The organism is Erythrobacter neustonensis, from assembly GCF_001663175.1.
Classification (GTDB): Bacteria; Pseudomonadota; Alphaproteobacteria; order Sphingomonadales; family Sphingomonadaceae; genus Erythrobacter; species Erythrobacter neustonensis.
In genome coordinates this window covers 2714724-2771014 of the sequence record NZ_CP016033.1, presented here as the reverse complement: position 1 = coordinate 2771014, position 56291 = coordinate 2714724, and the positions used below count along the sequence as shown (strand labels likewise).

Annotated in this window: 55 protein-coding genes (2 of these 55 cut by a window edge); 44 read left to right on the top strand and 11 right to left on the bottom strand. The window is 65.3% G+C overall.

The genetic code is table 11. The features are described from left to right. The 4 genes in view from ilvD to A9D12_RS12855 are tightly spaced (each overlapping or abutting the next) and all read left to right on the top strand, a layout consistent with a single transcriptional unit that may run on beyond the window. On the top strand, positions 1–834 hold the 3' end of the coding sequence (ilvD, locus tag A9D12_RS12870; RefSeq protein ID WP_068352465.1) for a dihydroxy-acid dehydratase. Its footprint begins 888 nt before the window's first position; only the last 834 of its 1722 coding nucleotides appear in the window; the start codon falls outside the window, past its left edge; the stop codon is at positions 832–834. Beyond that, positions 815–1162 (top strand): hypothetical protein, encoded by a 348-nt coding sequence (locus A9D12_RS12865; RefSeq protein WP_068352462.1) that lies wholly within the window; start codon positions 815–817, stop codon positions 1160–1162. The genes ilvD and A9D12_RS12865 overlap by 20 nt, the downstream gene beginning before the upstream one ends. Next, a complete protein-coding gene (locus A9D12_RS12860) occupies positions 1159–2547 on the top strand; it encodes an NAD(P)H-hydrate epimerase (RefSeq protein ID WP_082925560.1) in 1389 nt (462 codons plus the stop codon). Before A9D12_RS12865 ends, A9D12_RS12860 begins: the two co-directional genes overlap by 4 nt. Further along, positions 2544–3752: a class I SAM-dependent RNA methyltransferase gene (locus tag A9D12_RS12855; protein ID WP_068352460.1), complete on the top strand. Its 1209-nt coding sequence runs from the start codon at positions 2544–2546 to the stop codon at positions 3750–3752. The genes A9D12_RS12860 and A9D12_RS12855 overlap by 4 nt, the downstream gene beginning before the upstream one ends. On the opposite strand, the gene A9D12_RS12850 is transcribed toward A9D12_RS12855, so the two are convergent. From A9D12_RS12850 to A9D12_RS12835, 4 genes are read right to left on the bottom strand one after another with little or no spacing between them, the layout of a single operon-like run. Then, the gene (locus tag A9D12_RS12850) at positions 3749–4537 is read right to left on the bottom strand and encodes a hydrolase 1, exosortase A system-associated (RefSeq protein ID WP_068352458.1); all 789 of its coding nucleotides are present in this window, start codon (positions 4535–4537) and stop codon (positions 3749–3751) included. The genes A9D12_RS12855 and A9D12_RS12850 overlap by 4 nt on opposite strands. Then, a complete protein-coding gene (locus A9D12_RS12845) occupies positions 4534–5223 on the bottom strand; it encodes an alpha/beta hydrolase family protein (RefSeq protein ID WP_068352456.1) in 690 nt (229 codons plus the stop codon). Before A9D12_RS12845 ends, A9D12_RS12850 begins: the two co-directional genes overlap by 4 nt. Before the next feature lie 34 nt (positions 5224–5257). Then, entirely contained in the window at positions 5258–5536 is a 279-nt protein-coding gene (locus A9D12_RS12840; protein ID WP_068354511.1) for an acyl carrier protein, read from the bottom strand. A gap of 59 nt (positions 5537–5595) precedes the next feature. Next, positions 5596–6570, bottom strand: a complete 975-nt coding sequence (locus A9D12_RS12835) for a GNAT family N-acetyltransferase (RefSeq protein WP_231889629.1) — start codon at positions 6568–6570, stop codon at positions 5596–5598. A 66-nt stretch (positions 6571–6636) separates the two neighbouring features. Here A9D12_RS12835 and A9D12_RS12830 point away from each other — a divergent pair, with 66 nt between their 5' ends. From A9D12_RS12830 to A9D12_RS12775, 12 genes are all read left to right on the top strand, one after another. Then, on the top strand, positions 6637–8178 hold the full coding sequence (locus A9D12_RS12830; protein WP_068352452.1) for an acyl-CoA ligase (AMP-forming), exosortase A system-associated: 1542 nt from the start codon (positions 6637–6639) through the stop codon (positions 8176–8178). Then, complete coding sequence (locus tag A9D12_RS12825; protein WP_068352450.1) at positions 8175–9401, top strand: pyridoxal-dependent decarboxylase, exosortase A system-associated; 1227 nt, start codon at positions 8175–8177, stop codon at positions 9399–9401. Before A9D12_RS12830 ends, A9D12_RS12825 begins: the two co-directional genes overlap by 4 nt. A gap of 199 nt (positions 9402–9600) precedes the next feature. Continuing rightward, positions 9601–10242: an XrtA/PEP-CTERM system exopolysaccharide export protein gene (locus A9D12_RS12820; protein ID WP_197489823.1), complete on the top strand. Its 642-nt coding sequence runs from the start codon at positions 9601–9603 to the stop codon at positions 10240–10242. A 16-nt stretch (positions 10243–10258) separates the two neighbouring features. Then, positions 10259–11779 carry an XrtA system polysaccharide chain length determinant gene (locus A9D12_RS12815; protein ID WP_068352449.1) on the top strand — a complete coding sequence of 507 codons (1521 nt, stop codon included), beginning with the start codon at positions 10259–10261 and terminating at the stop codon, positions 11777–11779. Between the two features lie 15 nt (positions 11780–11794). Next, positions 11795–12784, top strand: coding sequence for a nucleotide-binding protein (locus A9D12_RS12810; protein WP_068352448.1), 990 nt, complete (start codon positions 11795–11797; stop codon positions 12782–12784). 2 nt (positions 12785–12786) lie between these two features. Beyond that, positions 12787–14451 (top strand): porin family protein, encoded by a 1665-nt coding sequence (locus A9D12_RS12805; RefSeq protein ID WP_156522883.1) that lies wholly within the window; start codon positions 12787–12789, stop codon positions 14449–14451. Positions 14452–14468: 17 nt separating this feature from the next. Then, positions 14469–15668, top strand: a complete 1200-nt coding sequence (locus A9D12_RS12800) for an XrtA/PEP-CTERM system-associated ATPase (RefSeq protein ID WP_068352446.1) — start codon at positions 14469–14471, stop codon at positions 15666–15668. A 4-nt stretch (positions 15669–15672) separates the two neighbouring features. Beyond that, positions 15673–16587: an XrtA system polysaccharide deacetylase gene (locus A9D12_RS12795; protein ID WP_068352444.1), complete on the top strand. Its 915-nt coding sequence runs from the start codon at positions 15673–15675 to the stop codon at positions 16585–16587. Beyond that, a complete protein-coding gene (locus tag A9D12_RS12790; protein WP_068352442.1) occupies positions 16584–17645 on the top strand; it encodes a FemAB family XrtA/PEP-CTERM system-associated protein in 1062 nt (353 codons plus the stop codon). The genes A9D12_RS12795 and A9D12_RS12790 overlap by 4 nt, the downstream gene beginning before the upstream one ends. Continuing rightward, a complete protein-coding gene (locus A9D12_RS12785) occupies positions 17645–18865 on the top strand; it encodes a TIGR03087 family PEP-CTERM/XrtA system glycosyltransferase (protein WP_068354501.1) in 1221 nt (406 codons plus the stop codon). The genes A9D12_RS12790 and A9D12_RS12785 overlap by 1 nt, the downstream gene beginning before the upstream one ends. After that, positions 18855–19859, top strand: coding sequence for an exosortase A (xrtA, locus tag A9D12_RS12780; RefSeq protein WP_068352440.1), 1005 nt, complete (start codon positions 18855–18857; stop codon positions 19857–19859). The genes A9D12_RS12785 and xrtA overlap by 11 nt, the downstream gene beginning before the upstream one ends. 12 nt (positions 19860–19871) lie before the next feature. Continuing rightward, the gene (locus A9D12_RS12775) at positions 19872–21767 is read left to right on the top strand and encodes an XrtA/PEP-CTERM system amidotransferase (RefSeq protein ID WP_068352439.1); all 1896 of its coding nucleotides are present in this window, start codon (positions 19872–19874) and stop codon (positions 21765–21767) included. Here the strand turns inward: A9D12_RS12775 and zapE are convergent. The 3 genes from zapE to A9D12_RS12760 are packed head-to-tail and all read right to left on the bottom strand — an operon-like array spanning position 21764 to position 24135. Beyond that, complete coding sequence (gene zapE, locus A9D12_RS12770) at positions 21764–22885, bottom strand: cell division protein ZapE (protein WP_068352437.1); 1122 nt, start codon at positions 22883–22885, stop codon at positions 21764–21766. The genes A9D12_RS12775 and zapE overlap by 4 nt on opposite strands. A 4-nt stretch (positions 22886–22889) precedes the next feature. After that, positions 22890–23351, bottom strand: coding sequence for a PaaI family thioesterase (locus A9D12_RS12765; RefSeq protein WP_068352435.1), 462 nt, complete (start codon positions 23349–23351; stop codon positions 22890–22892). 4 nt (positions 23352–23355) lie between these two features. Further along, a complete protein-coding gene (locus A9D12_RS12760) occupies positions 23356–24135 on the bottom strand; it encodes a succinate dehydrogenase iron-sulfur subunit (RefSeq protein WP_068352434.1) in 780 nt (259 codons plus the stop codon). Positions 24136–24373: 238 nt separating this feature from the next. Here A9D12_RS12760 and A9D12_RS12755 point away from each other — a divergent pair, with 238 nt between their 5' ends. After that, complete coding sequence (locus tag A9D12_RS12755; protein WP_068352425.1) at positions 24374–25120, top strand: SDR family NAD(P)-dependent oxidoreductase; 747 nt, start codon at positions 24374–24376, stop codon at positions 25118–25120. Here the strand turns inward: A9D12_RS12755 and A9D12_RS12750 are convergent. After that, a complete protein-coding gene (locus A9D12_RS12750; RefSeq protein ID WP_082925558.1) occupies positions 25117–25419 on the bottom strand; it encodes a hypothetical protein in 303 nt (100 codons plus the stop codon). The two genes, A9D12_RS12755 and A9D12_RS12750, sit on opposite strands and share 4 nt — an antisense overlap. 87 nt (positions 25420–25506) lie before the next feature. On the opposite strand from A9D12_RS12750, the gene A9D12_RS12745 reads away from it, so the two are divergent. Continuing rightward, complete coding sequence (locus A9D12_RS12745; RefSeq protein WP_068352424.1) at positions 25507–26139, top strand: class I SAM-dependent methyltransferase; 633 nt, start codon at positions 25507–25509, stop codon at positions 26137–26139. Between the two features lie 83 nt (positions 26140–26222). Here the strand turns inward: A9D12_RS12745 and A9D12_RS12740 are convergent, their stop codons facing one another. After that, the gene (locus A9D12_RS12740) at positions 26223–29063 is read right to left on the bottom strand and encodes an Rne/Rng family ribonuclease (protein WP_068352421.1); all 2841 of its coding nucleotides are present in this window, start codon (positions 29061–29063) and stop codon (positions 26223–26225) included. Between the two features lie 437 nt (positions 29064–29500). Here A9D12_RS12740 and A9D12_RS12735 point away from each other — a divergent pair, with 437 nt between their 5' ends. From A9D12_RS12735 to A9D12_RS12705, 7 genes are all read left to right on the top strand, one after another. Beyond that, the gene (locus A9D12_RS12735; protein WP_068352419.1) at positions 29501–30406 is read left to right on the top strand and encodes an N-acetylmuramoyl-L-alanine amidase family protein; all 906 of its coding nucleotides are present in this window, start codon (positions 29501–29503) and stop codon (positions 30404–30406) included. A 54-nt stretch (positions 30407–30460) separates the two neighbouring features. After that, on the top strand, positions 30461–33001 hold the full coding sequence (locus A9D12_RS12730; protein ID WP_068352417.1) for a penicillin-binding protein 1A: 2541 nt from the start codon (positions 30461–30463) through the stop codon (positions 32999–33001). A 67-nt stretch (positions 33002–33068) separates the two neighbouring features. Further along, complete coding sequence (locus A9D12_RS12725) at positions 33069–33575, top strand: peroxiredoxin (RefSeq protein WP_231889628.1); 507 nt, start codon at positions 33069–33071, stop codon at positions 33573–33575. Between the two features lie 74 nt (positions 33576–33649). Further along, the gene (prfB, locus tag A9D12_RS12720; protein WP_068352415.1) at positions 33650–34777 is read left to right on the top strand and encodes a peptide chain release factor 2; all 1128 of its coding nucleotides are present in this window, start codon (positions 33650–33652) and stop codon (positions 34775–34777) included. A gap of 10 nt (positions 34778–34787) precedes the next feature. Further along, a complete protein-coding gene (locus tag A9D12_RS12715; RefSeq protein ID WP_068352409.1) occupies positions 34788–35516 on the top strand; it encodes a class I SAM-dependent methyltransferase in 729 nt (242 codons plus the stop codon). Positions 35517–35613: 97 nt separating this feature from the next. Then, a complete protein-coding gene (locus tag A9D12_RS12710; RefSeq protein ID WP_068352407.1) occupies positions 35614–37017 on the top strand; it encodes an NAD(P)H-dependent flavin oxidoreductase in 1404 nt (467 codons plus the stop codon). After that, positions 37017–37388 (top strand): DUF7079 family protein, encoded by a 372-nt coding sequence (locus A9D12_RS12705; protein ID WP_068352405.1) that lies wholly within the window; start codon positions 37017–37019, stop codon positions 37386–37388. The genes A9D12_RS12710 and A9D12_RS12705 overlap by 1 nt, the downstream gene beginning before the upstream one ends. 4 nt (positions 37389–37392) lie before the next feature. On the opposite strand, the gene A9D12_RS12700 is transcribed toward A9D12_RS12705, so the two are convergent. Next, entirely contained in the window at positions 37393–38403 is a 1011-nt protein-coding gene (locus A9D12_RS12700) for a 2-hydroxyacid dehydrogenase (RefSeq protein ID WP_068352403.1), read from the bottom strand. A gap of 98 nt (positions 38404–38501) precedes the next feature. Between A9D12_RS12700 and A9D12_RS12695 the strand changes: the two genes are divergently transcribed. Then, the gene (locus A9D12_RS12695) at positions 38502–38999 is read left to right on the top strand and encodes an SH3 domain-containing protein (protein ID WP_068352401.1); all 498 of its coding nucleotides are present in this window, start codon (positions 38502–38504) and stop codon (positions 38997–38999) included. A 21-nt stretch (positions 39000–39020) separates the two neighbouring features. Here A9D12_RS12695 and A9D12_RS12690 read toward each other — a convergent pair whose 3' ends face one another. Beyond that, complete coding sequence (locus tag A9D12_RS12690) at positions 39021–40217, bottom strand: thiolase family protein (RefSeq protein WP_068352396.1); 1197 nt, start codon at positions 40215–40217, stop codon at positions 39021–39023. A 156-nt stretch (positions 40218–40373) separates the two neighbouring features. Here A9D12_RS12690 and A9D12_RS12685 point away from each other — a divergent pair, with 156 nt between their 5' ends. From A9D12_RS12685 to nuoN, 18 genes are all read left to right on the top strand, one after another. Continuing rightward, positions 40374–41804, top strand: a complete 1431-nt coding sequence (locus A9D12_RS12685; RefSeq protein ID WP_068352394.1) for a coniferyl aldehyde dehydrogenase — start codon at positions 40374–40376, stop codon at positions 41802–41804. Between the two features lie 144 nt (positions 41805–41948). Beyond that, positions 41949–42323 carry an NADH-quinone oxidoreductase subunit A gene (locus tag A9D12_RS12680; protein ID WP_068354495.1) on the top strand — a complete coding sequence of 125 codons (375 nt, stop codon included), beginning with the start codon at positions 41949–41951 and terminating at the stop codon, positions 42321–42323. Positions 42324–42382: 59 nt separating this feature from the next. Continuing rightward, positions 42383–42889: a NuoB/complex I 20 kDa subunit family protein gene (locus A9D12_RS12675; RefSeq protein WP_418251563.1), complete on the top strand. Its 507-nt coding sequence runs from the start codon at positions 42383–42385 to the stop codon at positions 42887–42889. A gap of 11 nt (positions 42890–42900) precedes the next feature. Continuing rightward, on the top strand, positions 42901–43686 hold the full coding sequence (locus tag A9D12_RS12670; RefSeq protein WP_068352386.1) for an NADH-quinone oxidoreductase subunit C: 786 nt from the start codon (positions 42901–42903) through the stop codon (positions 43684–43686). Next, positions 43683–44894: an NADH-quinone oxidoreductase subunit D gene (locus tag A9D12_RS12665; RefSeq protein ID WP_068352384.1), complete on the top strand. Its 1212-nt coding sequence runs from the start codon at positions 43683–43685 to the stop codon at positions 44892–44894. Before A9D12_RS12670 ends, A9D12_RS12665 begins: the two co-directional genes overlap by 4 nt. After that, the gene (locus A9D12_RS12660) at positions 44891–45076 is read left to right on the top strand and encodes a hypothetical protein (RefSeq protein WP_068352382.1); all 186 of its coding nucleotides are present in this window, start codon (positions 44891–44893) and stop codon (positions 45074–45076) included. Before A9D12_RS12665 ends, A9D12_RS12660 begins: the two co-directional genes overlap by 4 nt. Then, positions 45069–45737: an NADH-quinone oxidoreductase subunit NuoE gene (gene nuoE / locus A9D12_RS12655; protein ID WP_068352380.1), complete on the top strand. Its 669-nt coding sequence runs from the start codon at positions 45069–45071 to the stop codon at positions 45735–45737. The genes A9D12_RS12660 and nuoE overlap by 8 nt, the downstream gene beginning before the upstream one ends. Continuing rightward, entirely contained in the window at positions 45715–45882 is a 168-nt protein-coding gene (locus A9D12_RS14770; RefSeq protein ID WP_156522882.1) for a hypothetical protein, read from the top strand. The genes nuoE and A9D12_RS14770 overlap by 23 nt, the downstream gene beginning before the upstream one ends. After that, positions 45879–46055: a hypothetical protein gene (locus A9D12_RS14765; RefSeq protein WP_156522881.1), complete on the top strand. Its 177-nt coding sequence runs from the start codon at positions 45879–45881 to the stop codon at positions 46053–46055. Before A9D12_RS14770 ends, A9D12_RS14765 begins: the two co-directional genes overlap by 4 nt. After that, positions 46055–47347: an NADH-quinone oxidoreductase subunit NuoF gene (nuoF, locus tag A9D12_RS12650; RefSeq protein ID WP_068352377.1), complete on the top strand. Its 1293-nt coding sequence runs from the start codon at positions 46055–46057 to the stop codon at positions 47345–47347. Before A9D12_RS14765 ends, nuoF begins: the two co-directional genes overlap by 1 nt. Next, positions 47347–49377, top strand: coding sequence for an NADH-quinone oxidoreductase subunit NuoG (gene nuoG / locus A9D12_RS12645; RefSeq protein WP_068352375.1), 2031 nt, complete (start codon positions 47347–47349; stop codon positions 49375–49377). The genes nuoF and nuoG overlap by 1 nt, the downstream gene beginning before the upstream one ends. Beyond that, positions 49374–50420, top strand: coding sequence for an NADH-quinone oxidoreductase subunit NuoH (gene nuoH, locus A9D12_RS12640; RefSeq protein WP_068352373.1), 1047 nt, complete (start codon positions 49374–49376; stop codon positions 50418–50420). The genes nuoG and nuoH overlap by 4 nt, the downstream gene beginning before the upstream one ends. Then, entirely contained in the window at positions 50417–50905 is a 489-nt protein-coding gene (gene nuoI, locus A9D12_RS12635) for an NADH-quinone oxidoreductase subunit NuoI (protein ID WP_068352369.1), read from the top strand. Before nuoH ends, nuoI begins: the two co-directional genes overlap by 4 nt. Positions 50906–51036: 131 nt before the next feature. Continuing rightward, positions 51037–51660, top strand: coding sequence for an NADH-quinone oxidoreductase subunit J (locus tag A9D12_RS12630; protein ID WP_068354492.1), 624 nt, complete (start codon positions 51037–51039; stop codon positions 51658–51660). Further along, on the top strand, positions 51657–51962 hold the full coding sequence (nuoK, locus tag A9D12_RS12625; RefSeq protein WP_068352368.1) for an NADH-quinone oxidoreductase subunit NuoK: 306 nt from the start codon (positions 51657–51659) through the stop codon (positions 51960–51962). Before A9D12_RS12630 ends, nuoK begins: the two co-directional genes overlap by 4 nt. Before the next feature lie 5 nt (positions 51963–51967). Further along, on the top strand, positions 51968–54031 hold the full coding sequence (nuoL, locus tag A9D12_RS12620; protein WP_068352364.1) for an NADH-quinone oxidoreductase subunit L: 2064 nt from the start codon (positions 51968–51970) through the stop codon (positions 54029–54031). A gap of 14 nt (positions 54032–54045) precedes the next feature. Beyond that, positions 54046–55611 (top strand): NADH-quinone oxidoreductase subunit M, encoded by a 1566-nt coding sequence (locus tag A9D12_RS12615; protein ID WP_068352363.1) that lies wholly within the window; start codon positions 54046–54048, stop codon positions 55609–55611. After that, positions 55611–56291 carry the start of an NADH-quinone oxidoreductase subunit NuoN gene (gene nuoN, locus A9D12_RS12610; protein WP_068352361.1) on the top strand. Its footprint extends 798 nt past the window's final position, so 681 of the gene's 1479 nt are visible here — the first part of the coding sequence; it begins with the start codon at positions 55611–55613; its stop codon lies beyond the right edge, outside the window. Before A9D12_RS12615 ends, nuoN begins: the two co-directional genes overlap by 1 nt.

The following is a 56291-nucleotide window of genomic DNA, read 5'->3' as shown; positions in this document are numbered from 1 at the left end:
TTCGATGTTGCCGAGATATTCAAATCAACGCCTTACATCGCGGACCTGAAGCCCGGCGGGAAGTATGTCGCCAAGGACATGCACGAGGCGGGCGGGGTCTACATGGCGATGAAGACGCTGCTCGACGGTGGGTTCCTAGATCCCGATCCGATCACCGTCACCGGCAAGACCATCGGCGAGAACCTCGAAGAGATCACCTGGAACCCAGACCAGAAGGTGTTTTACGATGTGAAGACCCCGATCACCCCCACCGGCGGCGTGGTGGGCCTGAAGGGTAGCCTTGCGCCCGATGGCGCAATCGTGAAGGTCGCGGGCATGGCGCGGCTCCAGTTCTCGGGCCCCGCGCGCGTGTTCGATTGCGAGGAGGATGCCTTCGCCGCCGTCGAGAGCCGCGATATCGCCGATGGCTGCGTTATCGTCATCCGTTACGAAGGGCCCAAGGGCGGCCCCGGGATGCGCGAAATGCTCTCGACCACCGCCGCGTTGTACGGGCAGGGGATGGGCGAGAAGGTCGCGCTCATCACCGACGGGCGCTTCTCCGGCGCGACCCGGGGCTTCTGCATCGGCCATGTCGGCCCCGAAGCGGCCGATGGCGGCCCGATCGCGCTGGTCGAGGATGGCGACATCATCAGCATCGATGCGACGCTCGGCACCATCGATCTCGAAGTGGCCGAGGACGTGCTGGCCGAGCGCCGCGCCCGCTGGCGGCCGCGCACCAATGATTACCAGTCGGGCGCGCTGTGGCGTTACAGCCAGATCGTCGGCAAGGCCCGCGACGGCGCGATCACCCACCCCGGAGCCAAGGCGGAAACCCATGTCTTTGCGGATATCTAGCGCCAGCGTTGCGCTCGCGCTGCTCGGCGCGTGCGGCGATACCAGCCCCGCGCCCGAGGGTGAGGCGATTGCCTGCGCGATCGGGCAGGGCGCGGACTTCGCCGAGGATTGCACTTTGGAACGGGTGGCGGGCGGCGACGCGGTGATCCTGCATCATCCCGATGGCGGCTTTCGGCGGATGCGGCTCGATCCGGCAACCGGCGTGCCGGTCGCGGCCGACGGGGCGGAGAGCGTCGTGATCGAGCAGACGGGCGACACGCTGCAATTCGCGGTTGGCGGCGACCGCTATCGCATCGCGCGCGGAACGCTTGCCACGCCCGCGCCGTGAGCCTGACGCAGGTTCTCACGGCGGAACAGATGCGCGCCGCCGAGCAGGCGCTGATCGATGCGGGAGCCTCGGTCAGCGACCTGATGGAGACAGCGGCCGCGGGTGCGGCGGAGTGGATCCGGCGCGTGGCTGCGGGCCGGTCTGTCACCGTGCTGTGCGGGCCCGGCAACAATGGCGGCGATGGCTATGTCATGGCACGGCTTTTGCGCGAGGCGGGCAATGCGGTGAGGGTGATCGCGCCGCTCGAGCCGCGCACCGCCGCCAGTCGGGACGCGCGTGCCCGCTGGGATGGTCCGGTCGCTTCGACAGCGGCGCAGGACGGCGATGTGTTTGTCGACTGCCTGTTCGGCTCGGGGCTCGCGCGCCCGCTGGCGCCGGAACACGCGCGGTTGCTGGGTGATTTGGCGGCGCGGCATCGTTACCGGGTGGCGGTCGATCTGCCTTCTGGCGTTTCGGCAGACAGTGGTGCGGTTTTGAACGACGGGCTTCCCGCCTTCGACCTCACGCTTGCGCTAGGGGCGTGGAAGTTTGCGCATTGGCGGCTGCCAGCGCGCGAGCGGATGGGGCAGCTGCGGCTTGTCCCGATCGGCATCGCGACCGTGGCGGGCGCCGCGCAGCTGATCCGCCGGCCGTCCATCGCCGCGCCCGCCGTGGACAGTCACAAGTATCGGCGCGGTCTGCTCGGCATCGTTGCAGGCGCGATGCCGGGGGCAAGCCTGCTCGCGGCTGCCGCGGCGCAACACGCGGGGGCAGGCTATGTGAAGCTGCTCGCGGATGTCGCCGATCCGCGCACGCCATGCGATATCGTCACCGACACGGGTCCGCTTGGCGAGGCGCTTGGCGATCCGCGGATTGCGGCGGTGCTGATCGGCCCTGGCCTCGGGCGTAGCGACGACGCACGCGATAAGCTCGCCGCCGCCGTGCAACATGCGCGCGCGCTGGTGATCGATGCCGATGCGCTGATGCTCCTCTCGCCGGATCAGCTGCACCCCGGCACGCCCGTGCTTTCCACGCCGCATGATGGCGAGCTGGAGGCGCTGTGCCTCAGTTTCGGGATCACTGCCGAGGTAAGGCATGACCGCGCACTGGCGCTTGCACGGGAAAGCGGGATGGTCGTGCTCGCCAAGGGGCCCGACAGCTGCGTCGCGGCGCCCGATGGCAGGCTTGCGCTTGCCCCGCCCGCGAAAAGCTGGCTTTCGATGGCGGGCAGCGGCGACGTGCTTGCCGGGATTGCGGCGAGCCGGATGGCGACGGGCCGCGATCCCTTTACCGCCGCGTGCGAGGCGCTGTGGCTTCACGGCGAGGCGGCGCGGCGGGCAGGCCCCGCTTTTGCGCCATCGCAGCTTGCCCAACAGGTGGCAGGCGCGCTAGCGGCGGCGCTGTGAGCCAGTCAGAACCCATTATCCGCCTTGCCGCCAAGGGCGACGGCGTGACCGCATCGGGCCGCCATGTCGGCGGCGCCGTGCCCGGCGACATGATCGCGCCAGATGGCGCCATCGCCCCGGGTCCGCATCACCAGACCCCGCCGTGCCGCCATTTCGCGGTGTGCGGTGGGTGCCAGTTGCAACATGCCGACGATAGCGTCCTGCGCGATTTCGTGCGCGATCGGGTGCTGCACGCGGCGCAGGGTCAGGGGCTTTCGGCGGAGGAGGTTCTGCCCGTCCACCTCTCTCCGCCCGAGACGCGCCGCCGGGCGGGCCTGCATGGCCTGCGCACTGCGCGCGGCGCGGTCGTCGGCTACCGCGAGGGCGGCGCACACCGCGTGGTCGATCTGGCCGAATGCCCCGTCATGCACCCCGCGCTGTTCGCGCTGGTCGCCCCCTTGCGCAAATTCGTCGCAAGCCACGGCCCCAAGGCGATGGTCGGGATCGAGTTGACGCTGTGCGATCAGGGCGTGGATGCAAGCCTCGTCCATTTCCCGATCGAAGGGCTCGACGCCACCGAAGCGGCGCTTGATTTCGCGCGCGATCAGGGGCTTGCGCGGCTTTCCTTCGATCAGGGATATGGTCCGGAAACCCTGTGGGAGCCCGAGCCTGTGACCGTGACGCTGGCAGGCGTGCCGGTCGGTCTGCCGCAGGGCGCGTTTCTTCAGGCGACCCAAGATGCCGAACACGCGATGGCGCGCGATGCCGCGGAATGGCTTTCGGGCGCGCGCGTTGTCGCCGACCTGTTTGCAGGGCTTGGCACCTTCGCCTTCGCGCTGCGCGGCGCGGAGGGTAGCGGCCGCAAGGTTCTGGCAGTCGAGGCCGACCGTGCGGCGCATCTGGCCTGCAAAAGCGCCGGGGCGCGCGCCGGCGGATCGGTGCTGGCGCTGCACCGCGATCTGTTCCGCGCGCCGTTGCAACCCGACGAGCTTGGCCGGTTCGACGGCGTGCTGCTCGACCCGCCGCGCGCGGGCGCCCGTGCGCAGGTGGCCGAAATCGCTGCGAGCGCGGTTGGCCGTGTGGTCTATGTCAGCTGCAACCCGTCAAGCTGGGCGCGCGATGCGGCAGTGCTCTGCGCGGCCGGGTTCCGGCTGACCAGACTGCGCCCGGTGGGCCAGTTCCGCTGGTCGACGCATGTCGAACTGGTGAGCCTGTTCGAACGCTAATCGCGCAGGCAGCGCAGCAACTCCGCTTCCAGCCATGCGCGGTGCGGCGGCGCGGAATAGGCGTGGTCTGCCCCTAGGCAACGGCGCAGGCGCGGGTCCGAAGCGGGCCACGCGGCCTCGAACAATTGTGCGGTGCGATCTTCGGACGCGAGCAGGATCGTGACCGGCCCGGCAAAGCCTGCAAGGCCGGATTCCATGTCCTGCGCGAGGTTCGATCGCGTGGGCGCGCCGCGCAGCGCGTGGCGTAGGCCCTTGCGCAGCTTCGAAAGGTCGACACCCCCGCGCAGCAAGCGCATGATCTCGCGCGAATTGGTCAGTTTTTCCAAGTAGCGCGCGCGCAGCGCCGCGGGCGGCGGCGGGGCGACATCGCTGCCGGACGCTGCCAGATCGATCGTCCACGGGTTCGACAGCACCAGGCCATCGGTGCCGGCGCCGCCCGAGAGCATCAGCGCGGAGGCCGCGTCGCAGTTCCCGAAAGCGATCACGCGAGAAAGCTGCGGTGCATGTTCCCGAAATGCCGCAAGAGCGGCTGCTATGTCATTGGCCGAGCCGCGGAAACCCGCGTTTTCGCCTTCGCTGTCGCCGATCCCGCGCCGGTCGAACCGGAACACCGGGTGGCCCGCCGCCGCGATCCTTGCTGCCAGCTGCGCCTGCCCACCGAACGCGCCGCTGCGCACCTCGTTGCCGCCAGTGACAATCAGCAGCCCGGTGGTGCCTTCCGCCATGTCGAGCGTTCCGGCGAGCCTGTCGGTTCCGCAGGCAAAGGTGAGCGACCGGCGGCTCATGCGCGCGGATCGCCGAAATTCGCGGCGATCAGTGCGCTGAGCCTTTCGGCCTGATCGGGATCGTCGTCCGGCTCTGCCCGCAGCCATAGCCCCGCGCCGCCGATCGCGCTCTGGGGAATGGCGGACTGCCCCGGCGCGGGGGCGGGCTCGGCAGTTTCAAGCGCGCGGATCATTTCGCTCCCGAGCATCCATCCGCCCAGTGTCAATCCTGCGGTGCGCCCGTGATCGAGCAGGCTTTGCGCGGTGTCGACCTTGCCCGCCTCGCGCGCCGCGATGGCCGCGCCGCGCAGCATCCCGCGGAGAAGTTTCGGGCCGGTTTGCGGGGCATAATGGAACCCGGGCAAGGCGGATGGCGCGATCAGCGCGCCCGCGCGGATGGCGAGCACATGCGTCGCGCGCAAGGATGCCGCAGCGGCTTGCGCAGCCGCACGCCAGCTTTCGAGTGTCTGGCTTTCGAGCGGAACAAGGCTTTCATTGCAGCCCGGAAGATCGGGCAGCAGGCTGTCGATCCCTGCGGCGTCGAGGTTGCGCATCACGCCCAGCGTGAGGCGGCGCAGCTTGTTCGCCTCATCGAACCACGCGGGCAGAACCAGAACGCGCGCGCGCCTGCCGCGATCGAAGGCGACCAGCAGTTCGGGCGGGCTGTCATCCCTGTCGTCCTGCGCGGGGTTCCAGGTGAAAATCACTGGCGGCGCGTCTTTGCGGCAGGGAAAACGGGGATCAGCGCTGGTCGAGCTTGGCGCGGGCGAAGGCCAGCAGCCCGCCGAAGGTTTCGAGCATCTCGCCGTCGACATCGTCGTCTTCGATCACGATCCCGAGCCGGTCTTCCATCTCGGTCAGCAACCCTGCGACCGCCATCGAATCGAGTTCGGGCAAGTGACCGAACAGGCCCGTGTCCGGTCCGAAAGCCTGTGCGTGAGCCGCATCGAGACCAAGCACATCGCCGATCAGCGCCTTGAGCTCTGCTTCGAGCGCATCACCGCCTGCTTCGGTGTCCATATTCGAAAACGTGGTCATCGCGCGCAAAAATTCCCTCTCAGTCGCCTCGGCCGCGGGGCTTAGCCATGGCTGCGCGCAGGCGCAAGTTTTGCAAGCCCGCGCAAATTTGCGAGGTTCCGCTTGGCGAGCGGCGCCCAGGCGCGGGGCTGGCGCGGATCGAGGCAGTCGATCCGGTAGCGCGGGCGGACGGCTTCCATCCAGTCGGCCTTGTAGCTTTGATCGCCGGTGCCGAAATCGATCAGCGCGGTCTGGTCGATGTCGATAACATGCCTGAACAATGCGGCGCTGAGCGTGGTGCCTGCCGACAGTTGCTTGTGGCTTTCAAGATGTGCGAGCTTGTGGATGTAAGCGACGGAATTTTCGACAGTCCATACCTGTGCCGCCACGGCCATGCCATCCGCGCGCGCGATTCCCATTCGCAACCGCCCGGCTGCGCCCTCGGCCTCGGCGAAGCTGCGCAGCATCGCGGGATAATCTTCGGCCGGTTTCCAGCTTGCCGCATAGATCGCCTCGTATTCGGCCCAGACGGCGGGATCGAACCGGGTCAGCACCTCGACCGCGACCTTGCCGGCCTTGCGCTTCAAGGTGGTTCGCAGCGCGCCCGGACGCGTCTGCCAATATTCGGCAAAACTGCGGCCGCGCACGGGGAGCACGTGGTTGGTGTCGCAAGGCTCGACCTGCACCGTCCATCCCGCCGCGCAAAAGGCGCGCGCCAGTTGGTCTGCCGCACCATCTTCACCCGGCACGGGTTCGAGCGTGACGCGCCAGCCGCGATGTCTCAAGCTGCGCGCCATGGCTTCGAGCAGGCGGTCGCCGGCCGGCGAGGCAGGCGCCGCCGCACGCCAGATGAAGCTGTACCAGTTTCGCAATCCGGCGATCCGGCCCCCGCTCTCGGTCAATGCCAGCGCCGCTGTTTCGCCGCTATCGCTGGCCGTCACTACCAGCGGGAGCAGGCCCGTCTGCGCCAGCAGCGCAAACCATTCGGTGCGGTCGAAGGGGCCGGGTACGGACGCGCGGCCTTGCGCGCCAGTCAAGGCTTGCAAGACGTTAACGCTATCGTGATACCGCGCTTCGATCACTGAAGAAGATTGCTCCGCTCGATGTCGCACCTGTTTACGCCTGCTGCCTTCCCGCTTGACCACCTTGCCGAACGGGCGGGGGCGGCGGGGCGTGGGAGCGCGCCGGCGCTGCATTTGCGCGAGGGCACGCTTAACCACAATCAGTTAAGACAGCGTGTCGCGATGCTTGCCGGATGGTTGGCGCACAAGGTGCCCGGCAAGGGCGCGCGCGTGGCAAGCTGGGCGGCCAAGGGCGAGCTTACATGCCTCCTGCCGCTTGCCGCCGCGCGCGCGGGGCTGGTGCATGTGCCGATCAACCCGCTGCTCAAACGCGCGCAGGCCGCGCATATTCTGGCCGACAGCGGTGCGACCTTGCTGATCGGGACGCCCGCACGGCTTGCCACCCTCGAGCCGGGCGATCTGACCGCGCCTTGTGCGGTGATCGGCGAAGACGAGGCGCTTTTGCAGGCCACGTCCGCAGGGCGGACGCTTGGCCCCTCCGCAGGCGATCCGGCGGATCTTGCCGCGATCCTTTACACCAGCGGCTCGACCGGGCGGCCCAAGGGCGTGATGCTGAGCCATGCGAACCTGTGGCTCGGCGCGATGAGCGTGGCGCACTATCTCGGATCGGCAGAGGACGACGTGACGCTCGCGGTGCTGCCGCTGTCTTTCGACTACGGGCAGAACCAGCTTCTGAGCACGTGGTATGCGGGCGGCAGCGTCGCCCCGCTCGATTTCCTGTTTCCCAAGGACGTGGTCAAGGCCTGCGCCCGGCACCGTGTGACCACGCTCGCCGCTGTGCCGCCCTTGTGGGTGCAACTGACCGAAACCGATTGGCCCGCCGAAGCGCGCGCATCGCTGCGCCGCCTGACCAACAGCGGCGGGGCCTTGACGCTCGAACTGGTGCGGCGCTTGCGCGGAATGTTTCCCGATGCGCGGCTATTTCCGATGTATGGCCTGACCGAGGCGTTCCGCTCGACCTATCTCGATCCTTCGCTGGTCGACGCGCACCCCACGTCGATGGGCACAGCGATCCCCTTTGCCGAAATCCTCGTGGTCGACGAGACCGGAGACATCGTTGCAGACGGCGAGGAAGGCGAACTGGTGCATTGCGGGCCGCTGGTGGCGCAAGGCTATTGGCAGGATGCAGCGCGCACTGCCGAACGCTTCAAACCCGCGCCCGCGGCCTCGCGCTATGGCGGGATGGCGGTGTTTTCAGGCGACCGCGTGCGCCGCGATGCGGACGGGCTGCTATATTTCGCGGGCCGCCGCGATGCGATGATCAAGAGCGCGGGCAACCGCATCTCGCCGCAGGAGATCGAGGAGACCGTGCTCGCAAGCGGCCTTGCCGCCGAGGCGGTTGCGCTGGGCGTGCCCGATGCGCGGCTTGGTCAGGCGGTGCATCTGGTGGTGCGCGGCGATCCGGCGGGTGGCGAGGCGCTGGCGCAACGGCTGCGGCGCGACCTGCCCAATTTCATGCAGCCGCAGATGATCCACTGGCGCGAGGCGATGCCGCTGAACCCCAACGGCAAGATCGATCGCACCGCATTGCAGGCGCAGCTCAACAAGGAACATGGCGCATGAAGCCCGTTGGCCCGATCCCCCCCGGTTTTGACGCGATCGATGGCGAACTTGCCATCTCAGGGCGCCGTGCGAGCGAATGGGTGGCCCAGGCCGGCCGCACCCCGCTGTTCGTCTATTCAAAGGCGATGATCGATGCGCGGGTCGCGCAGCTGCGCGCCCATCTGCCGGCGCGCGTGGGGCTGAATTACGCGGTCAAGGCGAACCCGCACCCGGCGGTGATCGCGCATATGGCGCCGCTGGTGGACGGGTTCGATATCGCCTCGGCAGGCGAGCTTGCGCTGTGCGTGGCTGCCGGGATCGACCCGCGCCGGATCAGCTTTGCAGGGCCCGGCAAGCGCGACGAGGAACTCGAGGCGGCGATCGGCGCGGGCGTCACGCTCAATTGCGAGAGCGAGGGCGAGGGGATGCGCGCGCTCGCGATCGGACAGCGGCTTGGCATCGCGCCGCGCATTGCGGTGCGGGTCAATCCGTCTTTCGTGATGACCGGATCGGGCATGAAGATGGGCGGCGGGGCCAAGCAGTTCGGGGTCGATGCCGAGCGCGTGCCTGCGCTCGCCCGGCAGCTGATCGCGCAAGGGGCCGAATGGCGCGGCCTGCATATCTTCACCGGAAGCCAGACATTGTCCGCCGATGCGATCATCGAGGCACAGGGCAATGTGCTCGATCTTGCCGCTGCGCTGACCGAGGAGATCGGCCATGGCTGTCCCAAGCTCAACATGGGCGGCGGTCTGGGCATCCCCTATTTTCCGGGGGATACACCGGTCGATCTGGCACGCGTGGGCGATGCCTTGACGGCGCGGGTGGCGGCTCTGCCCGGAGCACTGGCGGACACCGCCCTGTGCCTCGAACTGGGACGTTATCTGGTGGGCGAGGCGGGGGTCTATCTTGCCCGCATCATCGACCGCAAGATCAGTCACGGGGCGACATTCCTCGTCACCGACGGCGGGCTGCATCACCAATTGGCCGCATCGGGCAATTTCGGCACGGTGGTGCGGCGCAATTATCCCTCTGCGATTGCAACACAATACGGGGCGGAGCCGACAGAGGAAGTGAACATCGTCGGCTGTCTTTGTACACCATTGGACCGGCTCGCCGACAACGCGATGATGCCTCATGCCGATGTGGGCGATCTGGTCGCGATCTTTTGTGCCGGGGCTTACGGCGCGACCGCCAGTCCCAGTGCATTTCTGGGTCATGGGCCTGCCGCCGAATTGCTGGTCTAGGACGCACAAGGCGCATAGCAGAGGCGCGCGCACCACCGTCCCGATTTGGGATGAGGCGGGATTCTGCCCTGTATAACTAACAATATGTTCACCATTTCCCGCGACAAGAAACCCCATAACCGGGCGTTTTTTCGTCTCGCAGGGTTTGCTGCGGGCGCGGCGATCCGCCCGGTCGAAATGGCCAAGGACATGACCTTCGATGTTGCAATTTCCGTCTATCAGCCGCCTTGCCCTTGTCAGCGGGCTTGCCGCGATGCTCGCCGCGTGCGGTGGGGCTGGCCAGGAACTTCCTGCAGCCAGCTACGCCGCGGGCAGCATTGCCCCGTCCGAGGAATACACCATCGGCCCGCTCGACGAGATCACGATTCACGTCTGGCGTAACCCCGAGCTCAGCGCCGACAAGGTCCGCGTGCGCCCCGATGGCCGGCTGACGATCCCGCTGGTGCAGGACATCCCGGCGGTGGGCAAGACCGCAACCCAGTTGCAGGAATACATCGCGGGCGAACTGGCGAAATATATCGAGCAGCCGATCGTGTCGGTGATCGTCAACACGCCCGAAGGCAATTTCAACCAGCAGGTGCGGATCATCGGCGCCACGCCGCAACCGGCCTCGCTGCCGTTCCGGGCGAACATGACCGTGCTCGACGCGATGATCGCGGTGGGCGGGCTCAATGAATTTGCGGCCGGAAATCGGGCCAAGCTGATCCGTCTCGACAGCGGGAAGGGCGCGCAGGCCGAATACCGGCTGCGCCTGTCCGATCTGATCCGCAAGGGCGATGCGAGCGCAAACGTGATGCTGAAGCCCGGCGACACGATCATCATCCCCGAGAGCCGGTTCTAGGGCGCGGCGCAGGGCGATGAGCGAGATCTTCGACGAATTGCGCGCGGCGCTCTGGTCGGTCTGGAACCGGCGCTGGATCGCGATTCTGGTCGCCTGGGGCGTGTGCCTGGCAGGCTGGCTCGCGGTCTCGATGATTCCCAACAAGTACGAATCCAAGGCGCGCGTCTATGTCGATGTGCAGGATGTGCTTTCCAAGCAGCTCGGCATCGCCGGGGACGGCAAGGAAGAGATCCTGCGCGTGCGCCAGACGTTGTCGAGCGCAAAGAACCTCGAAAAGGTGGTCACCGCGACGCAGCTTGGCGAGGGCTTGAGCGGGCGCGGTGCGATCGATGCGGCGATCGCCGATCTGGAAAAGCGGGTGAAGGTCACGAGCGAGCAGGACAACCTGTTCGAAATCACCGCCGAGATCGGGAAAAGCGATTTCACCGACGCGCAGAATGCCGTGCTGGCGCGCGACGTGGTGCAGAAGCTGCTCGACATCCTGCGCGAGGAACACATCCTCGGCAACCGCGCCGGGATCACCTCGGCAATCGATGACCTCGACCGCCAGCTCGGCGAACGCAAGGCCGAGCTTGAGCAGGCCGAACAGCGCCGTCTGGCGTTCGAGGCGCAGTACCCCGATCTGGTCGGCGGCTCGGACAGCCTGTCGAGCAAGGTTCAGCAGGCCCGCGCCGAACTGCGCGATGTCGAAGCCGATCTGGCCGCCGCGCAAAGCGGGCTGGCGGCGATTTCCGGGCAGATTTCGAGCACGCCGCGCACCGTCGTCGGCGGACGCGATGCCACCGGGCCGCGCGCCGCGCTCCAGCAGGCGCAAACCCAGCTGGCCGAACTGCGTGCACGCGGGCTGACTGACAGCCACCCCGATGTCGTCTCGACCACCCGGCAGGTCGCGATCCTTTCGCGTCAGGCGGCTGCTGCAGGCGATGATGCGGGCGGCGCGCCCAACCCGGCCTATGCCTCGCTGGTCGCGATCCGCAGCGAACGCCAGGCAAGCGTGGAATCGCTTCAGGCGCGGCGCGCGGCGTTGCAGAGCAATGCCGCAGGACTGATCGCCAGTCAGGCAAGCGAGCCTGCGGTCGCTGCCGAAGCCAACCGCATCAGCCGCGATTATGACGTGCTGCGCAAGAATTACGAAAAGCTGCTCGAAGACCGCGAGGCGCTGCGCACGCGCGGGCAGGTCGAGGACAAGGCGAGCCAGTTCCGGTTTGACATCATCCAGCAGCCTGGTGTTCCGCAAAAGCCGGCCGCGCCCAACCGTCCGCTCTTGCTGCTCGGCGTGCTGATTGCAGGGATCGGGGCAGGGGTGGCGGTCGCTTATGGGCTGAGCCAGCTCAAATCGAGCTTCGCCACGCCGCAAAAGCTCGAACGCGCGCTCGATCTGCCGGTGATCGGGGCGATTTCGCTGACCGTGTCGGATGCCGCCCGCGCGGTCGAAGCGCGGCGCTTGAAGCAATTTGGCGGGGCCTGCGCCGGGCTTGCCGCAATGTTCGTGATTCTGCTCGCGATCGAGTTCGTCTCGGTCGGGGCGATGGCCTGAGGGCGGGGAAAGACGATGACCGATCAGGGCAAGATCAACCGCGAGGGCGCCCGCCCGGTATCGCTATTCGAGCGCGCGGATGCGGCCTACGGCCTTGGTCCGCGCCGCGGCGTCGTGCACAGCGATGACACTCTGAAGGTGCCACCCGTGCCGCAAAATCTGCGGCGCACGCAGGCCCCCCCGCAACCACAACCGCAACCCGGTGCAGCGCCTGCGACTGCGGCCCACGCCGTTCCCCCCCGTGCAACCGGGGAAGCGCCGCGCGCTGCGGTGGCGTTCACAGGGCCGATGGCCGCGATCGACCGCGATCACCTGCGTGATGCGGGGCTGATCGTTCCCGAAGAGCCGGTGACCGCGCTGCTCGAAGAATTCCGCATCGTGAAGCGCGAACTGCTCGCCGATGCGCGCAGCAGCGGCAATCCGCTGGCTTGGCGCATTCTGGTGTGTTCGCCGCTGCCGGGCGAGGGCAAGACCTACTGCGCGACCAATCTCGCGATTGCGCTCGCCGCGGAACGCGACCTCGAAGTGCTGCTGGTCGATGCCGATGTGGTCAAACCCGGCATTGCCGACCGGCTCGGGATTGCCGCTGAACGCGGATTGATGGACGCGCTCGCCGATCCCGCGATTGCGCCCGAAAGCCTTGTGGTGCGCACCGATATCGACGGCTTGTTCGTGCTGCCTGCCGGAACCGCCAGTTCGCGCGACGCCGAATACCTTGCCAGCGCGCATACCGCCGCCGTGCTCGACCGGCTGACGCAAGGCGCGGGCGAGCGGATCGTGATCTTCGATACGCCGCCGGCGCTCGCCGCGTCGCCCGCAGCCGAGCTTGCCCAGCATGTCGGGCAGGCGCTGCTAGTGGCGCGGGCGGACGAGACCAGCCGGGCAAGCCTCGAGGATGCGCAGCAATTGCTGTCGGCCTGCAGCGACATCAAGCTGCTGCTCAATGCGGCACGCTACAACACGTCCGGGCGTCGGTTCGGCTCATACGGCACGAAGGGGAATTGATCATGCGTGCCGGAAAATTCGCCGCCGCATTGCTGGGCGCCGGAATGCTCGCTGCGACCGGCGCGCCCGCTTTCGCGCAGGCGCAGGATATGGGGCAGGGTCAGGCCCAGGGCCAAGGTGCGGGTGCCGGTCAGCGCACGCAGCGGATCGTCCAGCCCTATATCGAGGTTGCACAGGTCGTTTCGGCGGAAATCACACCGGGCAATGACGTGGTGACATTCACGCAGGTTGCGGTGGGGGCGGACATCAATCTGCAAGGCCGAAACAGCGGGGCTGCGGTTTCGGTGCGGTATGAACGCAATATCGGCTACGGCGACGAGGCGATTGATACCACCACGATCAGCGGGATTGCGCGCGGCGCGCTGGCTGTGGTGCCCGGCACGCTGAACCTTGAAGCGGGCGCGCTGGCGTCGCGCAGCCGGGTGGATGCGAGCGGCGGCGTGACTGCCAATCCGCTGGTGCGCGAGGATGCCGAAAGCCGGATCTATTCCGCCTATGCCGGGCCCAGCCTGACGACCCGCGTGGGCGATGTTGCGGTCGAAGGCGTGGCGCGGGTGGGCTATAACCGTTTCGAAGCCGACAACGCGCTGGTGACGCAGGCGGGCAATGTGGTCGATGTGTTCGACGATTCGATGACCTATATGGGACAGGTGCGCGCAGGCACGCGGGCGGGTGAACCGCTGCCGGTGGGCGTTGCCGTGACAGCGGGCGGATTTCAGGAAGACATCAGCAATCTCGATCAGCGCGTGCGCGATCTTTACGTGCGCGGCGACGTGACCGTGCCGGTGTCGCAAAGCCTCGCACTGGTCGCGGGCGCAGGCTACGAGGATGTCGAGATTTCGAGCCGCGATGCACTGCGCGATGCCAATGGCAATGCGGTGCGCGGGCCCGATGGAAGGTTGGTCACCGACAGCAGCGCGCCGCGCCGGATCGCCTTTGCGGTCGACGGCCTGTTGTGGGATGTCGGCGTGTTGTGGCGCCCGTCCTCGCGCACCAATCTGTCGGCTGCCGTGGGACGGCGTTACGATTCGACGACGTATTACGGCACTTTCACTTATGTCCCCAGCCAGCGCAGCAGCTTTGCGCTTGCCGCCTATGACGGGGTGAGCGGATTTGGCGGTGTCATCAACAACGGCCTCGCCGCGCTCGACACCGATTTCGAGGCGATCCGCAATCCGGTGACGGGTGATTTCGGCGGGCTGGTCAGCGGCACGCAAGGTCAGGCGATCGTCGGTGCGCTGGGTTCGGTGCGCTCGGCGGCGTTCCGCGGGCGCGGCGTGCGCGCGTCGTACCAACGGCAGGTCGGGCGGACCACGGCGGCGCTGGGCGCAGGCTATGACCGGCGCACCTTCATCGCGGCAGCCGGCACGGTGCTGGCCCCGGTCAACGGTCTGACCGACGAAAGCTACTACGTCACCGGCGGTCTTTCCCGCCAGCTTGGCCCTAACGCGAATTTTACCACCAACGCCTATATCAACTGGTTCGACGGTGCAGGCGGCGGGAACAATGATGTGACTGCCATCGGCGGGTCGGCGGCATACAATCAGGCGCTCACCCAGCGTCTGACCGGGCGCGCCGCAATTGCGGTCGATTATGTCGACAGCGAATTCACCGCGCAGGACTTTGCCGTTGCCACGGCACTGGTCGGCCTGCGGTACGATTTCTGATCGGAGTGCAAAGGCACATGTACGAGAACTTCTACGGCTTCGCCGGGCGCCCTTTCCAGCTGACCCCCGACCCGCAATTCTATTTCGAAAGCGTCAGCCACAAGAAGGCGATGAGCTATCTCGGTTATGGCCTGGGCCAGGGTGAAGGCTTCATCGTCATCACCGGCGAGGTCGGCGCGGGCAAGTCGACGCTGGTGGCGCACCTGATGGAGCGGATCGATCCTGCCGCATTGACCGCAGCGCAGGTCGTGACCAGCGCGCTCGACGGGGCGGAAATCGTTCACGTGGTCGCACAGGCCTTCGGGCTTCAGGTTGAGGGCCATGACAAGGCGGGCGCGCTGGGCGCGATCGAACGCTTCCTGCAGGACGAGGCGCGGGCCGGACGGCGCTGTCTGCTTGTGGTGGACGAATGCCAGAACCTCGATCTGACAGCGCTCGAAGAGTTGCGCATGCTGTCGAATTTCCAGCTGGGCGCGCATCCGCTGTTGCAAAGCCTGCTGCTCGGCCAGCCCGAATTTCGCGCGACGCTGGCCCAGCATCCGGGGCTTGAGCAACTGCGTCAGCGGATCATCGCATCGCACCATCTCGAAGCGCTCGATGCGGGCGAGGTCGAGAATTACGTCACACACCGGCTGAGCCATGTCGGCTGGAACGGGCATCCGGGGTTCGAGCCAGGTCTGCTCGATGCGCTTTACGAACAGACGGGGGGCATCCCGCGCCGGGTCAATCAGGTGATGAACCGGCTGCTGCTGCTGGGTGCGATCGAAGCGCGCGAAGTCTTGAGCGTAGCGATGTTGGGCGATGTGATTGCCGAGATGGCAGCCGATCAAAACCGCGGTGCGCGCGGTGGCAGCCCCTCGCACAGATCGGCAACGCCTGCACCGGGCGGTATGGCAGCGCCGGGCGGCGTCGAACGGTCTGCGGGCCATCAGGCCGGCGTGGCCGCGACCGAGGTTGCCGCGCTGCTGGCCGAACGCGATTCGCGCACGGCCGAGCTTGAAGCTGCGATCAGTGAGCTTCAGGCTGCGGGAAATGCGGGCCAGGGCGGCAACGACGACACGTATTCGGCCGAGCAGGTGCGGATTGCCGAGGCCCGGCTTGCCGCGGCGCTCGAACGGATCGAAGCGCGGCTTGAGGAGCAGGAGCAATCCTTCCGTCACGTGCTGACGATGCTGATCGAATGGCTTGAGGAAGACCCGTCGCGCAGGGCCGCGTGACGCGATGAATGCTCCCTTTCCTCCTGTCAGCTCCCCGGTCATCGTCAACGGCCTCTCGGTTGATGTCGAAGACTGGTTTCAGGTTGGCGCATTCGAGAACGTGATTGCGCGCAGCGAATGGGATTCGCTTCGCACCCGCGTCGAAGACAATGTCTACCGCGTGATCGATCTGTTTGCCGAAGCCGATGTCAAGGCGACCTTCTTCACGCTGGGCTGGGTCGCACAGCGCCATCCGCAGATCGTGCGCCGGATCGTCGAGGCCGGGCACGAGATCGCCAGTCACGGCTTTGACCATGCGCGCGTGTTCAATTTCACCCGCGCGCAATTCGCCGAGGATATCCGCAAGGCCCGCCGCGCGATCGAGGATGCCGGGGGCGTTCCGGTCACCGGCTATCGCGCGCCAAGCTTTTCGATCGATCACCGCACGCCCTGGGCTTTTGCCGAACTCGCCGAACAGGGCTACGCCTATTCCTCCAGCGTCGCGCCGGTGGTGCACGATCATTATGGCTGGCCCGAAGCGCCGCGCTTTGCCTTTCGCCCGCTGCCGTGGTCGTCGATGATCGAAATTCCGGTGACCACCGCAATCCTTGGAGGGCGGCGTGTGGCGGCGGGCGGGGGCGGGTTCTTCCGCGTTCTGCCTTACGCCTTTTCGCGCTGGGCGATTCGCCAGGTCAACCGCGAGGAAGGCCGCCCGGCGGTATTCTATTTCCATCCGTGGGAGGTCGATCCAGATCAGCCACGGGTCGGCCATGCGCCGCTGCGCTCGCGCTTCCGGCACTATACCGGGCTTGCCAAGATGGCGGGGAAGCTGCGCGGACTGGTGCAGGATTTCCGCTGGGGGCGGATGGACATGATTGCGCACCGCGAGGCCGCACGCGCCGGAGAATTGGCCGCCAGCCTCGCCGAGACGGTGCAATGAACGCGCCGCTCAGGGCCGCGACCACGATCCGCGCGCTCGATTTCAACGATGCGCAGGACGTGCGCCGGATCGAAGGCTTTGTCGCGGACGCAGGCGCAAGCCTGTTTCACCGCCCCGCCTGGCTGACCGGCGTGGCATCGGGGTCTCGCCAGCGCCAATTCGGCCTGCTGGCCGAGCGGCTTGGCGCGGTGACCGGCTGGCTGCCGCTGACCGAAGTGCGGTCGCGCTTGTTCGGCAAGGCGCTGGTGTCGAGCGGGTTCGGCGTGGGCGGCGGCATTCTGGCGACGAGCGAAGCGGCCGAACGTCAGCTTGCCGAAGCGGCGCAGGCCCATGCCCGCAATGCGGGGTTTGCCAGCATCGAATTGCGCGGCGGCACCGTGCCGGCGGGCTGGGTAAGCTGGTCGGATAAGCATTGCGGCTTTGCCCGGATGCTCGCTTCCGACGACGAGGCGGAATTGCTCGCCATCCCCCGCAAGGCCCGCGCCGAGGTGCGCAAGGGTCTGGGTTTCGGCCACCGCGTCACCGTGGGCCGCAGCGCGCAGGATCTCGCCGCGCATTACGCCTGTTACAGCGCCAGCGTGCGCAACCTTGGCACCCCGGTCTTTCCCAAGGCGCTGTTCCGCGCGATGATCGATGCCTTTCCCGATCACAGCGACATTCTGACTGTGTGGCAGGACGACAGGCCGCTTGCCAGCGTGCTGAGCTTCTACCACGGCGGCGCGGTCATGCCGTTCTGGGGCGGGGGCGTGTTCGCCGCACGCGGCGCGCGCGCCAACGAAGTGATGTATTTCGAACTGATGCGTCATGCGCGCGCGCGCGGCATGATCCGGTTCGATTTCGGCCGCTCGAAAACAGGCAGCGGGCCCTTCGCCTTCAAGAAGAACTGGGGTTTCGCGCCCGAACCGCTGACCTATTGCGCGTGGAGCGCGCCGGGCAGTAGGCCGCGCAACATCGATCCGACCGACGAGGGCTACAGCCGCAAGATCGCCTTGTGGAAGAAACTGCCATTGCCGGTCGCGAACACGCTGGGGCCGTGGATCGCGCGCGGGCTCGCCTGATGGCCGGCGTCTTGTTCCTTGCGCACCGCGTGCCATTTCCGCCCGACCGCGGCGACCGGATCCGTTCGCACAATCTGCTCAAGGCGCTCGCACGGCTTGGGCCGGTGCACGTGGGGTGCTTCGGAGAGGGCGATGCCGCAGCCGACCGGGCGCTGTGCCATCTTGCCGCATCGACCTGTATCGCCCCGCGCACCAAACCGCTCGCGCTCGCCGGGGTCGAAGCGGTGCTGTCGGGCAAGCCTGTCAGTCTCACCGCGTTTCACTCGCGAACGCTTGCCGCATGGGTGCGCGAGACGATTGCCACCCAGGCGATCGATGCCATCGTCGTATTTTCGGGACAGATGGGGCAATATGTCCCGGCCGATTTCAAAGGCCGCGTGATCATCGACCTGTGCGATGTCGATAGCGCGAAATTCGAAAGCTATGCCAAGGCCGGCGAACGTATCTGGCTCAACGCGCGCGAGGCGCGGCTGCTGGCGGCAGAGGAAGAACGGCTTGGCCGCCGTGCGGATGCGACGATCCTGATTTCGAAGGCCGAAGCCGCGCTGTATCGCAGCCGTCTGCAAACCCCCGATGCGGTCGCGGTGCAGGTCATCGGCAACGGCATCGATGCGGCCTTCTTCGATCCTGCCGTCACCGCGCCGCACCCTGATCTGGCCGCAGCGAGGGGGCCGCATTTCGTTTTTACCGGGCAAATGGATTACCGGCCCAACGAACAGGCGGCCTTATGGGTGATCGAGGCGCTGCTGCCCGTGCTGCGTGCGCGGATTCCGCAAGCGATGTTCCATGTCGTCGGCCGTAATCCCACCGCGAAACTGGCAGCATATGACGGCGCGCCGGGCGTGCGGGTGTGGGGAAGCGTGCCCGACGTGCGGCCCTTCATCGCCGGCGCCGATTCGGTGTTTGCCCCGCTGTTGATCGCGCGCGGAGTGCAGAACAAGGTGCTGGAAGCGATGGCGATGGCGCGGCCTGTCGTCCTTACCCCCGAGGCCGCGACCGGGATCGCCGCGACGGACGGCACGCATTGGCTGGTGTCTCCGCCTGATCCTGCGATGATGGCCGCGCGAATTGCCGAACTGGTTTCCACCCCCGACGTTGCTGGCGCGATCGGCACGAACGCGCGGCGCTTTGTGCGAGACCATCACGCGTGGGAGGCGATGATGGCGCCGCTTGCCGGATTGATTGCCGCGCCGAGACAAGGCCGCCGCCATGCCGCATGATGCCGCGCTTATCCATCCGGATCGGCCCGCGATGCGGCTGCCACAGGCCTGGCACATGCCCTTGGCCGTGCTGGCCGCAAGCATCATCGCGCTTGGGCTTACGACCGGGGAAAGCTGGCGCGCGATGGCGCACCAGTGGTGGAACATCGATACCTATAACCACCTGCTGCTAATTCCCGCGATCATCGTTTGGCTGGTGGCGTTGAAAAAAGACACGCTTGCCGGACTTTCGCCGCGACCTTTCTGGCCGGGGCTGCTTGCCGTCGTCGCGGCGCTTGGCGTCTGGCGGATCGGTGAGGTGCTGGGGATCAATCTGGTCGCGCAAGCCGGAGCGGTCGGCGCGGTGCAGGCCGCGGTCGTCTGCGTGCTGGGCGTGCGCGTCAGTCTGGTGCTTGCGCTGCCGATCGCCTTTGCCGCCTTCATGGTTCCGTTCGGCGACGAGATCATCCCCGCGCTGCAGGCCGTCACCGCCGAGATCGCGATTGCGCTGACCCATGCAAGCGGCATCCCCGCACAGATCGACGGGATATACATTGACACCCCCGCTGGACTGTTCGTCGTTGCCGAGGCCTGTTCGGGGGTCAAATTCCTGATCGCGATGGTCACCTTGGGCGTGCTGGTGTGCGCCACGCGGTTCGAGCGACCCGGCACGCGCGCTGCATTCATGGCGGCCTGCGTGGTCGTGCCGATCCTCGCCAACGGGGTGCGCGCCTGGGCGACGATCTATGTCGCGCAATATGTGGGGGCAGAGCGCGCGACCGGGTTCGACCACATCGTCTATGGCTGGGTGTTCTTCGCCATCGTTCTGGGGGTGCTGCTGGGGGCCGCATGGCGCTATGTCGAGCGCGAGCCTGACACCTATGGCTGGCGTGTCGATGCAATCGCGCGGTGGCCTTGGGTGGCAAAGGCGGAAATGCTGGAGCTGACGCCACGCGTCGCGGGCGTCGCCATCATCGCGGCAAGCGGCGTTGCTGCCGCCACGCTGCTGCTCTAGGCCCGCCCGAACATGTGCGGAATCGCCGGAATCTTCCACGCCGAAACCCCCAAGCCGGTCGACCCGGCGCGGGTGGCGCGAATGTGCGATGCGCTCGCGCACCGCGGGCCTGACGGGGCGGGGGTCTGGACCGATCACGGGGTGGGCCTTGGCCACCGCCGGCTGTCGATCATCGATGTCGCCGGTTCGCCGCAGCCGATGCATGCAAGCGACGGGCGCGCGGTGATCATCTTCAATGGCGAGATCTACAATTTCCGCGAACTGCGCCGCGAGCTGGAAGGCGCGGGGTTCGTGTTCCGCACCAATGGCGATACCGAAGTGATCCTCGCCGCCTGGGCCAGATGGGGGCCTGACTGCCTGTCGCGTCTCGACGGGATGTTCGCCTTTGCGATCTATGATCTTGCCGCGCGCCACCTGTTTCTCGCGCGTGACCGGTTCGGGGTGAAGCCGTTGTTCATCGCGCATCTGTCCGATGGCAGCATCGCCTTCGCTTCGGAGTTGAAGGGCGTGCTTGCCCACCCCCTGATGCGCCGCCGGATCAACCCGCAGGCGATCGAGGCATACATGGCCTGGGGCTATGTGCCCGACAGCCATGCAATTCTTGCCGGGGTCGAAAAGCTGCCCGCCGGACACTTCTGGCTGCTGGAGCAGGGCAAGGCGCCGGGCCGCCCGCAGCGGTGGTGGGACATCGATTTCAGCGCGCGCGCGCGCGGCAGCGAAGCCGACCTGTCGCAGGAACTCGCCGAACTGCTGCGCAATGCAGTGCGGTCGCGGATGGTCGCCGATGTGCCCTTGGGGGCGTTCCTGTCGGGCGGGGTCGACAGTTCGGGCGTTGTCGCGCTGATGGCCGAAGCCAGTCCATCGCCGGTGCAGACCTGCTCGATCGGCTTCGATGTCGCCGCCTATGACGAGACGTCCTATGCCCGTCAGGTCGCCGCAAAATTCGGCGCCGATCATCAGGAGCGGATCGTCGCGACCGATGATTTCAGTGCGATCGACGCCCTGGCGGGGATGTTCGACGAGCCCTTTGCCGATGCCTCCGCGCTGCCGACCTGGCGTGTGTGCCAGCTGGCGCGCGAGCGGGTGACGGTGGCGCTTTCAGGCGACGGGGCGGACGAGGCTTTCGGCGGATACCGGCGGCAGGTGTTCCATCATCACGAGGAACGCGCGCGGTCCGTGCTGCCTGCGGGACTTCGCACACCGCTGTTCGGAGCATTGGGCCGCGCATGGCCCAAGGCCGACTGGGCGCCGCGACCCTTGCGCGCCAAGTCGACGCTCCTCGCGCTCGCCGAGAGCGGGGAGGAAGGCTATGCCCGCGGCCTCTCGGTAACGCTGCCGGGGGCGCGCCGTGCGCTCTATTCCGACAGCTTTGCCGCCAGCCTTGCAGGCTTTCGTGCCGAGGACGAGCTGATCGCGCTGATGCGTTCAGCCCCGGGGCGCTCGGGGCTCGACCGGGCGCAATATGCGGATCTCACGTTCTGGATGCCCGGCGACATCCTGACCAAGGTCGACCGCACCAGCATGGCAGTGAGCCTCGAAGCGCGCGAGCCGCTGCTCGACCATCGCCTGGTCGAGTTTGCCGCGCGGCTGCCCGAGGCGATGCGGGTGCGTGGGGGCACGGGCAAATATCTCCTCAAGAAATCGCTCGAACGCTATCTGCCGAGCGATATCCTCTATCGGCCCAAGCAGGGTTTCGTCACCCCGATCGCCGAATGGCTTCGTGGCCCGCTTTCAGGCGCGGCGCGGGGGATTGCCGCGGGCACTCTGGCCGAGACCGGGTTCTTTAAGCCCGCAGCGATTGCCACGCTGGCCGAGGCGCATATCGCAGGGCGCGCCGATCATTCGCGCAGCCTGTGGCAGCTGCTGATGCTGGAGAAGTCGCTGAAAGCGCTGGGTGCCAGAGACTAATCCTCGGTTCCGTGGCCGAGCGCGAGGTATTCCTCGCTCTGCATTTCGTTAAGGCGGCTGACCGTGCGCTCGAACTCGAACGCGCCGTCGCCTGCCTGATACAATGCCTCGGGCGCGGCGGCGGCGGTGACGAACAGCTTGACGCGGTGCTCGTATAACGCGTCGATCAGCTTGATGAACCGCAGCGCTTCATTGCGGTTTTCCGGACCCATTTTCGGAATGCCGACAAGGATGACCGTGTGAAACGCGCGCGCGATCGCGAGGTAGTCCGCAGCGCCGCGATTTTCGCCGCACAGCTTCCTGAAGCTGAACACGCCCACGCCCTTAAGGCACTTGGGCACGTGCAGCGTCCGTCCGCCGCCCAGATCGAGCTCGCCCGAAGGCACATTTGCCGCGTCCTCGGGGGCGAAATCGGTAAGCCGGAAGAAAGCCTCGCGCACCTGCGCGGTTGCGGCATCGCCAAGCGGCGCGTGCCACATTGCCAGCCCGCCGATCCGGTCGCGGCGATAGTCCACCGGCCCGTTGAGGCTGAGCACGTCCATCTGCGCCTCGACGAGGTCGATGAAGGGCAGGAACAGCCCGCGGTTCAATCCATCCTTGTAAAGATCGCGCGGAGGACGGTTGGAGGTGGTGACGATCACCGTGCCGGCGTCCATCAGCGCGGTAAAGAATCGCCCCATGATCGCTGCATCGGCGGTGTTGGTGACGACCATCTCGTCAAAGGCGAGACAGCGTACGTCGCGCGCCATCGCTTCGGCAACGCTGATCAGCGGGTCGCTTTGCTCCGACTTGCGCGCTGCGGTGATCAGCCGGTCGAGTTCGAGCATGAACGCGTGAAAATGGACGCGGCGCTTGCCGGGGATGGCCAGCGTTTCGACGAACAGGTCCATCAGCATCGACTTGCCGCGCCCGACGCCGCCCCACAGATAGACCCCGCGCGGGGGCTGAGCGGGATCGCGGCTGCCCGTCAGCCGGGCAAACAGCCCGCGCTTGGGCGGCGGTACTTCCAGTTCATCCTGCAACCGCGCCAACCGCTCGGCAGCGGCGCGCTGGTCGGGGTCGGCGCGCAATTGGCCGCTCGCGATCAGCGCATCGTAGCGGGCGATCAGTCCGGGCATTGATTCAGCCGCGGGCCTGCATCTTGCGCACGATGCCCGAGAAGCTGGCGACCACGTCGTCGTCCTGCACCACGAGGCCGCGCACGAACACCAGTTTGCCGGTTTCGCGCACAATCTCGGTGACGGCATCGAGCGGCCGCGCAGGATCGCCGCCGCCGACGAACTGGCTCGACAGCTCCAGCGTCACCGAAGGCCCGGCGTTGCCCGTGCCGATCCGGTGCATCGTCACGAACAGCGCGATATCGATCAGCGACAGCGTGATCGCGCCGTGGATGATGCCTTGCAGGTTGCAGTGCCGCCGCTCGGGAAACATCCGCAGGCGGGCCTTGCCGTCCTCATCGACGCGGGTGATGAGCTTGCCCATCACCGCGCCATTGAACAGCGTTTGGTCCTTGAGATCCCAGCGGTTCCAGCCGGGGTTGTCGGGGCATGGCCCGTGTTCGAAAACCTCGTCCTTGAAGCTCACCGGATCAGATGGCCCGTTCGGCCATCATCTTCTTGGTCTCGGCAATCGCCTTGGCAGGGCTCAACCCCTTGGGGCACACATTCGCGCAGTTCATGATGGTATGGCAGCGGTAGAGGCGGAAGGGGTCTTCCAGATCGTCCAGACGCTCACCGGTCATCTCGTCGCGGCTGTCGGCGAGCCAGCGGTAGGCCTGAAGCAGGATCGCCGGGCCAAGGAACTTGTCCGAGTTCCACCAGTAGGACGGGCACGAAGTCGAGCAGCAGGCGCACAGGATGCACTCGTAAAGCCCGTCAAGCTTCTCGCGCTGTTCGGGCGATTGCAGCCGCTCCTTGCCAGAGGGCGTGGGCGACACGGTTTGCAGCCACGGGCGGATGCTGGCGTATTGCGCGTAGAAATGCGTGAAATCGGGAACGAGGTCCTTGATCACGTCCATGTGCGGCAGCGGGGTGATGCGGATCTCGCCCTTCAGATCCTCGATCGCGGTGGTGCAGGCAAGGCCGTTCTTGCCGTTGATGTTCATCGAGCACGAACCGCAAATGCCTTCGCGGCACGAACGGCGGAAGGTCAGCGTGGGATCGACCTCGTTCTTGATCTTGAACAGCGCGTCGAGCACCATCGGACCGCACTGGTCGAGATCGATTTCGAACTTGTCGTAACGCGGGTTCTGGCCGCTGTCGGGATCGTAGCGGTAGATCTTGAACGCCTTCACCCGGCCGCTGTCCGCCTTGTGGACCTTGCCTGCGGCATTGATCTTGGAATTCTTGGGGAGAGTGAAGGTCGCCATTACGTGATCCCGGTTGCGTGTTGCGCTCTATCTAGCGGCATCGCGCGCGCGCGCAAGCGGGCGGTGACTGTCGAATGTTGCAGGGTTTCGCACAAGGGTTGAGCGCCATTCAGCAGCCTGCGTGTTGGAGACACATGAGACACTGTCCAGAAGCAGAAAAACCCCCCACGGCAAAAGGCGCCGGACAAGGAGCAGAAAAGATCGGGAACCGCTGCATCATCGGGACCATTTAGATGCGATGGATGATGTAGGACAGGGCGCAATCGGCATTCCCCGCAAGGTCTGCGTATTTGGCGCGAGCGGCGGGATCGGGCAGGCGCTGTGCGATGCCTTTGCGCGCAGCGGATGCGAGACGATCTACGCCGGATCGCGCAGCGGCATAGCCTTCGAAGGCGAGCAGATACGCGGCTTTGCCTTCGATCTTTGCGACGAATCGAGCATCGCTGCTGCCGCCGAGATGATGCGCGCCGATCCGCCCGAATGGGTGATCGCGGCGACCGGGGTGCTGACGCTGGCGGACGGCACGGGGCCTGAACGCACTTACCGGCGGCTCGATCCGGCCAGCATGGCCGAGGTTTTCGCGCTCAACACGATCGGCCCCGCACTGATCGCCAAGCACATGCTGGGGATTATGCCGCGCGGGCGGGCCTTCACCTTAGCTGCTTTATCTGCGCGGGTGGGATCGATCAGCGACAATCGGCTTGGCGGGTGGCATTCCTACCGCGCGAGCAAGGCCGCGCTCAACATGCTGCTGCGCAATTTCGCGCTCGAAATGGCGCGCACGCATCCGGGCAGCGTGATCGTGGGCCTGCATCCGGGCACGGTGGACTCGGCGCTGTCCGTGCCGTTCCAGTCGGGGCTGGCGGAGGGGCAACTTACCCGCCCGCAGGATGCTGCGCAAAACCTGATCGGTGTGCTGTCGCGGTTGACGCCTGCGCAATCGGGCCGCGTGTTCGATTTTCGCGGGGAAGAGGTTCCCGCCTAGTTGAAGACACCCACTGCAAGGTGCGCCCACAGCGTCAGGAACATCAACACGCCAAGCCCGATGCCCGCGATCCGCCACATGGGCGTGGCAAGAAAATGCAGCGCCGCCTCGATCGCGGCGCACAGCAGGCCGAGCATCAGCGCCATCGCGGCGAAATCCTCTGCACCCCAATTGACCTCGGCGCTCATCGCGGTGCCCAGTGCGGGGAAAGCAAGAAGCATCGCCGCGCCGATCCACAACTTTGGATGAAGCCGGAAGCGGGGCTGCGCGGCGGGCGCATTGGTGTGGGTCGTGGTCATGACTGGCATCCCTCCCAGAAAGCCGATTTGGCAACCGGGCGATAAGGTGGCACGCTTTGTCCTGACGCGAAAGAGGGGACGTGCGCGATGGGTTTGTCAGACTGGTACGAAGCGAAGGTGATGCCGCGCTTGATCACTTGCGCGTGCAGTCAGGGCCAGGTGATGAAGCGCCGCGCGGCGGTGGTGCCGCTTGCGCGCGGCGACGTGTTCGAGCTTGGCTGCGGGGGCGGGATCAACCACGCGCTCTACGATCCGCTTGCGATCACCTCCTACGCCGGGATCGACCCGCACAAAGGACTGCTTGACAGCGCGCGGATCGCCGCCCGGGAAAAGGGCTGGGCAGCGGATCTGAGGCAAGGGCGGGGCGAGGCGATCCCCTTTGCCGATGCCAGTTTCGACTTTGCGGTGTGCACCTTCACGCTGTGTTCGGTGGAGGACCCGCCGCAGGTGATGCGCGAGTTGCGGCGCATTTTGCGCCCCGGGGGTGCGGTGCTGTTTCTCGAACATGGCCGCGCGCCTGATACCGGGGTGCGGCGATGGCAGCGGCGGATCGAGCCCTTGTGGAAACGGCTTGCAGGCGGGTGCCACCTGACGCGGCCGATCGGCGCCGCGTTTGCGGATGCCGGCTTTGCGGTTGCGCCGTTGGGGGAGGGCTATACCCCCAAGGCCCCGCAGTTTGCCGGGTGGATGGAATGGGGCGTGGCGCGCAAGGCCGGATGAGGGGGTTCCGCGCCGATCACCTGAAAAAGGGGCGGAAAGGATCGCTCCTTCCCGCCCCTCGATTTCCTGGCTGTGCGCCCGGCCTATTCGCCGAACGTGCGCTGCCACCAACCGCGGCGCGGCTTGGCTTCGGCATCGCCGCCCGCTTCGGATGCGGCGGCGGCCTCATCCGGTGCGCTCTCGGCGGCCATCGCTTCGGCGGTCTGCGGAGCGTCATCGGGACCCGCGATCACCGCCATGTCCTCGGCCACCTGCTGCGAAAGGCTCTCGACCGGGTCGGCCGCAGCCGCCTTGGCCTTGCGCGGGGCGCGCTTGCGCTTGGGCTTTTCGGCCGGAGCGGCCTCGGCTTCAGCGGGTGCGGCCTCGGGCGCGGCTGTGTCGGCGGCAGGCTCGGCCGGATCGGCTTCGACGACCTTCTTCTTGCGCGGCGCACGCACCCGCTTGGGCTTTTCGGCCGGCGCTTCGGCAGTGGGTGCCGGATCGGCTGCGGCGACGGTTTCGCTCGCCGCATCGGCTGCGGCTTCCGCCTCGCCAGCATCGCTGTCTGCCGGGGCTTCGGCCTGAGGCTCGCTTACGTCGTCCGACTGCTCGCCGGTTACGGCCTCGCCATCAACGCCCTGCTCGTCGCCATCGCGGCGCTTGCGGCCGCGGCCACCGCGGCGGCGACGCTTCTTGGGACGGCTTTCGCCATCTTCGGATGCTTCGGTTTCGCCTGCCTCGCCGGCGCCTTCAGCGCCCGCTTCGCTGGCCGCTTCATCCTCGCGCTCGTCGGAGTCGCTGCGCGCCTCGCCCTCGTCGCCTTCTTCACGATCGCGGGTGCGCCCACGGCCACCACGCCGGCGGCGGCGCTTCTTCTTGCGCCCGTTGTCGTCGCCGTTGTCACCCTGTTCGCCGCGTTCGCGGCGCGGCTGACGGGCTTCGGGCTCCTCGCCCTCGTCCTCGGCGAAATCGTCCTCCTCCTCGGGAAGATCATCGTCTTCATCGTCGACGATCGGCTCGAACTTGGGGGCGTGGACCGGGCGCGGGCCCGAGCTCGACACCATCATCTTGGCGCCTTCGTCCTCGCCCTCGGGGATGACTTCGACAGTGACGCCGTAGCGATGCTCGATTTCGACCAGATCGGCGCGCTTTTCGTTGAGGAGGTAGATCGCCGCTTCGGTGCTGGCGGCCAGACGGATCTGCGTGCCCTTGCCGCGTGCAGCCTCGTCCTCGATCAGACGGAGCGCCGAAAGCCCTGCCGACGAAGCCGTGCGCACGAGACCCGTGCCATCGCAATGCGGGCAGGGCCGGGTGGTCGCTTCGAGCACGCCGGTGCGCAGGCGCTGACGGCTCATTTCCATCAGCCCGAAGCTGGAAATGCGGCCGACCTGGATGCGCGCGCGATCGTTCTTGAGCGCATCCTTCATGGCCTTTTCGACCTTACGGATGTTGCCCGAATATTCCATGTCGATGAAGTCGATCACGACAAGGCCGGCCATGTCGCGCAGGCGCAACTGGCGGGCGATTTCGCGCGCGGCTTCGAGATTGGTGTGAAGCGCGGTCGCCTCGATCCCGTGTTCCTTGGTCGACCTCCCTGAGTTGATGTCGATCGACACCAATGCCTCGGTCGGGTTGATGATCAGATAGCCGCCGCTTTTCAGCTGCACCATCGGATCATACATCGCGCGCAGCTGGTCTTCCGCGCCATAGCGCTGGAACAGGGGCACGGGGTCCGAATAGGCCTTCACCCGGCGTGCATGGCTGGGCATGAGGAGCTTCATGAAGGCCTTGGCCGACTTGTAGCCGTCCTCGCCCTCGACGACGACTTCCTCGATTTCCTTGTTGTAGATGTCGCGGATCGCGCGCTTGATCAGGTCGCTGTCCGAATGGATCAGCGCCGGCGCAACCGAGGCGAGCGTCTTTTCGCGGATTTCATCCCAGACGCGCGCGAGGTAATCGAAGTCGCGCTTGATCTCGGGCTTGGTGCGGCTCATGCCCGCGGTGCGGACGATCAGACCCATGCTCTTGGGCAGCTTCAGGTCCGAAACCATGTCCTTCAACCGCTTGCGATCGCTGGTCGAGCTGATCTTGCGGCTGATCCCGCCGCCGTGCGACGAGTTGGGCATCAGCACGGTGTAGCGCCCAGCAAGGCTGAGATAGGTGGTCAGCGCCGCGCCCTTGTTGCCGCGTTCTTCCTTGACGACCTGGACGAGCAGCACCTGGCGGCGCTGGATAACGTCCTGGATCTTGTAGCGGCGACGCAGCGCCATGCGCTTGGCGCGCACTTCGTCGACCTGCTTGGCGCGGCTGCGGCCACCCTTGTCATTGCCGCCCTTGTCGCCGCCGCGATCGCCCTTGCCCTGACGGCGGCGGCCACGGCCACGCCCGCGGCGTTCCTCGCCGTTGTCACCTTCTTCGCCTGCGTGCTCGCTGCTCTCTTCGCTGTCGCCGGCATCCTGATCGCTGCCGTCGTCGTCCGAAGCGCCGCCTTCGATCGTGGCGACATCGTCCTTGTCCGAGGTATCGACTTCCTCGACGCCGTTTTCGGCGAAATCTTCTGCAAGCGCGTCGCCGCTTTCGTCCTCGGCGTCGTATTCGGCGCCCGGCGATATGCCATCGGCCTCTTCTTCGGCGCGCAGACGCTCTTCTTCTTCGGCGGCTTCGGCTTCTTCAGCCAACAGCGCGTCGCGGTCAGCCTTGGGGATCTGGTAATAGTCGGGGTGGATTTCGCTGAAAGCGAGGAAGCCGTGACGATTGCCGCCGAAGTCGACGAAAGCCGCCTGCAGCGAAGGTTCGACGCGGGTTACCTTGGCGAGGTAGATATTGCCCTTGATCTGCTTGTGTTCGGCAGATTCAAAGTCGAACTCCTCAATCCGGTTGCCCTGCAGTACCGCCACCCGTGTTTCTTCCGGGTGGCGCGCATCGATAAGCATGCGCGTTGCCATTGATTGGTCTCCATGCGCCCTGCCAGCGCCGCAGAAGCGGACGAAGGGGGCGCGAATATTGTGGGGAACCGGCAAGACAAGCGGTCGTGCCGGAAAGGAAAATCGCGGTGCGAGCGACGGCGGCGGTAAGGCCGGCATCGCTCAGCGCGAAGCGCGTGTCTGCAATGGCGAGCGTGCGGCCAGTTGCCGCGCCTTTTGCCCCAACGCCGCATCGGCGCGCCGGGCGCGTGATGCTGGTTGTCGGGGAAAAGCGATCTGTCACTGCATCAACCTGTGTTTGCCGGGGTCTGGATTGGATATGTCCCCGGACGAGAGGCGGGCAGCCGATGCATCGCGCATCCGGTTCCGGCCCCTCTGCCACCACCGCTAGCACTGTGGGGCAAGACCCGCAACTCTATTGCGTTTCGCTTACGCTAGAACGTAAGCCACGAACGGCAATGAGTTACCGCACGCTTCTTTTGTTGGTTCTGCTGCTACCGGCAGCGCTGCTTGGCGGTGCCAAGGCGGTGGGGGTGACGATCCCGGTCCCCACCTGGGGACGCGATTATGTGCAGCGGTTTTCCCTTGGCGAACCGCCAGTTCCGCCGCTCGATCTGCCGCCGGTTGCCGGGCCTGACGATCCCTCCCGCCCGCTGGTAGTGATCGACGCCGGGCATGGCGGGCGCGATCCCGGTGCGATCGGAACCGATCCCGATGGCAGGCGGTTCGAGGAAAAGGCGATCACGCTCGCGCTGGCGCTGGCGCTGCGCGATGCATTGCTGGCGCAAGGCGGGGTGCGGGTCGCGCTGACCCGCGCCGACGACCGGATTCTGCCTCTGCCCTATCGCCCCGAGATCGCGCGCCGCCTCGATGCCGATCTGTTCGTTTCGATCCATGCCGATTCCGCCGGCGAACAGAACGACGCGATCAGCGGCGCAAGCATTTACACGCTGTCGAACGCGGCATCGAGCGAGGCTGCCGCGCGGTTTGCCGCGCGCGAAAACGATGCCGACCGGCTCAACGGGGTCACGATCGCCGGCACGAGCGAGAATGTCAGCGCGATCCTCGTCGAATTGTCGCAGCAGCGCACGCAGGAAGATGCGCTGGCGTTCGCGGGCCTTGTGCTGCGCGAAGGGCAAGGCACGCTCGACTTCGTGCCGCAGCCCAGCCGTGCCGCCGCGCTCGCGGTGCTGCGCGCGCCCGATGTGCCCTCGGTGCTGTTCGAAAGCGGGTTCGTCACCAATCGTTCCGACCGCGCGCGGCTGACCACGGCGGCAGGGCGCGCAGCCTATGCCGATGTCCTGGCGCGCGCGATCCGGGTTTATTTCGCGCGCCGCAGCGCCCGGGCTGCGGGTGGGGAATAGCGTTGCAATGCCGCTAGCCTTGGGCAAGCCCCGCGTGCTAGTTGCCGCGCCGCGATGAACGACCCAGTCCCATCCTCCGGCCCTCAGATTGCGGGCGATCCCGCCGCCCCCTCGACATGGGCTTACCTGCGTTACCGCCTCAACCGCGACGTGCGCGGGGCGGCCGTGTGGTTCGGCGATCGGTGGCGCACCAGCCGCCTCTTCAAGCTGGCGGCAATCGGCTTCGGGCTTGTCGTGCTCTTGTGGATCGCGGTGTTCGTCTGGCTGGCGAGCGATCTGCCCGAAGCGGAAGCATTGCTCACCTACGAAACGCCGCTCCCCACGGTGGTGCGCGGAGCCGATGGCGAGATCATCCACACCTATGCGCGCGAGCGGCGGGTGCAGCTCCAATATGCCGACTTTCCGCAGAAACTGATCGAATCCTATCTGTCGGCTGAGGACAAGACCTTTTTCAGCCATGGCGGAGTCGATTTCTTCGGCACGGCGAATGCGGTGTTCGATTACGCCCGCAAGGCCGGGACGGGCGAGCGCGCGGTGGGCGGTTCGACCATCACCCAGCAGGTCGCCAAGAACCTCCTTTTGAGCGACGAATATTCGGTCACGCGCAAGCTCAAGGAAATGGTGCTCGCGGGCCGCATCGAGCAGGTGCTGACCAAGCAGGAAATTCTCGAACTCTACCTCAACGAAATCCCCCTTGGCCGTCGTTCGTTCGGCGTGCAGGCGGCCGCGCGCGCCTATTTCGACAAGGACGTCGACAAGCTGGCGCTGCACGAGATGGCGTTCCTTGCGATCCTGCCCAAAGCTCCCGAACGTTACGGACGCAAGGGTCAGGAAGCCGCAGCGATCGAACGGCGCAATTTCGTGCTCGGCCAGATGGAAGCCAACGGGTTCATCACCGCGGCCGAACGCAGCGCCGCCGCGGCGATGCCGCTGGGTCTGGTCACGCAGCGCCGCGAACGCTCGGTCGATGCGGGCTATTTCCTCGAGGAAGTGCGTCGCCAGTTGATCGAGCGGTTCGGCGAGAACGCTGAGGACGGGCCGACGTCGGTTTATGCCGGCGGTTTGTGGGTGCGCACCAGCCTCGACCCCGAAATGCAGATCGCCGCGCGCGATGCCTTGCGCGAAGGATTGCTGCGCTATCACGGCGGGCGCGCGTGGGCGGGGCCGATTGCCACGATCGACGTGAGCGACGGCAATTGGGCCAGCCAGCTGCAATCCTCGCCGCTGGGCATCAGTTACAAGGACTGGCGCGTCGGGGTCGTCACCAGCCGCTCGGGCCAGAATGCGCGGATCGGGTTTTCGGACGGGACCGAGGCGGCGCTGGGCGGGCTTCCCAATGGCCTCAAGGCCGGCGACGTGATCGCGGCCAGCCCGTCGGGCAACCGCTGGAACGTGCGCACGATCCCCGAAGCGCAGGGCGCGCTGGTGGTGGAACAGGCGCAGACCGGGCGGATCATGGCGATGCAGGGCGGGTTCGATCACCGCCTGTCCGATTTCAACCGCGCGACGCAGGCGATGCGGCAGCCCGGATCGACGATCAAGCCCTTCGTCTATGCCGCCGGGCTCGATAGCGGGATGACCCCGTCGACGCAGGTCGATAACAACCGCTTCTGCTACTACCAAGGCGCCAACCTCGGCGAAAAGTGCATTCGCGGCACGGGCAGCGGCGGTCAGCATCCGATGCGCTACGGCCTTGAACAGTCGCAGAACATCATGACCGTGCAGATCGGCATGACGGCGGGCATGCCCAATGTCGTCAAGGGGATCGAGAGGCTGGGGATCGGCAAGTTCCCCGCCTATCCCTCGACCGCGCTGGGGGCGGGCGAGACGACCTTGGTGAAGATGGTCGCGGCCTATTCGGCGCTCGCCAATCACGGACGCCTCAATCCACCGACGGTTATCGATTATGTGCAGGACCGGCGCGGCAAGGTCTTGTGGCGCGCGGACATGCGCGAGTGCCGGGGGTGCAATGCCCCGCGGTGGGACGGCAAGCCGATGCCCCGCCTCGGTGTGAGCGGCACGCAGGCGATGGATGCGCGCACCGCGTTCCAGGTCATGCACATGCTGCGCGGCGCAGTCAGCCGCGGCACCGCGACCGTGCTCAATCCGCTCAATCTCCCGCTGTTCGGCAAGACCGGGACGACCACCGGGCCGAAGGACGTGTGGTTCATCGGCGGCACGCAGAGCATGATCGCAGGCGCCTATGTCGGCTTCGACCAGCCGCGCAACATGGGCGGCTATGCCTATGGCGGCACGATCTCCGCGCCGATCATCAAAAGCCTGATCGAAAAGACCAAGGCCAAATGGTCCGATCTTCCCGCGGTTGCGCCGGCGGGCGTCCGGATGGTGCGGATCGACCGGCGTTCGGGCAAGCGCGTGCTCGATGGCTGGCCGACCGACGATCCCAAATCGGCGATCATCTGGGAAGCCTTCAAGCCCGATACCGAGCCCGAGCGTTATACCCGGCAGGACGAGATCACCGCCAAGCGCAACGAGATCCTCGCGTTGATCAGGGCCGGGCGGCGCAATGCCGAACGCGCGGTGGTCGATACGCCGAAGGAAGAGGTGATCGTGGACGAGGTGCCAGCCGAATGAGGATGCGCGGAACCGGTCGGCCGGGTAGCGGGTTGCAAGGCCTATGACCCATCGCTTCCTAGCCTCGATGACCGCGCTGGTCTCAGCCGGCCTTCTTTCCACCGGCGCGGCCGCCGAATTGCCGAAGGGCGCTGCCGCTCCCGCCTTCACCACGCGTGCCGCGCTCGCGGGCAAGGCGTTCGGCTTCAATCTGAAAGCGGCATTGGCGCGCGGGCCGGTGGTGCTCTATTTCTACCCCAAGGCCTTCACATCGGGCTGCACGCTCGAAGCGAACGCCTTCGCCGCCGCGATCCCCAAGTTCAAAGCGGCTGGCGCGAGCGTTATCGGCATGTCTGCCGACAATATCGAAACGCTAAAGGATTTCAGCCGCAAGGAATGCCGCGATGCATTCCCCGTCGGTGTCGCCTCGCCGCAGATCGGCCGCGCCTATGATGTGGCCGGGCCGTCCGGGCTGACCCGGCGCACGTCCTATGTGATTGCGCAGGACGGGCGGATCGCTGCGGTGCACTCGGACGCCGATTATCGCAGCCATGTCGACAAGACTTTGGCGGCGGTCCGCGCGCTCGCGAAGTAGCGCACGACTTTACAATCGCGCCGCCCGCGTTAAGCGCATCGGCCTTGAACTCATCACCCCGAAAAGGACTACCCATGCGGGCCGAAGGCCAGGCCTATATCAACCGGATCGAAGCGGCGCTCTCGCTGGTGCGGCTATCGCTCGACTGGGACCGCGCGCTGCGCCGGCTCGACGAGCTGAATGCACGCGTGCAGGACCCGAACCTGTGGGACAATCCCAAGCAGGCGCAGGCGATCAGCCGCGAGCAGAAGACGCTTGAAACCGCGGTCAACACCGTGCGCGAGATCGAGGCTGAAATGGCCGATGCGGTCGAATTCGTCGAAATGGGCGAGGCCGAGGGCGAGGACTCGATTATCGACGATGGTCTGGCAACGCTGGCCGCGCTCGCCGACCGGGCGGATGCGGACAAGGTGCAGGCGCTGCTTTCGGGCGAGGCCGACGGCAACGACACCTATCTCGAAATTCACGCTGGCGCAGGCGGCACCGAAAGCCAGGACTGGGCCGAAATGCTGTTCCGCATGTATGGCCGCTGGGCCGAGCGCCGCGGCTTCAAGGTCGAGACGGTCGAGTATCAGGCGGGCGAACAGGCCGGGATCAAGTCGGCGACGCTGCTCATCAAGGGCGATGGCGCCTATGGCTATGCCAAGACCGAAAGCGGCGTTCACCGCCTGGTGCGCATCAGCCCCTATGATTCTTCGGCGCGCCGCCACACCTCGTTCTCGAGCGTTTGGGTCTATCCAGTGATCGACGACAGTTTCGAGATCGACATCAATCCCGCCGATCTCAAGATCGACACCTATCGCGCATCCGGTGCGGGCGGGCAGCACGTCAACACCACCGATTCCGCGGTGCGCATCACCCACCAGCCTTCGGGCATCGTGGTGGCGAGCCAGCAGGATCGCAGCCAGCACAAGAACCGCGAAATCGCGATGAATATGCTCAAGGCACGTCTCTACGAAGCGGAGATGCGGGCACGCGAGGAAGCGGCATCAGCCGAACACTCCGCCAAGAGCGATATTGGCTGGGGGCACCAGATCCGTTCCTACGTCTTGCAGCCCTATCAGATGGTCAAGGACCTGCGCACCGGCGTCGTTTCCACTGCGCCCGACGCGGTGCTCGACGGGGCGATCGATCCTTTCATTTCCGCCGCGCTCGCGCAGCGGGTGACGGGGGAAAAGGTCGAAATCGAGGACGTGGAGTAAGCCTCGCACCATGCTGCGCCGCGTGATCCTGCCGTTTGTCGCTTTGCTGATTTCGGGTGTCGTGACGGGCTGCGATGCGTTGGCACCGGCGGCGACGGATCGCTCTGAAACCGCACTTGCCTTTCCCGCGCCGGACCGGCCGATCGCGAGCGTCGTATCCAACCAGTTCTCGAACGAGGACGACCGCGACGAGCGCGGCGAGGCCAAGGTCGTGATGGATCTGGCCGATATCCGCCCTGGCATGACAGTCGCCGATATCGGTGCGGGCGAGGGCTATTACACCGTCCGCCTTGCCGAACGCGTGGGCGCCGATGGCCGTGTGCTTGCGCAGGACATCAGCCGCGAGGCGCTCGACCGGCTCGGGCGGCGGGTGGAAAAGGACCGGCTCGAGAACATCTCGCTCAAATTCGGCGACACCGACAATCCGCAACTGCCGCCCGACAGTTTCGACCGGATCTTCATGGTTCACATGTATCACGAAGTGACGGAGCCCTACGCTTTCCTGTGGAACATGTGGCCCGCGCTCAATTCGGGCGGTCAGATCGTGGTAGTCGAAAGCGACACCCCGATCGGGCGTCACGGCATGCCGCACACGATGCTGTTCTGCGAGTTCGAGGCGGTCGGCTATGTGCTGGTCGAATATCTCGAACGGCCCGACATCAAGGGCTATTTCGCCAGGTTCGAGCGCGGACCCAAGCGGATCGCGCCTGAAAACATAAAGGCCTGTCAGGCGCCCTGAGGCCGCGGCTTGCCAAGGTTGCGGGACGCGCCCTGTCACACTATGTCACACACACCAAGTCGGACGCCGGGCTGACCGGCGCATAAGGGGATTTTCATTGTTCAAGGGATTGAGCCCGATCGTATACGGCGGGCGTGAGGTCTGGCCGCTGGTCGAAGGCGGCAAGGGCGTTTCAGCGAGCAACCACGCCAGTTCGGGTGCATGGGCCGCGGCAGGCGGTATCGGAACGGTCAGCGCGGTCAACGCCGACAGCTACGACGCTGATGGCAACCCCATTCCGCAGGTCTATCATGGCAAAACGCGCGAGGAGCGGCATCAGGAACTGATCCGCTACGCGATCGATGGCGCCACCACGCAGGTCAAGATGGCGCACGAGATCGCCAATGGCCGCGGCGCGATCAATATCAACGTATTGTGGGAAATGGGCGGCGCGCAGGCGGTGCTCGAAGGCGTGCTCGAAAATACGCGCGGCATGGTGACGGGCGTCACCTGCGGGGCAGGGATGCCATACAAGCTGGCCGAGATCGCGGCGCGTTTCAACGTCCACTATCTCCCCATCGTCAGTTCGGGCCGCGCCTTCCGCGCGCTGTGGAAGCGCAGCTATCACAAGGTCCCCGATCTGATGGCGGCGGTGGTCTATGAAGACCCCTGGCTCGCCGGCGGACACAATGGCCTGTCGAACGCCGAAGACCCGACCAAGCCCGAAGATCCCTATCCGCGGGTCAAGGCGCTGCGCGACGTGATGCGCGCCGAGGGCATTGCCGACACCGTGCCGATCGTGATGGCAGGCGGCGTGTGGTATCTGCGCGACTGGAACGACTGGATCGACAATTCCGAGCTTGGCACCATCGCCTTCCAGTTCGGCACGCGGCCGCTGCTGACCCGCGAAAGCCCGATCCCGCAGATCTGGAAGGACATGCTGCGCACTGTCGAGCCGGGCGATGTGCTGCTGCACAAGTTCTCGCCCACCGGCTTCTATTCGAGCGCGGTCAAGACCCCGTTCCTATACGATCTGATGCACCGTTCGGAACGCCAGATCCCGTTCTTCAAGCGCGGCGAGGATGAGGCTGCGGTGCAGCTGGGCGAAGAGGGCAAGGCGCGCAATTTCTGGGTCAAGCCCGAGGACAAGGCGCGCGCCGACATGTGGATGCGCGCTGGGCATACCGAACCTTTGAAGACGCCCGACAACAGCATTGTCTTCGTTACGCCCAAGGCGCGCGACACGATCCGCAAGGACCAGCAGGACTGCATGGGCTGCCTGTCGCATTGCAGCTTTTCAAGCTGGAAGGATCACGACGATTACACCACCGGGCGGCTCGCCGATCCGCGCAGCTTCTGCATCCAGAAGACCCTGCAGGATATCGCGCATGATGGCGATCCGGACACCAACCTCGCCTTCGCAGGCCACGCGGCCTACAACTTCAAGACCGACCCTTTCTACTCGAACGGCTATACCCCCAGCGTGGGCGAGCTGGTCGAGCGGATTTTGACCGGAGATTGATGCAGGTGCGCGCCGCGCGATTTTCCGAGGCGGAAATTGCGCGGCGTCTGCCTGTCTGGTGTGCGCTTTCGGACGCATTTCTCGATACCGAACTCGATCAGCGCGCATACCGGCACATCGCCAAGGTCATTCGTGCGCAGGGCTTCGATGCGGCCGAGGGCGAAGCCATCTTCCGGGACGAGGTCGCACCTGCCTTCGCCTACAATCTCTGGAGCGTGGCGGGAGAGTGGGCGGGGTGGCCGGAAACGACGGTGCGCGAGCGTGTTCTCGCTGGCAAGAACGGCCCGCTTGCGACGCTCGTCAACGCCGCAATGCTGGCGCGGCATCTCGACGAAGAATGGGCGCGGATCGCGGCCCATCTGACATGTTGAACTGCTACCGCACCAGCGCCGTCAGCACCTGATCGGGCGGGCGATGCCCGTCGGCCCACATGCGGATATTGGCGATCACCTTGTGCCCAGAATCCTCGCGACCTTCTGCGGTGGCGCTGCCGATGTGGGGGAGGGTCATGACGTTGGGATGCGCGATCAGGCGCGGGTCGACGTTGGGCTCGTCCGGATAGACATCGAGCCCCGCGCCCGCGAGGTGCCCCGATTGCAACGCCGCGATCAGCGCTTCCTGGTCGATCAGCTCGCCGCGCGCGGTGTTCACGATGCTGCTGCCCGGCTTCATCAGCGCGATGCGGCGCGCGTTGACCAGATGACGGGTCTCGTCGGTGAGCGGGCAGTGCAGGGTAAGGATATCGGCCTCGGCCATCAGCGCATCGATATTGGCGACATAGCGTGCGCCCAGCATCCGCTCCAATGCCTCGGGCAGGGCCTTGCGGTTGTAATAGGCGATCTCGAGACCGAACGCTCGCGCGCGGTGGGCGACCGCCTGCCCGATCCGGCCCATGCCGATGATGCCGAGCACCTTGCCGGCAAGCTTGCGTCCCAGAAGCCCCGACGGCGCCCAGCCGGTCCATTCGCCCCGCCGCACCAGCGCGGTGCCTTCGCGGATGCGCCGCGGCACGCCGATGATCCCTGCCATCGTCAGGTCGGCGGTATCGTCTGTGAAGACGCCGGGGGTGTTGGTGACGATGATCCGCCGCGCGGCAGCAACGGCCAGATCGATATGTTCGGTGCCTGCACCGAAGCTGGCGATGAGGCCGAGCCGTTCGCCTGCCTCCGCAATCATCGCCGCATCGATCCGGTCGGTAACCGTCGGCACGAGCACGTCGCAGTCCTGCATCGCGCGGATCAGTTGCTCGCGGCTCATCGGCGCATCGTCCTCGTTCAGAACGACATCGAACAGCTCGCGCATCCGCGCCTCGACGCCGGGCATCAGATGACGGGTAACGATCACGCGCGCGGGCGCGGCAAGCGGGCGGGAAGGGCGCTGGGTCATGGGTTGAGGGGCTAAAGCCACAGGGGCGGGGCGGTCAAGGCACGGATCGCAAACGCGCGGCTTGTATCCGCAGGCCACTCGGCGCTATCGCTCGCGATATGCACAAGATCCGCCTTTTCATCGCCTCCGGCTTTGCCCTGATGCTGGCATTGGCCGGATTTGCTTCGCCGCTCAATGCGCAGGACCGCGCGCTGCCCTATTGGGCGGTGCTGCGCTATGAAAAGGTCAACATGCGCGTGGGGCCGAGCGGGGAGTATCCGGTGATCTGGGTGTATCAACGCCAGGGGATGCCGGTGAAGGTCATCCGCATCCGCGAAGGCTGGCGTCTGGTCGAGGATCATGAAGGCACGCAGGGCTGGATTTCGGCAAGCCAGCTCGATCTTGCGCGTGCAGGGATGGTGATCGGCAAGGGACTGGCCGAGGTCCGTGCCGCCGCCAATGATGCAGCGCCGGTCAACTGGCGCGCAGAACCCGGTGTGGTCGGCAAGATGAAACCCTGCCGCGATGGCTGGTGTGAAATGGATATCGCCGGACGCAAAGGCTTTGTCGCCGCCGCCCGGCTGTGGGGATCGCAGCAGTTGGCGGGCGACGAATAAAGCCGCCCGCCCGCCGTTTTTTTACACGAGTTCGACGGCAACCGCCGTCGCTTCGCCGCCGCCGATGCACAGCGCCGCAACGCCGCGGCGCTTGCCCTGCGCCTTCAGTGCCGCAATCAGCGTCACCACAATGCGCGCGCCGCTCGCCCCGATCGGGTGGCCGAGCGCCGTGCCGCCGCCGTTCACGTTGATTTTGTCATGCGCGATCCCGAGGTCGCGCATCGCAAACATCGCGACGCAGGCGAAGGCTTCGTTGACTTCGAACAGATCGACATCCTCGACGCTCCAACCGGCGCGGTCGAGCACCTTCCTGATCGCCGGGATCGGTGCGGTGGTGAACTGTGCCGGGGCCTGTGCGTGCGCCGCGGTTGCAACCACGCGGGCAACCGGCAAGAGGCCCTTGGCGTCCGCCACGCTTGCGCGGGTCAGGACCAGCGCTGCCGCACCGTCCGAGATCGACGACGATGTCGCCGCGGTGATCGTGCCGTCCTTGGCAAAGGCGGGCTTCAACTGCGGGATCTTGTCGGGGCGGCCCTTGCCGGGCGCTTCGTCATGTTCGACCACGACATCGCCGGCGCGGGTCGAGACGGTCACAGGCACGACCTCGTCGGCAAAGGCGCCGCTGGCGATCGCCTTGTTCGCGCGCGACAGGCTTTCGATGGTGTAGGCGTCCATCTCTTCGCGGGTCATCTGGTAATCGTTGGCGGTATCCTGCGCGAAGGTGCCCATGGCGCGGCCCGGCTCGTAAGCATCTTCGAGGCCGTCGAGGAACATGTGGTCATAGGCGGTGTCGTGACCCATGCGCGCGCCCGAGCGGTGCTTCTTCATGAGGTAGGGCGCGTTGGTCATGCTCTCCATGCCGCCGGCAACCACAATGTCGATCGTGCCGCTGGCAAGCGCTTCGGCGCCCATGATCAGCGTCTGCATGCCGCTGCCGCACACCTTGTTGACGGTGGTCGCTTCGACCGAGAGCGGCAGCCCCGCCTTGATCGCGGCCTGACGCGCGGGCGCCTGGCCGAGCCCCGCGGGCAGCACGCAGCCCATATAGGCGCGGTCGATATCCTCGCCGGACACGCCGGCGCGTTCGACCGCGGCCTTGACCGCGATCCCGCCGAGATCGGTTGCGCTGACATCGGACAAAGCGCCCTGCATCGCGCCCATCGGGGTGCGGACGTAGGAGAGAATGACGACCGGATCGTTCGGCGAAAGCTGGGTCATGGCAAAGTCCTTGCGTGACGGGGAAAGAATTGCGGCGCGATGTAGGCTCGCAATCCGCGCATGGCAATCGGGCCAAGCAGGCTGCTTGCGTGTGCGCGCGGATTGCGCGACAACGCGTCGCAAATTAAAACGCATCCGTCCGATGGGGAGATAGACATGGCCGATGATCGCCGCGCTGAACTCGAAGACCTGCTGGCACGCCAACGCGCGGCCTTCACCGCCTCGCGCCCCGAACACCTGAGCCAGCGCAAGGACCGGATCAAGCGCGCGATCGCGCTGATCAAGGACCATGGCGATGCCTTTGCCAAGGCGATGAGCGCAGATTTCGGCAGCCGTTCGGCCCAGCAATCGATGCTCACCGACATCGCCGCGACCGTGGGGGCGGGCAACCACGCGCTCAAACACATCGACCAGTGGTCGAAGCCCGAGAGGCGCAAGGTGCAGTTCCCGCTCGGCCTTTTGGGGGCGAAGGCCGAAGTGCGCTATGAACCCAAGGGCGTGATCGGCATTCTGAGCCCGTGGAATTTTCCGGTGCAGCTCGCTTTCGGGCCGCTGATGCAGGTGCTGGCCGCGGGCAACCGCGCGATGATCAAGCCGTCCGAGTTCACCGAGCGCACCAGCGAGCTGATGGCGGAGCTCACTGCGCAATATTTCCAGCCCGAGGAAGTCGCGGTTGTCACCGGCAGCCCCGAGGTTGCCGCAGCGTTTTCCTCTCTGAAGTTCGACCATCTGGTCTTCACGGGATCGACAGCAACGGGGCGCCGGGTGATGCAGGCGGCCGCAGAGAACCTCGTGCCCGTCACGCTCGAACTGGGCGGCAAATCGCCGGTCATCATGGGGCGCAGCGCCGATTTCGCCAAGGCGGGCGAACGGATCGCGATCGGCAAGATGCTCAATGCCGGGCAGATCTGCCTTGCGCCTGATTATCTGATGGTGCCCGAAGACAAGGCCGACGAAGCGGTCGCGGGGGTCACGCAGGCCGCCGCCACGATGTACCCGAAGCTGCTCGACAACGACGACTATGCCTCGATCGTTTCGGATCGCCACTTCGAGCGCCTCCAAGGTCTCGTTTCCGATGCGCGCGACAAGGGCGCTGAAGTCATCGAAGTCAATCCGGGGCAAGAGGATTTCGCCAACGCCAACCAGCGCAAGATGCCGCTGACCGTGCTGCGCGGCGTCAACGAAGACATGACCGTGATGCAGGAAGAAATCTTCGGACCCGTCCTGCCGGTGATGACCTACAAGGCGGTCGACCAGGCGGTCGATTACGTCAATGAACACGACCGCCCGCTGGGGCTCTATTATTTTGGCGAGGACAAGGCCGAACAGGAGCGCGTGCTGACCCGCACGATCTCGGGCGGGGTCACAACCAATGACGTGGTGTTTCATGTTTCGATGGAAGACCTGCCGTTCGGCGGGGTCGGGCCATCGGGGATGGGCAGCTATCACGCGGTCGAGGGCTTCCGCGAATTCAGCCATGCGCGCGCGGTCTATCACCAGCCCAAGATCGATATTGCCAAGCTCGGCGGATTAAAGCCGCCCTATGGCAAGGCGACCGATGCCGCGACGGCGCGGATGATGAAGTAGAAGATGGGGTGCGGGGCGCGCTTGCCTCGCAACCTCCCTTTCATTTCCTGCAACACCTGTAAGGGGTTTTCCCCGAGTCGGAGGGTTGCGCGTCCCGCGCGACGCGCCTAGGGCGACCTCGGGATTAATAGCTTGGACATCGCTGTGATCGATCTCAGCCAGTATCTGCCGATACTGTTATTCGTACTCATCGCCCTCGGGCTGTCGGTTCTTTTCGTCGTGGCCCCGATGGCGGTGTCGCGGCTGACCGGCGTGCACAATCCGGATGCCGAAAAGCTCTCGGAATACGAGTGCGGCTTTCCGGCTTTCGAGGACGCGCGCAGTCAGTTCGATGTGCGCTTCTACCTCGTCGCGATCAGCTTCATCGTTTTCGACCTTGAAGCCGCGTTCCTGTTCCCCTGGGCGGTCAGCCTGGGCGAAACGGGCTGGGTGGGCTGGTCCGGTATGATGGTGTTCCTGTTCATCCTTGCCGTCGGGCTTGCGTATGAATGGAAGAAAGGCGCGTTGGACTGGGAATGAATAACATCGTTTCTCCTCCCCCGGGGCTTACTGGCCTTGCACCCGCTCAAGGCGGCGACATGCGTGGGCCCGATGCCGACTTCTTCAAGTCGCTGCAGACCGAAGTCACCGACAAGGGTTTTCTCGTCACGTCGACCGAGGAGCTGTTCCAGTGGGCGCGCACCGGCTCGCTGTGGTGGATGACCTTCGGGCTTGCCTGCTGCGCGGTCGAGATGATCCACGCCAACATGCCGCGCTTCGACATGGAGCGTTTCGGCGCCGCGCCGCGCGCCTCTCCGCGCCAGTCGGACGTGATGATCGTCGCGGGCACGCTGTGCAACAAGATGGCTCCGGCACTGCGCAAGGTCTATGACCAGATGTCCGATCCCAAATATGTGATCAGCATGGGATCGTGCGCCAATGGCGGCGGCTATTACCACTATTCCTATTCGGTGGTGCGTGGGTGCGACCGGATCGTGCCGGTCGATATCTATGTCCCCGGCTGCCCGCCGACCGCCGAGGCGCTGCTTTACGGCGTCATGCAATTGCAGCGGAAGATCCGCCGCGTGGGCACCATCGAAAGATAAGGGCGCGTAACATGGCTGTACTCCATTCCGCTCCCCGGTTCGCATCGAACGAGGGCGTGATCGACGCAATCAGCGAGGCCATTTCGGTCTGGCTGATCGAAGCGCACGAAGCGCATGGCGAAGTGATCTTCCGCGTCGAGCGCGATGCCACCGCGCGCGTGCTGCAGATCCTGCGCGACGAGCATGCCTATCAGCAGCTCATGGAAATCGCCGGCGCGGATTATCCCTCGCGGCCCGAGCGGTTCGAAGTCGTGTATATGCTCCAGAGCCTGACCAAGAACCACCGGATCATGGTCAAGTGTTCGGCGAGCGAGGACACGCCCGTGCCGACGGTCACGACATTGTGGCCCAATGCGGGCTGGCTCGAACGCGAAGTGTTCGACATGTACGGCGTGACCTTTGCCGGAAACCCCGACCTGCGCCGGATCCTCACCGATTACGGCTTCGAAGGGCATCCCTTCCGCAAGGACTTCCCGATGACGGGCTATACCGAGCTGCGCTATTCCGAGGAGGAAAAGCGCGTGGTGTACGAACCTGTTGTGCTGGCGCAGGAAATGCGCAGCTTCGATTTCCTGTCGCCTTGGGAAGGCGCTGACTACGTGCTTCCCGGCGACGAGAAATCGCGCGGCGCGCCATCGGTTGCCGAACCCAAGACTACCGAGAAGCCAGCCGATACCGGCGCGGGCAAGGCGGCCAATGAAGCGGCGGCCAAGCCCGTGGCTGATGGCGCGCCGAAGGACAGCGGAAAGCCAGCCCCCGGTGCCCCCGATGCGACCTCGAAGGAGGGCGGACGATGAGCATGCAACGCGAAGAATCGCTCACCACCACGGGTGAGGTGATCACCAACTACACGATCAACTTCGGTCCCCAGCACCCCGCGGCGCACGGCGTGCTGCGCATGGTGATGGAGCTGGACGGCGAGGTGATCGAGCGGATCGACCCGCATGTCGGTCTGCTCCACCGCGGCACCGAAAAGCTGATCGAGCAGAAGACCTATCTGCAGGCGCTGCCCTATTTCGACCGGCTCGATTACTGCTCGCCGCTGGCCCAGGAGCATTCCTATGTGCTCGCGATCGAAAAGCTGCTGAACCTCGAAGTGCCGATCCGCGCGCAATATCTGCGCGTGATGTTCGCCGAGCTGACCCGCATCTGCAACCACATGCTCAACATGGGCGCGCACATCCTCGATGTCGGCGCGTTCACGCCGAACCTGTGGATCATGGACCTGCGCGAAGATTGCCTCAACTTCTTCGAGCGGGCGAGCGGCGCGCGCATGCACAGCGCCTGGTTCCGCCCGGGCGGTGTCCATCAGGACGTGCCGGAAAAGCTGTTGGTCGACATCGGCGACTGGCTCGACAACCGCTTCTTCCAGCTGTTCGAGGACGCGATGAGCCTCGTCATGGACAACCGCATCTTCAAGCAGCGCAATGTCGATATCGCCATCGTGTCGCGCGAAGACGCGATCGCCTGGGGCTTCTCCGGCCCGATGATCCGCGCCGCGGGCATTCCGTGGGATCTGCGCAAGTCGCAGCCCTACGACGTCTATGACCGCATGGAATTCGACATTCCGGTCGGCACCAACTCCGATTGCTACGACCGCTTCATGGTGCGCGTGAAGGAAGTCTACGAGAGCGCGAAGATCATCCGCCAGTGTCTGCGCGATATGCCGACCGGGCCGATTGCGAGCACCGACGGCAAGGTCTCGCCGCCCAAGCGGGCTGAGATGAAGCAGTCGATGGAAAGCCTGATCCACCATTTCAAGCTCTACACCGAAGGCTTCCATGTGCCTGCAGGCGAGGTTTACGTGGCGACCGAAAGCCCCAAGGGCGAATTCGGCGTCTATCTCGTCAGCGACGGCACCAACAAGCCCTACCGCTGCAAGATTCGCCCCACGGCATTCTCGCACCTTCAGGCGATGGACTTCATGTCCAAGGGCCACATGCTCCCCGACGCGACCGCAATTCTGGGTGCGATCGACGTGGTTTTTGGCGAGTGCGACCGGTGATCGAGATGACTCGCTTCGACTTCGCGCTCCTATCGCTTGCGATCCTGCTGCTGGGGATTTCGTTCGGATTGTTGATAGCGGGCCACGATCAATTCATGCCTTCATTGCTTGGTTCACTCGTTTTGTCGGCTTGGTTCGAGCTGCGAGGAAACAAGCACCGCCGTGAGAACTCCAATGGCTGACCGTACCCCCGCTCCCGACACCCCCGAACTGCGCGCCCGTTGGGGCGGCTTCGCGTGGACGCCGGAAAACAAGACAACCGCCGATTGGCACATCGCCAAGTATCCCGAAGGGCGCCAGCGTTCGGCGGTGATGCCGCTGCTCGATCTCGCCCAGCGGCAGGTCGGCGCGGAGACCGATACGCAGGGCTGGCTGCCGCTACCGGTGATCGAATATGTCGCACAGTATCTCGGGATGCCGGTGATCCGCGTGCTCGAGGTCGCCAGCTTCTACTTCATGTATAACCTCAAACCCGTCGGTAAATTCCACGTGCAGGTGTGCGGCACGACGCCCTGCATGCTGCGCGGTTCGGACGACATCATGACCGCCTGCAAGAAGCGCGGGATGGTGAAGGGCGGGGTCTCGGCCGATGGGCTGTGGACCCTCACCGAGGTCGAATGCATGGGCAATTGCGCCACCGCGCCCATGGTTCAGATCAACGACGACAATTACGAGGACCTGACGCCCGAGCGTCTCGATGCGGTGCTCGATGCGCTGGCAGCGGACCAGCAGCCGAAAACCGGCACGCAGGAGCCGGGCCGTCACACCTCCGAGCCTGCGGGTGGGCCGACCACGCTGACCGCGATGGTGGATGCCAACCATGACTATCGGGGCGAATGGTAAGGTGACCGAAGTTGTCTCCATCCTCGTCGCGCTGGTGCTCGCCTTCATCGCCTTCAAGGTGCTGATGGGGCTCGTGCGCGTGGGGGTAATCCTGCTCATCATCGCGGTTGTGGTGTGGATGTGGCAGTCGGGGGCCTTCGCATGAACCCGCTGACACTGCTTTTCGCGATCCTCGGGCTGACCGGCTTTGCGCTGGGTGCCGTGCTGACCGCGACCGGTCCATACGAGATGGGCGTGATTATCATGGGCCTCGGCCTTGTGTTTCAGGTGATTTCGCTGGTGCGCATCAAGCGCGCCAAAGCAAAGGGACAGCAGTGATGCTTGGCGATAAGGATCGCATCTTCACCAACCTGTACGGGTTCCAGGACTGGGGCCTCAAAGCAGCGCAGACGCGCGGCGACTGGGACGATACCAAGGCGCTGCTCGCGCGCGGACAGGACGCGATCATCGAGGAAATCAAGGCATCCGGCCTGCGCGGACGGGGCGGGGCGGGCTTCCCGACGGGCCTCAAGTGGTCTTTCATGCCCAAGGAATCGCGCGACGGCCGGCCGAGCTTCCTCGTCATCAATGCCGACGAATCCGAGCCCGGTTCCTGCAAGGACCGCGAGATCCTGCGCCATGATCCGCATAAGCTGATCGAAGGCGCTCTGGTCGCCGGCTTCGCGATGCGCGCGCGTGCAGCCTATATCTACGTTCGAGGCGAATACATCCGTGAGGCCGAGACGCTGCAGAAGGCGATCCACGAGGCTTACGATGCCGGTTTCATCGGCAAGAACGCCTGCGGCTCGGGTTACGACTTCGACGTCTTTCTGCACCGCGGCGCGGGCGCTTACATCTGCGGCGAAGAAACCGCGATGATCGAAAGCCTCGAAGGCAAGAAGGGTCAGCCGCGTCTGAAGCCGCCGTTCCCGGCAGGCGCGGGCCTTTATGGCTGCCCGACCACGGTCAATAACGTCGAAAGCATCGCGGTCGCGCCGACGATCCTGCGGCGCGGGGCCTCGTGGTTCAGTTCCTTCGGGCGCGAGAATAACAAGGGCACCAAGCTGTTCCAGATCAGCGGCCACGTGGAAAAGCCCTGCGTGGTCGAGGAAGCGATGAGCATCAGCTTTGAAGAGCTCATCGACAAGCATTGCGGCGGCATTCGCGGCGGGTGGGACAATCTGCTTGCCGTTATTCCCGGCGGTTCGTCGGTGCCGCTGGTTCCGGCCGCACAGATCCGCAATGCGCCGATGGACTTCGACGGGCTGAAGGAACTGGGCTCGGGCCTGGGCACGGCGGCGGTCATCGTCATGGACAAGTCCACCGACATCGTCCGCGCGATCAGCCGCCTCTCCTACTTCTACAAGCACGAAAGCTGCGGCCAGTGCACCCCCTGCCGCGAAGGCACGGGCTGGATGTGGCGCATGATGGAGCGCTTGCGCACCGGCGATGCGGCGATCGAGGAAATTGACATGCTGCAGGAAGTTACCAAGCAGGTCGAAGGCCACACCATCTGCGCGCTGGGCGATGCGGCCGCCTGGCCCGTGCAAGGCCTCATCCGCCACTTCCGTCCCGAGCTTGAGCGGCGGATCAACGAGCACAACGCCCAATTCCAAGAGGCAGCCGAGTAATGCCCAAGGTCACCGTAGACGGTCAGGAAATCGAGGTCCCCGCGGGCGCGACTGTGCTTCAGGCGTGCGAGCTTGCGGGCAAGGAAATTCCGCGCTTCTGCTATCACGAGCGCCTCTCCATTGCGGGCAATTGCCGCATGTGCCTCGTTGAAGTGAAGCCCGGGCCGCCCAAGCCGCAGGCCTCGTGCGCGCTGCCGGCAGCTGACGGTCAGGAAATCCGCACCGACTCGCCCATGGTCAAGAAGGCCCGCGAAGGGGTGATGGAGTTCCTGCTCATCAACCACCCGCTCGATTGCCCGATCTGCGATCAGGGCGGCGAGTGCGATCTTCAGGATCAGGCGGTCGCTTACGGCCGCGGCGGTTCGCGCTATCATGAGAACAAGCGCGCGGTGACCGAGAAATACATGGGCCCGCTGATCAAGACGATCATGACCCGCTGCATCCATTGCACCCGCTGCGTGCGCTTCTCCGAAGAGATCGCGGGCGTGGACGAAATCGGCGCGCTCTATCGCGGCGAGGACATGCAGATCACGACCTATCTGGAACAGGCGGCTTCGCACGAACTTTCCGCGAACGTCATCGACCTGTGCCCGGTTGGCGCTCTCACCAGCCGTCCCTATGCCTTCGAAGCGCGGCCGTGGGAATTGAAGCAGACGCTGAGCATCGATGTCTCGGACGCGGTGGGCGCGAATATCACACTGCATTCCAAGGGCCGCGAAGTCATGCGCGCGCTGCCGCGCATCAATGACGACGTCAACGAGGAGTGGCTCTCGGACAAGGGCCGCTATCAGGTCGATGGGCTGACGAAGCGCCGCCTCGACCGCGTGTGGGTGCGCCGTGATGGCAAGCTCCAGCCTGCCGATTGGGCCGAGGCTTTCGGCATGATCGCGGGCGCGCTTGAAGGCGACAAGGCCAGCATCGCGGCGGTCGCGGGCGATCTGCTCGACGCCGAAACGATGTTTGCGGCCAAGGCGCTGGTCAATGCTTGCGGCTCGCAGCTCACCGAAGCGCGCCAGACCGGCATGACCTATGACGTGTCGAACCTTGCGGCGGTCAATTTCAACTCGACCTTTGCCGGGATCGAGACGGCTGACGCGATCCTGATCGTCGGCAGCAATGTCCGCTGGGAAGCCGCCCTGCTCAACGTGCGGCTGCGCAAGGCAGTGAAGGCCGGGGCCAAGGTCTATATCGTTGGCCCCGAATGGGATCCGACGTACCCCGCAACCTTCCTCGGCAACGATCTGGGCCTGCTGGGCCGGATGCCGCAGGACATGGTTGACGTCATGACGGCGGCCAAGCGTCCGGCGGTGATCGTGGGGGCGGCGGCGCTCGCCAAGGGCGCGCTGGGCGCTACGCTTGGTCTGGTGGGCCAGTTCAATCTGGTGCGCACCAACGAGGACGGGAGTGTCTGGAACGGCTTCAACGTGCTGCACATTTCGGCGGCGCGCATGGCGTCGCTGATGCTCGGCTTCACGCTGCCGGGTGGAATGGGCGACATTGCTGCCGCTTCGCCCAAGGTGCTCTTGAGCCTCGGTGCGGACGAAATGGACTATGCGCCCTACGCGGGCAGCCTCAAGGTCTATATCGGCCACCACGGCGACAAGGGCGCGCATCACGCGGACATCATCCTTCCCGGTGCCTCCTTTGCCGAGAAGGACGGAACCTACGTCAACACCGAGGGGCGGGTGCAGTTCGCCGAAAAGGCGGTCTTCGCTCCGGGTGATGCGCGTGAAGACTGGACGATTTTGCGTGCGCTGGCCGATGCGCTTGGTGTCTCCGTCGGATTCGACAGCTATGCCGAATTGCAGGCCAGGATGATCGCGGCGGTTCCCGCCTTGGGCGAGGAAGGGCTGGCCGATTACGGTTCGCTGCCCGATGCGGTATCGGGTGCAACGGCCGAAGGCGAGATCGCGGGCTATCCGATCAAGGATTTCTACCTCACCAACCCCATCGCCCGCGCGAGCGAAGTGATGCAGCGCTGCTCGGACGAACTGCTCCACAGGGCTGACGTCAAGGAGGCCGCGGAATGACCGCCTTCTTCCAATCCTTGGGTCTGTCCTACGAATGGGCCTGGACCGTTGCGACGCTCATCGGGATCATCGTGATCTCGCTGCTCGTCATGTTCTCGGTCGCCATGGTGATCTATGTCGACCGCAAGGTGCTCGGCGCGATCATGATGCGGCGTGGGCCCAATGTGGTCGGCCCGTTCGGCTTGCTTCAGTCCTTTGCGGACGGGCTCAAGGTATTCCTTCAGGAAACTATTATCCCGAGCGCCGCGAACAAGGGCATCTTCCTGATTGCGCCGATCATCACGTTCACCGTCGCACTCGCAGCCTGGGCGGTGATCCCGTTCGATGCTGGCGTGGTGGTGTCGGACATCAATGTCGGCCTGCTCTACATCCTCGCGATCTCCTCGATGGGAGTTTACGGCGTGGTGATGAGCGGGTGGGCGTCGAACTCCAAGTATCCGTTCTTCTCGGCGATGCGTGCGTCCGCACAGATGATCTCTTACGAAGTCTCGATCGGCTTCGTGCTGGTGTGCGTGGTGCTGTTTGCGGGGACCTTCAACCTCAGCGGCATCGTCAACGCGCAGCAGGGCTTCGGGCTGGGGTTGATCAACGCCTATGTCGTGCACCCGCTGCTCTTCCCGATGTGGGTGGTGTTCTTCATCTCCTCGCTTGCAGAAACCGCACGCGCGCCCTTCGATCTCACCGAGGCTGAGAGCGAGCTCGTCGCGGGCTACCAGACTGAATACTCCTCGATGAGCTTCGCGCTGTTCTGGCTGGGTGAATACGCGAACATCCTCTTGATGTGCTCGCTCAACACGCTGCTGTTCTGGGGCGGGTGGCTGCCGCCGATCGACTGGGCGCCGCTTTACATGGTGCCTGGCATCATCTGGTTCCTGCTGAAGACCTTCATGTTCTTCTTCATGTTCAGCTGGATCTGGGCGACCGTGCCGCGTTACCGCTACGACCAGCTGATGCGGCTTGGCTGGAAGGTGTTCCTGCCGATGAGCCTGCTGTTTGTCGCCGCCACTTCCGGTTACCTCATGGCCACTGGGCACTTTGCATGACCTCCGTCTCCCACCTCATCAAGTCGTTCACCCTCTGGGAATTCCTCAAGGCGCACGCCTTGACGCTGAAGTATTTCTTCAGACCGAAAGTGACGATCAACTATCCCTTCGAGAAGGCCCCACTCTCGCCCCGCTTCCGCGGTGAGCATGCGCTGCGGCGCTATCCGAATGGCGAAGAACGCTGCATCGCGTGCAAGCTGTGCGAGGCGGTGTGTCCTGCGCAGGCAATCACGATCGAGAGCGAACCGCGCGAGGATGGCAGCCGCCGCACCACGCGCTACGACATCGACATGACCAAGTGCATCTTCTGCGGCTTCTGCCAGGAAGCCTGCCCGGTCGATGCGATCGTCGAAGGGCCGAACTTCGAATATTCGACCGAGACGCGCGAGGAGCTGCTCTACGACAAGGCCAAGCTGCTCAGCAATGGTGACAAGTGGGAGCGCGCGATTGCGGCGAACCTTGAAGCCGACGCTCCCTATCGCTAGGGCGCGCCGCAGATAATGAATGTCGCGGGGGAGAGGCGCACGCCGATCTTCCGCAAAGTGACTATGGGATCAAACTGGACGACACTCGGGGCGGCGCGCGGTGCGGGCGGCTTCGATGGTTGGGGATCATCATGATACAGGCCATCGCCTTCTATTTCTTCGCGGCCATTGTCGTCGCCAGCGCCGTGATGGTTGTCATGGCGCGCAACCCTGTGCACTCGGTGCTGTGGCTGATCCTCGCGTTCTTCAACGCGGCGGGCCTGATGGTGCTGCTGGGGGCCGAATTCATCGCGATGCTGCTGGTGATCGTCTATGTCGGCGCAGTCGCGGTGTTGTTCCTGTTCGTGGTGATGATGCTCGACATCGATTTTGCCGCGATGCGCGCCGGTTTCAGCCGGAATGCGCCGCTGGGGTTGTTGATCGCGGCGGTTCTGCTGGCCGAGCTGCTGCTTGGCGTCGGCGCTTACAATGCAGGCGGGTTGGCGCTGGGCACGGCCGACGGTTCGGCCGCGCAGGCGGCCGATGTCAGCAATATCGAGGCTTTGGGCGCGCTGCTTTATGGCCGCTACATCGTGCTGTTCGAGATCGCGGGCATCATCCTGCTGGTCGCGATGATCGGCGCGATCGTGCTGACCTTCCAGCCGCCCAAGCCCGGTGCGCGCGCAAGGCAGGATGTCGGCAAGCAAATCCGCCGCCGTCCGGAAGATGCAACTGTCATGAAGAACCCCGAAGTGGGTCAAGGGGTCGAGCTGTGATCGGCATCGAACATTATCTCACCGTGGGCGCGATCCTGTTCGTGCTCGGCGTGCTGGGGATTTTCCTCAACCGCAAGAACGTGATCGTCATCCTGATGGCGGTCGAACTGATCCTGCTCAGTGTGAATCTCAATCTGGTCGCCTTCAGCGCGTTCCTGAACGACCTCACCGGTCAGGTCTTCGCGATGCTGGTGCTGACGGTTGCCGCAGCCGAAGCCGCGATCGGCCTCGCAATTCTCGTGATCTACTTCCGCACCCGCGGTTCGATCGCGGTTGACGATATCAACCGGATGAAGGGGTAAGCCGCGTGTCGACGCAGATCCTCATCATCGTATTCGGCCCGCTGCTGGCTGCCATCGTCGCAGGGCTGGGCAACCGCATGCTCGGCAATGTCGCGGCCAAGACCATCACCACGGGCGCGCTGTTCCTGTCGGCGGCGCTGAGCTGGCCGATCTTCCTCGGCTTTCTCGGAGGCAGTGGCACCACAGAAGTCGTGCCCGTGCTCAAGTGGGTTCAGAGCGGCACGCTGACCTTCGACTGGGCGCTTCGGGTCGACACGCTGACCGCGATCATGCTCGTGGTGATCAATTCGGTTTCCGCACTCGTCCACCTCTATTCGTGGGGATACATGGACGAAGACCCGGATCAGCCGCGGTTCTTTGCCTATCTCTCGCTGTTCACTTTTGCGATGCTGATGCTCGTGACCGCCGATAACCTCGTCCAGATGTTCTTCGGGTGGGAAGGCGTGGGCCTCGCCTCGTATCTGCTGATCGGTTTCTGGTTCAAAAAGCCCAGCGCCGGTGCCGCTGCGATCAAGGCCTTCGTGGTCAACCGCGTCGGCGATCTGGGTTTCATGCTGGGCATTTTCGGCACCTATCTGGTGTTCCAGACGACCTCGATCCCGGCGATCCTCGAAGCCGCGCCGGCGATGAGCGGTGCGACGATCACCTTCGTCGGCATGCGCCTCTACACGATGGACATCCTGTGCATCCTGCTGTTCATCGGCGCGATGGGCAAGAGCGCGCAGCTGGGCCTGCACACGTGGCTTCCCGATGCAATGGAAGGCCCGACCCCGGTGTCGGCGCTGATCCACGCAGCAACGATGGTGACCGCCGGCGTGTTCATGCTGTGCCGCCTGTCGCCGATGTTCGAAACCGCGCCGACCGCGCTGACCATCGTGACCATCGTGGGCGCTGCGACCTGTTTCTTCGCCGCCACGATCGGAACGACGCAGTGGGACATCAAGCGTGTAATCGCCTATTCGACGTGCTCGCAGCTGGGTTACATGTTCTTCGCTGCCGGCGTCGGCGCCTATGGCGCGGCGATGTTCCACCTGTTCACCCACGCCTTCTTCAAGGCGCTGCTGTTCCTTGGTGCAGGCAGCGTGATCCACGCGATGCATCACGAGCAGGACATGCGCTATTACGGGGGTCTGCGTAAGCACATTCCGTTCACCTTCTACGCCATGCTGGCGGGCACGCTGGCGATCACGGGTCTGGGCATCTATCACCTCGGCGCGGGCTTTGCCGGCTTCTGGTCGAAGGATGCGATCCTCGAGGTCGCCTTTGCGCGCGGCAACGGGGCAGGGCAGGCGGCGTTCTGGGCGGGTGCGGGCGCGGCCTTGCTGACCAGCTTCTATTCGTGGCGCCTGATGTTCCTGACCTTTTGGGGCAAGCCGCGCTGGGCGCAGTCCGAGCATATCCAGCACGCTGTGCACGATGGCCATCACGATTCCGATCACGGCAACCCTGCCAAGCAGGAGCACGCGGGTCACGATGCTGTGCACGATGTGCCCCATGCAGACGATCACGAGGGCACGGCGGGTTATCATCCGCACGAAAGCCCGGTTTCGATGCTCATCCCGCTTGCCGTGCTGACCCTCGGCGCGATCGCGGCAGGGCAGGTCTTCGCGCCCGCTTTCCTCGACAGCGCGGCATTCTGGAACGGCGCAATCTTCTACAATGAAGCGCTCATCCACGCGATGCATGCGGTGCCTTACTGGGTGAAGTATACCGCGCTGATCGTGATGATCCTGGGCTTTGCCGGCGCTTACATGGCTTACATCGCGAAGCCCGACATCCCCGCAAAGTTCGTCAGCACCTTCCCTGCGCTGCACCGGTTCGTCTTCCGCAAGTGGTATTTCGACGAGCTTTATGACGCGATCTTCGTGAAGCCTGCCTTTGCATTGGGCCGCGCCTTCTGGAAGCTGGGCGATGTCGGCACGATCGACCGCTTCGGTCCCAACGGCATTGCCTGGGTGGTCGAGCGCAGTTCGCTGGCCGCCAAGTCGATCCAGTCTGGCTACCTCTACACCTATGCGTTGATCATGCTGCTCGGGCTGGTTGCCGCTATCACCTACGTTCTGCTTTAGGAGCGCGCTTCGTAATGGAAGGCCTTCCCATCCTGTCGCTTATGATGTGCGTGCCGTTGGTCGGTGCGGCGCTGTGCCTGTTCTCGGGTGCGCATGCCGCTCGGCTGATCGCGCTCGCGGCGACGCTCATCACCTTCGTGCTTGGCGTGTTCCTGTGGTCGAATTACCAGATCGGCGGCCCGCAATGGCAGTTCACCGAACGCGCCGACCTGTTCGCAGGCTTCAGCTATGCGCTCGGTATCGACGGCATCGCCCTGATGCTGATCATGCTCAGCGTGTTCCTGATGCCGGTCTGCATTCTTGCCAGCTGGACATCGGTGACCAAGCGCGTCGGCGAATACATGGCAGCCTTCCTGTTCATGGAAGTGCTGATGATCGGCACCTTCGCGGCGCAGGATTTGTTCCTGTTCTACGTCTTCTTCGAAGCGGGCCTTATTCCGATGTATCTGATCATCGGCGTGTGGGGCGGCGACAACCGAATTTACGCGAGCTACAAGTTCTTCCTCTACACGCTGCTCGGGTCCGTCCTGATGCTGATCGCGATGTTCTGGATGGTGTCCGAAGCGGGCACATCCGACATTCCGACGCTGATGGAATATGGCTTTCCGGCGGGCGCGCAGACCTGGCTCTGGCTGGCGTTCTTCGCAAGCTTCGCCGTCAAGGTGCCGATGTGGCCGCTGCACACCTGGCTGCCTGACGCGCACGTTCAAGCGCCGACGGCAGGTTCGGTGATCCTGGCGGGCGTGCTGCTCAAGCTTGGCGGCTACGGCTTCATCCGTTTCAGCCTCCCGATGTTCCCCGAAGCCTCTGCGCAGTTCGCCTGGCTGGTGTTTGCGCTGTCGATGGTCGCGGTGGTCTACACCTCGCTGGTCGCCTTGGTGCAGTCGGACATGAAGAAGCTGATCGCCTATTCTTCCGTTGCGCACATGGCGATCGTCACCGTCGGGCTCTTTGCCTTCAATGTGCAGGGCCTCGAAGGGGCGATGATCGTGATGCTCAGCCACGGCCTCGTGTCGGGCGCGCTGTTCCTGTGCGTTGGCGTGATCTACGATCGCCTCCACACCCGCGAGATCGCGCGTTACGGCGGCGTGGCGATCAACATGCCCTATTACGCGCTGTTCTTCCTGTTGTTCACCATGGCGTCGATCGGTCTGCCGGGCACCAGCGGGTTTGTCGGCGAGTTCCTGTCGCTGGCCGGGATTTACCAGACGTCGAGCACGGTTGCACTGATCTCGACGACGGGGATCATCCTTGGCGCGGCATACATGCTGTATCTTTATCGCCGCGTGGCGTTCGGTCCGCAGATCAACGCCGATGCAGCGGCAATGCCGGACATTACGGCGCGCGAATGGGCCATGATGGCGCCGATCGCGGCGGCAGTGTTGTGGATGGGCGTTTACCCCGAAAGCTTCCTTGCCCCGATGCGCAAGGATATCGCGTTGCTCGATGCGCGGCTGTCCGCCGCCGCACCTGCGAGCGATGCAAACCCGGTCACCGGAACGCCCCGCGGCGCGGCCGCCAACGCGCTTGGCCACCACGGCGGCACGGAACATGAGAGCGCCAAGGAGGGCGCGCACTGATGGATTTCGCTCATTCCTTCGCGCTTGTCCTGCCCGAACTGGTCGTGACCGGTGCCGGCCTGCTGTTGCTGCTGGTCGCAGCATGGGGCGGGGACAAGATCGCGCGTCTGATCGCCATCGCCGCTGCTGCTGCGTTGTTCACCGCAGGGCTGCTGCTCGTTCCCGGCCTGCACACCGGAACCGATGGGCCGGATGTGCTGGCATTTGGCGGGCTGTTAAAAATCGACACCTTCGCGCTGTTTGCCAAGGCGCTGATCTATCTTGCAGCGATTGCCGCGCTGATGATCGCACCGGCCTTCTTTGCCGGGCCGTCCGCGGGTTCCGAGCGCGGAATGCGGGCCGAATACCCGGTGCTCATCCTCTTTGCCGCTGTCGGCATGGGATTGATGGTGTCGGCCAACGACTTCATGAGCCTCTATCTCGGGCTCGAACTCAACAGCCTCTCGGCCTACGTGCTTGCGGCCATCCTCCGCCGCGAGACGCGTTCGGGTGAAGCGGGCCTCAAATATTTCGTGCTGGGCGCGCTTGCGTCGGGCATTCTGCTCTACGGGATCAGCCTGCTTTACGGCTTCACCGGTGGCACGTCGTTTAGCGCGGTGCGTGCCGGGCTGACGGGCGAGATGGGCACTGGCGCGCTGTTCGGGGTGATCTTCGTGCTGTCGGGCCTTGCCTTCAAGATC

Coding starts and splice junctions, on each gene's coding strand:
- A9D12_RS12865 (WP_068352462.1), top strand. CDS start 815: ATGTCTTTGCGGATATCTAGCGCCAGCGTTGCGCTCGCGCTGCTCGGC.
- A9D12_RS12850 (WP_068352458.1), bottom strand. CDS start 4,537: ATGAGCCGCCGGTCGCTCACCTTTGCCTGCGGAACCGACAGGCTCGCC.
- A9D12_RS12840 (WP_068354511.1), bottom strand. CDS start 5,536: ATGGACACCGAAGCAGGCGGTGATGCGCTCGAAGCAGAGCTCAAGGCG.
- A9D12_RS12830 (WP_068352452.1), top strand. CDS start 6,637: ATGTCGCACCTGTTTACGCCTGCTGCCTTCCCGCTTGACCACCTTGCC.
- A9D12_RS12825 (WP_068352450.1), top strand. CDS start 8,175: ATGAAGCCCGTTGGCCCGATCCCCCCCGGTTTTGACGCGATCGATGGC.
- A9D12_RS12820 (WP_197489823.1), top strand. CDS start 9,601: ATGTTGCAATTTCCGTCTATCAGCCGCCTTGCCCTTGTCAGCGGGCTT.
- A9D12_RS12815 (WP_068352449.1), top strand. CDS start 10,259: ATGAGCGAGATCTTCGACGAATTGCGCGCGGCGCTCTGGTCGGTCTGG.
- A9D12_RS12810 (WP_068352448.1), top strand. CDS start 11,795: ATGACCGATCAGGGCAAGATCAACCGCGAGGGCGCCCGCCCGGTATCG.
- A9D12_RS12805 (WP_156522883.1), top strand. CDS start 12,787: ATGCGTGCCGGAAAATTCGCCGCCGCATTGCTGGGCGCCGGAATGCTC.
- A9D12_RS12800 (WP_068352446.1), top strand. CDS start 14,469: ATGTACGAGAACTTCTACGGCTTCGCCGGGCGCCCTTTCCAGCTGACC.
- A9D12_RS12795 (WP_068352444.1), top strand. CDS start 15,673: ATGAATGCTCCCTTTCCTCCTGTCAGCTCCCCGGTCATCGTCAACGGC.
- A9D12_RS12790 (WP_068352442.1), top strand. CDS start 16,584: ATGAACGCGCCGCTCAGGGCCGCGACCACGATCCGCGCGCTCGATTTC.
- A9D12_RS12785 (WP_068354501.1), top strand. CDS start 17,645: ATGGCCGGCGTCTTGTTCCTTGCGCACCGCGTGCCATTTCCGCCCGAC.
- xrtA (WP_068352440.1), top strand. CDS start 18,855: ATGCCGCATGATGCCGCGCTTATCCATCCGGATCGGCCCGCGATGCGG.
- A9D12_RS12775 (WP_068352439.1), top strand. CDS start 19,872: ATGTGCGGAATCGCCGGAATCTTCCACGCCGAAACCCCCAAGCCGGTC.
- zapE (WP_068352437.1), bottom strand. CDS start 22,885: ATGCCCGGACTGATCGCCCGCTACGATGCGCTGATCGCGAGCGGCCAA.
- A9D12_RS12760 (WP_068352434.1), bottom strand. CDS start 24,135: ATGGCGACCTTCACTCTCCCCAAGAATTCCAAGATCAATGCCGCAGGC.
- A9D12_RS12755 (WP_068352425.1), top strand. CDS start 24,374: ATGGATGATGTAGGACAGGGCGCAATCGGCATTCCCCGCAAGGTCTGC.
- A9D12_RS12750 (WP_082925558.1), bottom strand. CDS start 25,419: ATGACCACGACCCACACCAATGCGCCCGCCGCGCAGCCCCGCTTCCGG.
- A9D12_RS12745 (WP_068352424.1), top strand. CDS start 25,507: ATGGGTTTGTCAGACTGGTACGAAGCGAAGGTGATGCCGCGCTTGATC.
- A9D12_RS12740 (WP_068352421.1), bottom strand. CDS start 29,063: ATGGCAACGCGCATGCTTATCGATGCGCGCCACCCGGAAGAAACACGG.
- A9D12_RS12735 (WP_068352419.1), top strand. CDS start 29,501: ATGAGTTACCGCACGCTTCTTTTGTTGGTTCTGCTGCTACCGGCAGCG.
- A9D12_RS12730 (WP_068352417.1), top strand. CDS start 30,461: ATGAACGACCCAGTCCCATCCTCCGGCCCTCAGATTGCGGGCGATCCC.
- A9D12_RS12725 (WP_231889628.1), top strand. CDS start 33,069: ATGACCGCGCTGGTCTCAGCCGGCCTTCTTTCCACCGGCGCGGCCGCC.
- prfB (WP_068352415.1), top strand. CDS start 33,650: ATGCGGGCCGAAGGCCAGGCCTATATCAACCGGATCGAAGCGGCGCTC.
- A9D12_RS12715 (WP_068352409.1), top strand. CDS start 34,788: ATGCTGCGCCGCGTGATCCTGCCGTTTGTCGCTTTGCTGATTTCGGGT.
- A9D12_RS12705 (WP_068352405.1), top strand. CDS start 37,017: ATGCAGGTGCGCGCCGCGCGATTTTCCGAGGCGGAAATTGCGCGGCGT.
- A9D12_RS12700 (WP_068352403.1), bottom strand. CDS start 38,403: ATGACCCAGCGCCCTTCCCGCCCGCTTGCCGCGCCCGCGCGCGTGATC.
- A9D12_RS12695 (WP_068352401.1), top strand. CDS start 38,502: ATGCACAAGATCCGCCTTTTCATCGCCTCCGGCTTTGCCCTGATGCTG.
- A9D12_RS12690 (WP_068352396.1), bottom strand. CDS start 40,217: ATGACCCAGCTTTCGCCGAACGATCCGGTCGTCATTCTCTCCTACGTC.
- A9D12_RS12685 (WP_068352394.1), top strand. CDS start 40,374: ATGGCCGATGATCGCCGCGCTGAACTCGAAGACCTGCTGGCACGCCAA.
- A9D12_RS12675 (WP_418251563.1), top strand. CDS start 42,383: ATGCGTGGGCCCGATGCCGACTTCTTCAAGTCGCTGCAGACCGAAGTC.
- A9D12_RS12670 (WP_068352386.1), top strand. CDS start 42,901: ATGGCTGTACTCCATTCCGCTCCCCGGTTCGCATCGAACGAGGGCGTG.
- A9D12_RS12665 (WP_068352384.1), top strand. CDS start 43,683: ATGAGCATGCAACGCGAAGAATCGCTCACCACCACGGGTGAGGTGATC.
- nuoE (WP_068352380.1), top strand. CDS start 45,069: ATGGCTGACCGTACCCCCGCTCCCGACACCCCCGAACTGCGCGCCCGT.
- A9D12_RS14770 (WP_156522882.1), top strand. CDS start 45,715: ATGACTATCGGGGCGAATGGTAAGGTGACCGAAGTTGTCTCCATCCTC.
- A9D12_RS14765 (WP_156522881.1), top strand. CDS start 45,879: ATGAACCCGCTGACACTGCTTTTCGCGATCCTCGGGCTGACCGGCTTT.
- nuoF (WP_068352377.1), top strand. CDS start 46,055: ATGCTTGGCGATAAGGATCGCATCTTCACCAACCTGTACGGGTTCCAG.
- nuoG (WP_068352375.1), top strand. CDS start 47,347: ATGCCCAAGGTCACCGTAGACGGTCAGGAAATCGAGGTCCCCGCGGGC.
- nuoH (WP_068352373.1), top strand. CDS start 49,374: ATGACCGCCTTCTTCCAATCCTTGGGTCTGTCCTACGAATGGGCCTGG.
- nuoI (WP_068352369.1), top strand. CDS start 50,417: ATGACCTCCGTCTCCCACCTCATCAAGTCGTTCACCCTCTGGGAATTC.
- A9D12_RS12630 (WP_068354492.1), top strand. CDS start 51,037: ATGATACAGGCCATCGCCTTCTATTTCTTCGCGGCCATTGTCGTCGCC.
- A9D12_RS12615 (WP_068352363.1), top strand. CDS start 54,046: ATGGAAGGCCTTCCCATCCTGTCGCTTATGATGTGCGTGCCGTTGGTC.